We start from the raw sequence: 56461 nt of genomic DNA, 5'->3' as shown, positions 1-56461 counted from the left end.
TTCTCGGAAACGACCGGCAGGTCCTCCACGAGGTGCGACAGCGGCGCGTCGCCCTGGGCCTCGGTGGAGTTCTCGGCGCACTGCTGCTGCTGCTGCTGGGACAGGACCGGGATGTCCTGGACCGTGATCGGGATCAGGCCGACGACGGAGCCGACGTTGAGCTTCTGCAGAACGCCGATGCAGGGCTTGTTGAGGGTGCCCTGGATCAGGTTCGGCTGCGGGCTCATGTCGCCGTGGGTGGCCTGGTCGCCGTAGGCCTGCGACGAACCGTTGCCGTTCTGCGAGGTCCCGGAGCCGTACTCGCCCAGGTCGCTGTCGGCCAGGGCCTGCGGCGCGGAGATGCCGACGATGGCAACACCGACCGCCGCGGCGGCGAGCGCGTTCTTGATCATGTTTCACCCTTCTTGGGAGCGAAGTCCAACGTTCGGAGCGACCTGATCAACTCATGGGTCCGCGTTTAGTTCCGTGGATTCACCCGGACGACGCAAATAATCCGGTCGCGCTGTTCTGCGGGCAGTGTTGCAGCGCCTCTGCCTGCGAATGCGCGGACACACCCGGCGAACACCCGTGCAGTTTCTGCCCGTTGGGCCAAACGAGGTAATGCAGTCGAATACCCGTATCGCTACGGGAGTTCGGCCGTTCACTATGGTGCGGCGTCAAAAGGGGCCGTGAGGAATCCGTCTGGAGGGGTACTCCATGAACGCTGCGAAGAAGGCCGCTCTGGTCGTTGTCTCTGCCGGCCTCGCCGCCGGTGCGGGTGCCGGCGCCGCTGTCGCCGACAGTGGTGCGAGCGGCGGTGCCTCGGGCTCGCCCGGCGCGGTCTCGGGCAACAATCTCCAGGTGCCGATCGACATCCCGGTGAACCTCACCGGTAACTCGGTCAACGTCATCGGCCTGCTGAACCCGACGATGGGGAACACGGCCGTCAGCCAGTGACCCCGCGATGAGACGGGGCGGCCATCGGGCCGCCGTCCGCGAAAGGCCCCGCTCCAGGCGGGGCCTTTTTGCTGTCCGCACGGATGTCCGGGTTCCTGCGGAGTCGGGTAAACAAGGCCCCAAGTATCCGCAGGCACCACAACCGTCCGCCCTCGCCGTTCGTCTGTGCTTCCGACCGAGTTGTACGACCGGGTCGTGCGACTGAGTGACACCGGACGACGGAGCGAACCGAGTGAGACACATAGCAAGAGCGGCCCGCAGAGCCGGCGCCGTGGCCGTCGCGGCGGGCGCGGTACTGGTGGCGGGGCCGTTGGCGGCGCCGGGCCAGGCGTACGCGGCGGCCGGCCCCTCGGGCGTGGCCGCCAAGGGGGCGTTCCTGCTCGACAGCGGGGCCAACAAGACGCTGTGGGGCAAGGCGCCGGACACCCGCCGGCAGATGGCCAGCACCACCAAGGTGATGACCGCGGCGCTGGTGACCAGCCTCAGCGCGAGCGGAGGCAAGAGCCTCGACACCAAGGTCACGGTGAAGAAGTCCTACCGGGACTACGTGACCAAGTGGGGCGCCAGCACCGCGGATCTGCGCACCGGCGACAAGCTGACGGCCCGTCAGCTGCTCTACGCGCTGCTGCTGCCCTCGGGCTGCGACGCGGCGTACGCGCTCGCCGACACGTACGGCAAGGGCGGCACGCAGGCGGCCCGGACCGCCGACTTCATCGCGAAGATGAACAAGAAGGCCGCCCAGCAGGGCATGAAGAACACGAAGTTCGACTCCTTCGACGGCATCTCGAAGACCGGCAGGAACTACTCCACGCCGCGGGACATGGCGAAGCTCGGCCGGTACGCGCTGACGAGCAAGAACATCCGCACCGTGGCGAAGACCACGAAGGGCGTGCAGAAGGCTTCCAACGGCCGCACGTACACCTGGTACAACACCAACAAGCTGCTCGGCTCGTACAAGGGCGTCACCGGCATCAAGACGGGGACGGGCAGCGCGGCCGGGCCGTGCCTGGTGTTCTCCGCGACCCGGAACGGCCGCACCGTCGTCGGCACGATCCTCAACAGCGGCAACCGCTACCCGGACGCGACGAAGATGCTCGACTGGGCCTTCAAGCAGAAGACCCCCACCACCGTGAAGCTCCGCCAACTCCCCCCGGGAGCCCAGCGGGACTGACGAAAAGGGGGCGCGGGGAACTGCGCGAACCCGACCACAGCGGAACCGCGCCCCTCCAACATCCCGCAGGGTCACCCGCGCCGGAATCGCGCGGCTCCCGCGGAGCGGTTCAGCACTCGATGACGTTGACCGCGAGCCCGCCCCGCGCCGTCTCCTTGTACTTGACCTTCATGTCGGCGCCCGTCTCGCGCATCGTCTTGATGACCTTGTCCAGGGAGACCTGGTGCCGGCCGTCGCCGCGCAGTGCCATCTTCGCCGCGGTGACGGCCTTCACCGAGGCCATGCCGTTCCGTTCGATGCACGGGATCTGGACGAGCCCGCCGACCGGGTCGCAGGTGAGGCCGAGGTTGTGCTCCATGCCGATCTCGGCGGCGTTCTCGACCTGTTCGGGGGAGCCGCCGAGGAGCTCGGCGAGTCCGCCGGCCGCCATCGAGCAGGCGGAGCCGACCTCGCCCTGGCAGCCGACCTCGGCGCCGGAGATGGAGGCGTTCTCCTTGAAGAGCATGCCGATGGCGCCGGCCGCGAGCAGGAAGCGCACGATCGCGTCGTCGTCGGTGCCGGGCACGAAGTTCATCGCGTAGTGCAGCACGGCCGGGATGATGCCGGCGGCGCCGTTCGTCGGCGCGGTCACGACGCGGCCGCCCGCCGCGTTCTCCTCGTTGACCGCCATCGCGTAGAGGGTGATCCACTCCATGGCGAGCGCGTCGGCGTTGCCCTCGGCGCGCAGCTGGCGGGCCGAAGTGGCCGCGCGGCGGCGGACCTTGAGGCCGCCGGGGAGGATGCCCTCCTGGCTCATGCCGCGGGCCACGCAGGCCCGCATGGCGGTCCAGATCTCCAGCAGGCCGGCCCGGATCTCGTCCTCGGTGCGCCAGGCCTTCTCGTTCTCCAGCATCAGCGCGGAGACCGACAGGCCCGTCTCGCGGGTCAGCCGCAGCAGTTCGTCGCCGGTGCGGAAGGGGTGTTTGAGCACGGTGTCGTCGAGCACGATGCGGTCCTCGCCGACCGCGTCCTCGTCGACGACGAAGCCGCCGCCGACCGAGTAATAGGTCTTCTCCTGCAGCGGGTTGCCGGACTCGTCGTACGCGAAGAGGGTCATGCCGTTCGCGTGGTACGGCAGCGAGCGGCGGCGGTGCAGGATCAGCTGCTTCGGCTCGTGGAAGTCGATCTCGTGCGCGTCGCCTATCTCCGCGCCGAGCAGCCGCAGCCGGCCGGACTGGCGGATGCGGGCGACACGTTCGTCCGCCGAGTCGACGTCGACGGTGCGCGGCGACTCGCCCTCCAGGCCCAGGAGTACGGCCTTGGGTGTGCCGTGGCCGTGGCCCGTCGCACCGAGGGAGCCGAAGAGTTCGGCGCGTACCGAGGCGGTGTGCGCGAGCACCCCCTCGTTCTTCAGCCGGCGGGCGAACATCAGCGCCGCGCGCATCGGGCCGACGGTGTGCGAGCTGGAGGGCCCGATGCCGATCGAGAAGAGATCGAAGACGGAAATGGCCATGGTGGCGGACTCCTGCGTCCGGAAGGGGTGTTACGGGGACCGAAGGGGTGCCCCGCACGGGCAGGCGGGGCACCCCTTCACGGTCGGTCCCGGCCTACTTCTTGTTCAGCCCGGGGTAGAGCGGATGCTTCTCCGCCAGCGCGGAGACCCGCGCCGACAGCGACTTGGCCTTGGCCTCGTCGAAGGACGGCAGCAGTGCCTCGGCGATGATGTCCGCGACCTCGCGGAAGTCCTCGGCCTTGAAGCCGCGGGTGGCCAGCGCCGGGGTGCCGATGCGCAGACCCGAGGTGACCATCGGCGGGCGCGGGTCGTTCGGGACCGCGTTCCTGTTGACGGTGATGCCGACCTCGTGGAGCCGGTCCTCGGCCTGCTGGCCGTCGAGCTCGCTGTTGCGCAGGTCGACGAGGACCAGGTGGACGTCGGTGCCGCCGGACAGCACGTTGACGCCGGCGCCGACGGTGTCGTCCTGGAGCAGCCGCTCGGCGAGGATGCGCGCGCCGTCCAGCGTGCGCTGCTGGCGGTCCTTGAAGTCGTCGCTCGCCGCGATCTTGAAGGAGACCGCCTTGGCGGCGATCACGTGCTCCAGCGGGCCGCCCTGCTGGCCGGGGAAGACCGCCGAGTTGATCTTCTTGGCGTACTCCTGCTTGGAGAGGATCACACCGCCGCGCGGGCCGCCGAGGGTCTTGTGGGTCGTGGTGGTGACCACGTCCGCGTACGGCACGGGCGAGGGGTGCAGCCCGGCCGCGACGAGACCGGCGAAGTGCGCCATGTCGACCATCAGGTACGCGCCGACCTCGTCCGCGATGCGGCGGAAGGCGGCGAAGTCCAGCTGACGCGGGTACGCGGACCAGCCGGCGATGATCATCTGCGGGCGGTGCTCCTTGGCCAGCCGCTCGACCTCGTCCATGTCGACCTGGCTGGTCTGCTCGTCGACCTTGTAGGCGACGACGTTGTAGAGCTTGCCGGAGAAGTTGATCTTCATGCCGTGGGTGAGGTGGCCACCGTGGGCCAGATCCAGACCCATGATGGTGTCGCCCGGCTTGAGCAGGGCGAACATCGCCGCCGCGTTGGCCTGCGCACCGGAGTGCGGCTGGACGTTCGCGGCCTCGGCGCCGAACAGCGCCTTGATCCGGTCACGGGCGATGTCCTCGACGACGTCGACGTACTCACAGCCGCCGTAGTAGCGGCGGCCGGGGTAGCCCTCGGCGTACTTGTTCGTGAGAACCGAGCCCTGGGCCTCCATGGAGGCGACCGGGGCGAAGTTCTCCGAGGCGATCATCTCGAGGGTGGACTGCTGACGGTGGAGTTCGGAGTCGACGGCGGCGGCGACGTCCGGGTCCACCTCGTGGAGAGAGCTGTTCAGAAGCGACATGGATCCATCCCTGATGGCGCGCGTCACGGCGCGGTAGTGACGGGCAGAGCAGTAGGCGTACAGCCTGGGTTCCCGGCCTCGGGCGGCTCAGGCTCCCTTGGCGAAGGCGGTGTACTCGTCGGCGGACAGCAGGTCGTCCGGCTCGTCGGTGACCTTCACCTTGAACAGCCAACCGCCCTCGAAGGGGGCGGAGTTCACCAGCGCCGGGTCGTCCACCACGTCCTGGTTGGTCTCGGTGACCTCACCGGTGACCGGTGCGTACAGGTCGCTGACCGACTTGGTGGACTCCAGCTCGCCGCAGGGCTCGCCCGCGGTCACCGAGTCGCCTACCTCAGGGAGCTGGACGAAGACCACGTCGCCGAGCGCGTCGGCGGCGTGGGACGTGATGCCGACCGTCGAGACGCCGTCCGCGGCGTCCGACAGCCACTCGTGCTCCTTGCTGTAGCGCAGCTGCTGGGGGTTGCTCATGGTGCGATTCTCCTGGATGAGAGGTGTGCAAAGGAAAACGGTCAGGTCAGGTGGGATGAGACCCACAGTCCGTGGCCGGGAGGTTTAGACGCCGGGTGATGCTCCGCGGGGCTCAGCGCTGCCTCTTGTAGAAGGGGAGGGCCACCACTTCGTACGGCTCGTGGCTGCCCCGGATGTCCACGGCGACGCCCTCCGTCCCGGGCTCCGCACGGGCCGCGTCCACGTATGCGATCGCGATCGGCTTGCCCAGGGTGGGGGACGGGGCACCGGAGGTGACCTCGCCGATGACCGTACCGTCACCGGCCGACACCACCGGGTAACCGGCGCGGGGGACGCGGCGGCCCTCGGCGATCAGGCCGACCAGCTTCCGCGGCGGTGCCTTCTCGGCACGCTCGGCGGCGGCCTCCAGTGGTTCGCGGCCCACGAAACGGCCGCCGTTGGTCTCCTTCTCGAACTTCACCGTCCGGCCGAGCCCCGCGTCGAACGGGGTGGTGGCGGTGGACAGTTCGTGTCCGTACAGCGGCATGCCCGCTTCGAGCCGCAGCGTGTCCCGGCAGCTCAGCCCGCACGGGGTGAGGCCCGCGCCCTCGCCGGCCGCGGTCACCGCCTCCCACACGGCGACGGCGTCGGCGGGGGCGACGAAGAGCTCGAAGCCGTCCTCGCCGGTGTATCCGGTACGGGCGATCAGCGCGTCCTTGCCCGCGACGGTGCCGGGCAGGCCCGCGTAGTACTTCAGGCCCTCCAGGTCCGCGTCGGTCAGCCCCTTCAGGCTGTGCTTGCCTTGAAGGATCCCGGCGGCCTCCGGGCCCTGGACGGCGATCAGCGCGTACGCGTCCCGGTCGTCCCGCACCTCCGCGCCCGCGAAGCCGGCCGAGCGTTCGGTGAGCGCGTCCAGCACCACCTGGGAGTTGGCGGCGTTCGCGACGACCATGAAGGTCTGCTCACCGGTGCGGTAGACGATCAGGTCGTCGAGGATGCCGCCGTTCTCGTCACAGATCATCGTGTAACGGGCGCGGCCCACGGCGAGCTTGGAGAGATTGCCGATGAGCGCGTAGTCGAGCAGCTCGGCGGCCTGCGCGCCCGTGATGGTGATCTCGCCCATGTGGGAGAGGTCGAACAGGCCCGCGCGGCTGCGCACGGCGTTGTGCTCGTCACGCTCGCTGCCGTACCGCAGCGGCATGTCCCAGCCCGCGAAGTCGGTCATCGTCGCGCCGAGCGCGCGATGTGTCGCGTCGAGGGCCGTCCTGCGAGGGGCGGGCGGATTTTCGCTCATGATCAGGCTCCCGGTCATGGGGGACGTGAGTGTCCTCCCCATCTGTCATCGGAACCTGAGAGGTTCGCCCGTGTCCCGTGAGCTTCGGAACGGAGCTTGCACCTTGGGTGGAGCCGGCGCCTCTGCAGCTCGCAGCGGCGGCGGCCCGCTTTTCAGATCTGCCTCACCCTGCGCGGTATCGGGGCCTGAGAGATTCAAGGGAGGAACTTGCTCCTTCGGCGCCCACGTCCTTCTTCTTCAGGACGGGGACTCTCCCGCGCGGGCTCAATCGGCCGGTATGGAGTTGGCGTGCACATCATGGCACGTTCGCGCCGTCTGCGGTCCCCCCGGCCGTACGGCATTCCACAGCACTTCGCGGCAGGTCCGCCCGGAGCGGACGGCCGCATGTCACGGGTGTGTACGGACACATGTCCCGGACCCGCCGCGCCTTGAATCGCATTACCGTTCCTTGACACTCTCGGGGAAAGCCGCGACGAGCGGTCCGAGCCGGGGAGGGCGATCGGGTGGCAAGCCTGCGCAGCGCGTACGTCGCGGTGAGCGCGACGGTGACGGGAAACGGCACGGGCGCCGGAGCGGGCACGGCCGTGCCCGCGCAGCGGTGCGCGCCGGTTCCCGCGCCCGCGCCCGCCGTGGAGGAACGGGACCTGCGCGGCACCGCGCCGGGCGGCACCCTGCGGTTCGCCGCCGGTGACCGGGTCGTGGTCTCCGGACTGCCCGGCAGCGGCAAGTCGACGCTGATGCGGCGCGCGGTAGCGCTCGGCGACACGGTGCGCCGCATCGACTCCCAGGACGTGCGCGAGCGCTGGGACCGCGGAATGCCGCGCTGGATGCCGTACGGGCTGTACCGGCCCTTTGTCAGGATTGCCCATTTCGCCGGTCTCCGGGGCGCGTTGACCTCCGGCGCGAGTGTCGTCGTGCACGACTGCGGTACGCAGAGCTGGGTGCGCAACTGGGTGGCGCGGGACACCCGGCGCCGGGGTGGGGGCCTGCATCTGGTGCTCCTCGACGTGCCGCCCGGCCTCGCCCTGGAGGGGCAGGCGGCGCGGGGGCGCGGGGTGTCCGGCTACGCCTTCGTACGTCACCGGCGCGCCGTCGCCCGCCTGGTGACGGCCGCCGAGGAGGGGACACTGCCGTCGGGCGTCACCTCGGTGACGCTGCTGGACCGGGAGGCCGCGGCCTCGCTGGCGGCCATCACCTTCGAATGAGGGCCGGCGTCTGCGCATGAGGGCCGGCGTCTGCGCATGAGGGCCGGGCGCGGGGCACCCCGCGCCCGGGGCGAGGACCGGCCAACAGGGCCGGAAACGCCTCCGATTAGGGTGGCCGCATGAGCATCCCGCAGGACTTCGGCCCAGGCCACGGCGGAGGCTGGCCCGGCAACGAGCTGGAAGAGGCCCTCGCGGCCTCACTCGCCGTCTCCTCCGCGGGCGGCCGGCTGCTGGAGGTGCTCGGCCGCAGCAGCCTCTGGGTGCCGCTGCCCGAAGGCGGCGGTCCGCAGAGCCCGAATCTGGACCTGCCGACGATCGAACTGGGCGGCGCGGCGTACGTCCCCGTCTTCAGCTCCGAGCAGCAGTTCCTCCAGGTGGTCGGCTCCCACATGGACTTCAGCATCGCGCCCGCGCGGGAGTTCGCGCGCGGTCTGCCCCCGCAGGTCGGGATCGCGGTGAACCCGGAGGGCGCCGTCGGCATCCCGCTGCCGCCCGAGGTGGTGGCGGAGCTGTGCAAGAACACCCCCGACGAGCAGGCCGCGTGGGGCGTGGCCCGCGGTGCGCGGGTGCGGCTCTTCGAACCGGACTGGCAGGAGGAGCCCGGGGAGTTCCTCGCCGCGGTGGCCGGCGAACTCGCCGTGCTGGGTCCCGTACGCACCGCGCGGCGTGCCCTCGCCAGCAGCGAGGGCGATCCCCCTGCGCTGTTCATCGGGGTCGAACTCGACCTCCTCGACCCCGAGGCCCGGCAGGCCGCGCACGACGCGCTGGGGCGGGCGCTGGGCAGGGTGGCCGTCAAGTGGCCCGTCCAGATGGTGCTGTTGGACGCGTCCCGGGATCCGGTGGCGGACTGGATGCGGCACTGCGTACGCCCGTTCTACTCGCGCGAGCACACCTGACGGGCGTACCGGCCGAAACGGAAGCGCCGAGTCGGCGGCGACGTGTCGTACCGGGCTCTTAAGCTGGAGAGATGACGGGGCGCGTCCGTACGCGAGTGCGGGCGCATGGTGAGCGAAGCAGAAGAAGGGCGGCTACGTGAGCGCGGGAGGAAGCGTCGAGCAGCTGCTGCAGCAGGTGTCGCCCGGCCGGTTCGACACCTACGAGGCACTGCTGAACGCGCTCACCGGGGCAGAGGTGTGGATGCTCCTGTGGACCGGCCAGGCCGGCTCGCCCGACGCGCAGTACGGAAACATGGAGGTCGGCGGGTACGGCTACGCGCCCTGTGTCACCTCGGCCCAGGAGCTCGCCGTCTCCGGCTGGAACCGGGCGCACGAGGTCGTCACGGGCCGGGAGATCGCGACGGCTCTCTTCCCCGAGCGCTGGGGCATCTGGCTGAATCCGCACGCTCCCGGCGGCGGCGTCGGCATCCCCTGGCTCGATCTGCGCCGGGTCGCCGGCGGCCTGGACCGGCTGCCCGCCGGACCGCTGCGCATCTCCGAACCGGCCCTGGACGTCCCGCAGTTCTACGCCCAGCTCACGCACTCCGCGCACCGTACGCCCGCCGTCCGTTCGCTGCGCCGCTGCTGGGTGCAGCCGGCGCTGGGCACGGCGTATCTCGCCATCGGCCTCGATCTGTACGACAACGGGCAGCAGGCCGTGGAGTCGGTGCGGGAGATGATGCGCCAGTCGGTCGCCTCGGTGCCCGCCGGGCTGCCCGTCTCCAGCGTCTCCATGGCCGACGACTACGACCCGGTCGCGATGTGGCTGCGGCGCAACTCCCGGCCATTCTTCGACCGTGACGCCCCGGCAGGTGCCGCCGCCCCGCAGGGCACAGGACCCGGCAACGGATACGGCTACCCCCAGGCGTACTGAGCCGCCGCGCGGGCTGCCGCGCGAGGTCGTGCCGGCTGTGCGGCGGGCTCGTGCCGGCGGTGCGGAAGTGCCATTCCAGCCGTACCGAAACGGTGCATAACTCCCCATCGGTGACCGCTGTCCGCCAACTCCCGTCCGTATAACGGAAGCTGGTTCAGCACATCACGGTTGCGCAACCTTTCCCCGCCAGGCCTGGCGGGTGATCCGCGCCACGTTGAAGACTCCCGAGCCATGAGGCCGTCGGCCTTGTGTACGAACTGCTTGCTTGCGCTCTGGCCGCCAACCGGCGGCAGCTGGGGGCCGGTCACCACCGGCCGGGAGGAGTTCTCACTGCGATGACGGCACCACTCCACGAGCCGACTCCGGTATCCGATTCCTCGGGTGCCGAGGCCGCGGCGCTGGCATCGAAGTCCGCGGTGGAGGGCCGCTCACTCGGCCGCATCGCGTGGACCCGGCTGAAGCGCGACAAGCTCGCCCTGGCCGGCGGCGTGGTGGTGGTGCTCCTGGTGCTCGTGGCGGTCTTCGCGCCGGTCATCGTGGGCCTGCTGGGCCACCCGCCGAACGAGTACCACGAGGACAAGATCGACCCGCTGACCAGCACGCCGATCGGCGCCTTCGGCGGCATCAGCTGGGACTTCCTCTTCGGCGTCGAACCGGTCAACGGCCGCGACGTGTTCAGCCGCGTCGTCTACGGAGCCCGCGTCTCGCTGCTGGTGGGCTTCCTCGCCGCGATCGTCGCGGTGGGGCTCGGCACCGTCCTGGGCACCATCGCCGGCTACTTCGGCGGCTGGATCGACGCCCTGATCAGCCGGGTGATGGACATGCTGCTGTCCTTCCCGCAGCTGCTGTTCGCCATCGCGCTGGTCTCCGTGGTCCCCAACGAGCTGTTCGGACTGGGCGGTTCGGGGCTGCGGATCGGGGTGCTGGTCACCGTGATCGGGCTGTTCGGCTGGCCGTACATCGGGCGCATCGTGCGCGGTCTGACGCTGTCGCTGCGCGAGCGGGAGTACGTCGAGGCCGCGCGGAGCCTCGGTGCCGGGCGGACGTACATCCTCTTCAAGGAACTGGTGCCCAACCTGGTCGCACCGATCACCGTCTACATGACGCTGATGATCCCGACCAACATCCTCACCGAGGCCGCGCTCAGCTTCCTCGGTGTCGGCGTCAAGCCTCCGACGGCGTCGTGGGGACAGATGCTGTCCACCGCGATCAAGACGTACGAGGCCGACCCCATGTTCATGATCATCCCGGGTTCGGCGATCTTCGTGACCGTTCTGGCGTTCAACCTCTTCGGCGACGGCGTGCGCGATGCCCTCGATCCGAAGGGCTCCCGCTGATGCGGGATTCCTGCGGCTGTTCCGGCTGTTACGGCTGCCCACGCCGCCGCAGTCCGGCATCTCGAACCCCGGCCCCGCGGCAACCAGCCCGGGCCGTGACCCACACGGAGGATGCGAGATCGTGACAACTCATCGCTCGGCGAAGCGCAAACAGGCCGCCGGCGCGGCCATGGTGGTCGCGGCTCTGCTGTCCACCGCGGCGTGCGGCGGAGGCGGCGGGGACGAGGACGACAAGGCCGGCCCCGGCTACGACAAGGCCAACTCCAAGGTGCTGAACGCCTCTTCGAAGAAGGGCGGGACGCTCAAGTACATCGGCACCCAGGACGCCGACTCCTGGGACCCGCAGCGCGGCTACTACGGCTTCATGTGGGACTACGCGCGTTACTACACACGCACCCTGATCACGTACAAGGCGGCTCCGGGCAAGGAGAGCGAGACGCTCGTCCCGGACCTGGCCACGTCGACCGCGAAGATATCCGCGGACAAGAAGACGTACACGTACAAGCTCAAGGACGGGGTGAAGTGGGAGGACGGCAAGCCGATCACCTCCCAGGACATCAAGTACGGCATCGAGCGGATCTGGGCGCAGGACGTCATCTCCGGCGGCCCGGTCTACCTCAAGGACGTGCTGGACCCGGACGGGAAGTACAAGGGTCCGTACAAGGACAAGTCCAAGGACAAGCTGGGCCTCAAGGCGATCGAGACGCCGGACGAGAAGACCATCGTCTTCAAACTGCCCCAGCCGAACGTGGACTTCGAGCAGATGCTCGCCATGCCGTCCGGCTCGCCGGTCCGTCAGGACAAGGACACCAAGGGCAAGTACGGTCTGAAGCCGTTCTCCACCGGCCCGTACAAGTGGCAGGCGTACACGCCGAACAAGTCGATGACGCTGGTCCGCAACCCGAACTGGGACGCCAAGACCGACAAGGTCCGCAAGGCGCTGCCGGACAAGGTCACGCTGAAGCTGGTGACCAGCGCCGACGAGATGGACAACCGCCTCATCAACGGCGACTACGACGTCCACGTCAACGGCACGGGCCTCAGCCCCGCCGGCCGCGCGAAGGCCATCAAGGAGAACCGCGGCAACCTCGACAACCCGGACACGGGCTACATCCGCTACGCGGTGTTCCCGCAGACGGTGAAGCCGTTCGACAACATCCACTGCCGCAAGGCCGTCATCTACGGCGCGGACAAGAAGTCCCTGCAGACCGCCCGCGGCGGCCCGCTGGCCGGCGGTGACATCGGCACCAACATGCTGCCGAAGATCATCGACGGCAGCGACCCGAAGTACGACCCGTACGGCGCGACGCAGAACAGCGGCAAGCCCAACTCGTCGAAGGCCAAGGCCGAACTGAAGGCCTGCGGCAAGCCGAACGGCTTCAAGACCACCATCGCGGTCCGCAACAACAACCCGCAGGAGATCGCCACCGCGGAGTCCCTGCAGGCGTCGCTGAGCAAGATCGGCGTGAAGACCGAGATCGACCAGTACGACGGTGCCCAGACCACCGGCATCATCGGCAACCCGAAGGTCGTCAAGAAGAAGAACTACGGGATCATCATCATGGGCTGGGGCCCGGACTTCTCGTCCGGTCAGGGCTTCATGATGCCGCTGGTGCACTCCAAGTACATCCTGCCGAACGGCAACAACAACTACAGCGAGCTCAAGGACCCGAAGATCGACAAGATGTTCGCCGACGCCATCGCGGCGGAGACGCCCGAGCAGGCGGCGAAGATCTACGGCCAGATCAACCAGAAGGTCTCCGAGCACGCCGTGTACCTGCCGTTCGTGTTCGAGAAGAACATCAAGTGGCGCAGCTCCCGGCTGACCAACGTCTACACCACCACCAACAACAACGGCTTCTACGACTACGCCTCCATCGGCGTACAGAAGTAACGACGGCCGCAGAGCGCGAAGCGAAGGGCAGGTGAAGGCCGCGGTGCCGCGGTCCGGCCGCCCCCGGAAGGGGGTGCCGGGCCGCGGCACCCGGGCCGAGAGCGGTGCTCGCATATCTCATACGGCGGCTGTTCGCCGTCATCGTGATGCTGCTGATCGTCATCCTGGTGACCTTCGGCATCTTCTTCCTCATCCCGAAGTGGACGGGCGTCGACCCGGCCACGATGTACGTCGGGAAGCAGGCCGACGCCGAGGCCCTGGAGGGCGTACGGGACAAGCTCGGCCTCGCCGACCCGATCCTGGTGCAGCTCTTCGAGTTCGTGAAGGGCCTGCTCGTCGGCCGCGACTACACCGGCGGCGGGGAGACCATCCACTGCGCCGCGCCCTGCTTCGGCTATTCCTTCCGTACCGAACAGGCCGTCTGGCCCACGCTCCAGGACCGCTTCCCGGTCACGCTGGCGCTGGCCGGCGGGGCGGCCGTCATCTGGCTGGTGTTCGGCATCGCCACCGGTGTGCTCTCGGCGCTGCGGCGCGGCAGCCTCTGGGACCGGATCGCGATGACCGTCGCGCTCGCCGGCGTCTCGCTGCCGATCTACTTCACCGGTCTGCTCTCCCTGGCGGTCTTCAGCTACGGACTGGGCTGGATCGAGGGCGAGTTCGTCCCGTTCTCCGAGAGCCCGACGGCCTGGTTCGGGGGGATGCTGCTGCCCTGGATCACGCTGGCCTTCCTCCAGGGGGCGATGTACGCGCGGATGACCCGGGCGACCATGCTGGACGTCATGGGTGAGGACTACATACGCACCGCGCGGGCGAAGGGGCTGAGAGAGCCCCGCGTCATCGGCAAGCACGCGATGCGTTCGACGCTGTCGCCGATCATCACCCTGCTCGGCATCGACCTGGGGGCCCTGATGGGCGGCGCCATCCTCACCGAGACCACCTTCTCCATACCGGGTCTCGGCCAGGCGGTGCTCAAGGCGATCGGCGACAAGGACCTGCCGCTCATCCTCGGCGTGGTGCTGATCACTTCGTCCGCGGTCATCATCGCGAACCTCGTCGTGGACATCCTGTACGCCGTGATCGACCCCCGAGTGAGGCTGGCGTGACCGCTGTGACATCCCGGGGGGCGACCCCCGTACCCCCGGCCACCGCCGCGACCGTCCGAGGAGGCGACCAGGCTGTGACATCCCGGGGGGCGACCCCCGTACCCCCGGCCACCGCCGCGACCGTCCGAGGAGGCGACCAGTGAGCGATCTCAACAAGCCTTCCCGGAGCGGCACTTCCGCGGTGGGGGAGCCCGTGGCCGACCGGAGGCCGCCCGAGTCCTTCCTCGACGTGCGCGATCTGCGCGTGCACTTCCCGACGGAGGACGGCCTCGTGAAGTCCGTCGACGGGCTGTCGTTCCAGCTGGAGAAGGGCAAGACGCTCGGCATCGTCGGCGAGTCCGGCTCCGGCAAGTCCGTCACCTCGCTCGGCATCATGGGCCTGCACACGGTGGGCCAGTACGGCCGGCAGAACGCGGACATCTCCGGGGAGATCTGGCTCAACGGGCAGGAGCTGCTCGGCGCCGACCCCGACGAGGTGCGGAAGCTGCGCGGACGCGAGATGTCCATGATCTTCCAGGACCCGCTGTCGGCGCTGCACCCGTACTACTCCGTCGGCCAGCAGATCGTCGAGGCGTACCGGGTCCACCACGACGTCAGCAAGAAGAAGGCGCGCACCCGCGCGGTCGAACTCCTGGACCGGGTCGGCATTCCGCAGCCCGACCAGCGCGTCGACAGCTATCCGCACGAGTTCTCCGGCGGTATGCGGCAGCGCGTGATGATCGCCATGGCGCTGGTGAACAACCCCGAACTGCTCATCGCCGACGAGCCGACGACCGCGCTGGACGTCACCGTCCAGGCGCAGATCCTCGACCTGATCCGGGACCTGCAGAAGGAGTTCGGCTCCGCGGTCGTCATCATCACCCACGACCTCGGCGTCGTCGCCGAACTCAGCGACGACATCCTCGTGATGTACGGCGGCCGGTGCATCGAGTACGGCACCGCCGAGCAGGTCTTCTACCAGCCCCGGCACCCCTACACCTGGGGGCTGCTCGGCTCCATGCCGCGCGTCGACCGGGAGCAGACCGAGCGGCTCATCCCGGTCAAGGGCTCCCCGCCCAGCCTCATCAACATCCCCGACGGCTGCGCCTTCAACCCGCGCTGCCCGTACGCGGATATACCGGCCGGCGGCGTCACCCGCAGCGAACGGCCCGAGCTGCGCGAGGCGGGCGACGCCGGCAGCGGACACCTCGCGGCGTGCCACATGACGCCCGAGGACCGGCAGCGGATCTGGACCGACGAGATAGCCCCGAAGCTGTGAGCGACAGCCCCCGAGCTGTGCGCGCGGAAGAGCGAGGACCCAAGCGATGACGACTCCTGCGGCCGAGGTGGCCGGTACCTCGCCGGATCCCGAGCCGGGCGAGACCCTGCTCCGGGTGACCGGTCTGAAGAAACACTTCCCGATCACCAAGGGCGTGCTGAAGCGCCAGGTCGGCGCGGTCCGCGCGGTGGACGGCATCGACTTCGACGTACGGTCGGGCGAGACGCTCGGCGTGGTCGGCGAGTCCGGCTGCGGCAAGTCCACGATGGGCCGGCTCATCACCCGGCTGCTCGAACCCACCGCGGGCAGCGTCGAGTTCGAGGGCCGGGACATCACCCACCTCAGCGTCGCCGGTATGCGCCCGATGCGCCGCGACGTACAGATGATCTTCCAGGACCCGTACTCGTCGCTGAACCCGCGGCACACGGTCGGCGCCATCGTCGGCGCCCCCTTCAAGCTCCAGGGCGTGACGCCCGAGGGCGGCGTGAAGGCCGCCGTACAGCGGATGCTGGAGACCGTCGGCCTCAACCCCGAGCACTACAACCGCTATCCGCACGAGTTCTCCGGCGGCCAGCGGCAGCGCATCGGCATCGCCCGCGCGCTCGCGCTGAACCCCAAGCTCGTGGTGGCGGACGAGCCGGTGTCCGCGCTGGACGTCTCCATCCAGGCCCAGGTGGTGAACCTGCTGGACGACCTCCAGGAGGAGTTCGGCCTCACCTACGTGATCATCGCCCACGACCTGTCGGTGATCCGGCACGTCTCGGACCGGATCGCGGTCATGTACCTCGGCAAGATCGTGGAACTGACGGACCGTTCGTCCCTGTACGCCACCCCCATGCACCCGTACACGCGGGCGCTGCTGTCCGCCGTGCCCGTACCCGACCCGCGCCGCAGGCAGGCCGGCGGGCGCGAACGGATCCTGCTCCAGGGCGACGTACCGTCCCCGATCAAGCCGCCGTCCGGCTGCCGCTTCCACACCCGCTGCTGGAAGGCCACGAAGATCTGCGCGGTGCAGGAACCGCCGCTGGCCGCCCTCGCCCCCGGCCACGAAGTCGCCTGCCACCACCCCGAGAACGCCCCGGACCAGCAGCCGCAGGACACGGAGCCGCTCCCGTAGCGGGCCGGATTGCGGGGTTCCGGTAGAAAGGGCGCGTGGACACGTACTTCGATCCGTCGGTACAGCACACCCTCGACCTCGTCGGGATCTTCGTCTTCGGCATCTCCGGCGCGCTGCTCGCCGTACGGAAGAACTTCGACGTGTTCGGCATGGCGACGCTGGCCGCGGCCACCGGGCTGGGCGGCGGCCTGTTCCGCGACATCGTGATCGGCGCCGTGCCCCCGGCCGCCTTCACCGACCTCGGCTACTTCGTCATGCCGATGCTCGCCACCGTCTTCGTGTTCTTCCTGCACCCCGTGGTCGAACGCATCAACTACGCGGTGAACGTCTTCGACGCCGCGGGCCTCGGCCTGTTCTGTGTCACCGGCACCCTCAAGGCGCACGAGTACGGACTCGGGCTGCCCGCCTCCGCCGCGCTCGGCCTGGCCACCGCGGCGGGCGGCGGCATGCTGCGGGACGTGCTCGCCAACGAGGTGCCGTCGGTGCTGCGCTGGGACCGCGACATGTACGCGGTGCCGGCCATCGCGGGCGCGACGGCTGCCGCGCTGCTGATCCGGTTCGAGCTGCTGAGCGCCACGACCATGGGCGCCGCCGCGCTGCTCGGCTTCCTTCTGCGGCTGATGGCGCTGCGCTTCCACTGGCGCGCGCCCCGCGCCTGGAACCGCACCACCGGCCGCGAAGTCCCCGCCGAGGACGCCTCTACCAGCGGGTAACTTTTCGGTGTACGGTGCTCAGCATGCCTGAGCAGTACACCCCCGGGGCCGGCGCGCCGAGCGAGTTCGACCGGGACACCGCGATACGCCCCCGTACCGGCGAACCCGGCGCCTACGACGCCGAACTCTCTCCCGGCTGGGCCATCGGGCACGCGCTCAACGGCGGTTACCTGCTCTCCGTCATCGGCCGCGCCCTCGCGGACGCCCTCCCGCACCCGGACCCGTTCAGCGTCAGCGCCCACTATCTGACCGCGACGACCCCCGGCCCCGCCGTCATCCGTACGGACACCGCCCGCACCGGGCGCACCCTCTCCACGGCCTCGGCCGCCCTCCTGCAGACCGACGACGCCGGCAACGAGGTCGAGCGCTTCCGCGTCCTCGCCACCCACGGCGACCTCTCGGCGCTCCCCGACGACGTCCGCACCAGCGCCAAGCCGCCGTGCATGCCGCCGCCCGAGGAGTGCTTCAGCAGCCGGGACAACCCGCAGGGCGCCGAGGCCGGCCCGGAGATGGGGAAGCGGCTCGACCTGCGTCTCGACCCCGCCACCTGCGGCTGGGCCGTCGGCAGGCCGAGCGGCAACGGCGAGATGCGCGCCTGGTTCGGCCTCGCCGACGGCCGCGCCGCGGACCCGCTGTCGCTGCTGATGACGGTGGACGCGCTGCCGCCCACCGCGTTCGAGATGGGCCTCAGCGGCTGGGTGCCCACCGTCGAACTCACCGTCCACGTACGGGCCAGGCCCGCCGCCGGGCCGCTGCGCGTCGCCATCACCACGCGCAATCTCGCCGGCGGCTTCCTGGAGGAGGACGTCGAGATCTGGGACAGCGCCGACCGACTGGTGTGCCAGTCCCGCCAGTTGGCCCGCGCCCTCCTGACGTAACAGCGGCGCGTCCACGACGAGTTCGTCCTGAACGCCCTAGCGTGTCCCCCATGCAGGACGAGCTCTCGCGTACGGATGACGGCCGCTCCCTTCTCCGGCTGCGCCGCAGGATTCCGCAGCCGGTGGAGCGGGTCTGGGGCGCGCTGACCGCGCCGGAACGGATGTCCGGCTGGTTCCCGAGCGCGGTCGAGGCGGAGGGTGAGCCGCGCCCCGGCGCCCGGCTCACCTTCCGCTTCCCCGGCACGGCCATCGTCATGACGGGCGAGGTGACCGCGCTGGAGGCGCCGCGGGTGTTCGCCTTCACCTGGGGCGAGGAGCTGCTGCACTGGGAGCTCGCCCCGGACGGCGACGCCGACGGCGCCGGTACGGTCCTCACCCTCCGCAACACCTTCGACGACCACTTCGGGGCCGCGAGCTTCGCGGCCGGCTGGAGCACCTGTATCGCCCGGCTCGCCGCGGTGGCCGCGGGGGAGGACCCCGGACCGCCGCCGGGACCGGACGGGATGGCGGCCGTGCACGAGCGCTACGTACGGGACTTCGACCTCACCGAGGGAGTGGCCGGGCCCTGCGGGGACGACGGCTGGGAGGTCCGCTTCGAGCGCCAGCTCGTACGCCCCGCCGAGGCCGTCTGGCCGCTCGTCGAGGCCGCGCCCGACGTGGACGGCGCGCTGTTCCCGCTCGGCGACCGCCTCGCGTACGAGCCGTACACCCTCCTCGAACACCCCTGGCTCGCCGACGGCACCGCGGCCGGCACCGTCCGCTGGGAGCTGCGCACCGGCACCGGGCAGGGCGCACGGCTGGTCCTCACCGTCACCGGCACGCCCGACCACGCGGCACGCCGCCACGACGCCATGGCAGCAGGCCGCACCTGCGTGGAACACCTGGCAGAACACCTCCTGAAGCCCTGAAGCTCTGAAGCCCCGAAAGGGGCGCGGGGAACTGCGCGAACCCAGCCACGCGGAGGACCGCAGCCGCCCGGCAAACAAGGGGCGCGGGGAACGGCGCACACGGCGCCGCCGGCGCCCTCAGTCGCACAGGAACGCAGCGAGCGCAGCGACAAGCTCGGCCGGCGCATCCTCCTGCACCAAGTGCCCCGCCCCCGCGATCAGTTGGACCCGCGCGTCGGGGAACTCCGCCGCCAGCCGCTCCGCCCGCTCCGCCGGGATCCACGTGTCCTCGGCGCCCCAGCACACCAGCACCGGCACGCCGATCTCCCCGAAGCGCCCCGCGATCTCGTCCGTCCACCGCTGGTCGTTCTGCGCGATCTGCCGGTAGAAGGCCGGCTGCCCCGCCGCGCCCAGCCACGGCGCGACGAGCCGGTCCAGCACGTCGTCCCGCAGCCCCCGCGCGCTCGCGGAGGCGACGTACGCGCGCACCATCCCCTCGTGCAGCGCCCCCGGCAGCTGCCCGAACACCTCGGCCTGCGCGCCGAGCAGCCGGTACGCGGCGGAGCCCCACGGGGCCAGCGCCACCGCGTCGGCCAGCGCGAGCCGCTCGTACCGCGCCCCGTGCAGCAGACACGCGCGCAGCGCCACGCAGCCGCCGAAGTCGTGCGCGACGACGGCGGGGCGGTCCAGTTCCCAGTGCCGCAGCAGTTCGGCGAAGACCGCGCCCTGCGCGGCGAGGGACACGTCCTGCCCGTCGTGCCGCGCTGACGCGCCGTAGCCCGGCATGTCCCAGACGAAGACCCGGTGCCGCTGCGCGAGCGCGCGGGCGACGGCACGCCAGACGTACGAGGAGAACGGGGTGCCGTGCAGCAGCACGACGGGCGGGGCTCCGGGCGGGCCGAGCGCGGTCCAGCGGACGGCGCCGGAGGAGCTGTCGAAGGTGCGGTCGAGTGTCCAGTCGTCGTTCACGCGCTCAGCCTGCCGGGATCCGGGGCTCCGGGAAACGGGCGGACGCGACGACCTCCCGAAGATTCGAGCCGCCGTGACCGGGAACCCGCGGCAGGGAGAAAAGGGGTGAAGTGCCCGTTTTCTACACCTACATGTAGGTTGTATGAGGAAAGCGTCGTTCGAGAGAAAGCGATCCAGTCGTGACGTACGCAGTCAAGAGCACACTCCCCGAAGAAGACCTCAAGACCGTGGGTGAGGCGCTGCAGGGCGCGCTCGTGGACCTCGTGGATCTTTCCCTGGTCGCCAAGCAGATCCACTGGAACGTGGTGGGGCCCCGGTTCCGCTCCATCCACCTCCAGCTCGACGAGGTCGTCGACACCGCGCGCAGCTACTCCGACACCGTGGCCGAGCGGGCCTCGGCACTCGGCATCGCCCCCGACGGCCGCGCGGCGACCGTCGCTTCGGGCAGCGCCATCGGCACCGTCAAGGACGGCTGGCAGCAGGACACCGACGCCGTACAGGCCATGGTCGACGCGCTGGCCGCCGTCGTGGCCACGTCCCGTGAGCGGATGAAGGCCGTGGGCGAACCCGACCCGGTCACCGAGGACATCTTCATCTCGCTGGTAGGCGACCTGGAGAAGCATCACTGGATGTTCCAGGCCGAACACCGCAGCTGACGCGTCGCCCTCGGTCGTCAGCGCCGCGTCAGTTGCTCCGGACCCCGGTCCCCGTCACGTACGGGGCCGGGGTTCCTCGTGTCCGGACGCGCGCTCCGGCTCCCCGGAGGCGTCAGCCGGTACGGGATTCGGCCGCGCCGGCCTCGCCGCCGCAGCCGAGGCCGGGGCCTGTCCGGCCCTCCCCCTGGCCCGGCGCGAGGCACAGATTGTTCATCCGCTCCTTCACCAGGGGCTCGTCGTCGGCGAGGGCCGCCGTGGCGGGTCCGGCGAGGACGGAGAGGGCCGCGGAGGCCCCGAGCAGCGATGCCGCGAGACGGCGCATGGTGAACCCCTTTCGGTGCGGGGTCACAGGTCTAGCAGCAGCGGACTGCCGTGCCGGCCCGAACTGCCCCTCGGGACCGGGTTCTTCACTCGTACGGTGACGCACCGCGGCCCCCGTGCGGTGACGGGGGCCGCGGAAGGTGTCACTGCTCGGCGCAGGTGTTGCCGGAGGTGGGGTTGAGCAGGCCGATCAGGTCGATGGAGTTCCCGCAGAGGTTGACCGGGATGTCGACCGGGATCTGGACGTTGTTGCCCGACAGCAGGCCCGGCGAGTTGGCCGTGCCGCCCGAGGCGCCGGAGTCGGCGAGGGCGGTTCCCGCGCCCCCGAGGACGGTGGCGGCGGCGAAGACGCCGGCGGCAACAGCGGTACGTACGCGCATAATCGCTCCCAAAGGTGGGGTATGTCCCAATTGTTGTACCGGATGGCGCGCGCCGTTCCCGGTATTCGGCCGCGCGTTGCCGCGTGCGTCTGCCGCCCTCCCGGCCCGCTCCTCGCCCGGCCGGGTGGTCCGCGGCGCCGCCCGGCGTGCCGCCCGGACCGCCGCTCCCGCCGCGTGTGACCGTGCGCCCGTGATGACCTCCATGACACACCGCATGCACCGCACCGGCCGCGCACTGCTCGCCGTCGCCGCCGCCGCGCTCCTCGTCGCCTCGGCGGGGCCCGCCTACGCCTGCCCCGGCCCGCACGCCAAGGACCAGCACGCCGGACAGCCCGCCGCCGACCAGCCCGCGAACGGTCAGCCCGCCGCCGAGCAGCCCGCGAACGACCAGCAGGAGGCGGGGCAGCAGGCCGGACAGCAGGCCCCGATCGGCTCGCCGTTCGGCTCCGCCCCGGCCCAGGGTTCACAGGCCACCGGGCCCCAGAGCCTCGGCCTGCCCCAGAGCACGCTCCCCGCCGGCTGAGAACGGCACAGCCCACCTCTTCCGCACACCTGTGCAGGGCTGCCCCCCTGTGCTCCAATCAAGGCACCTACGGCGGTACTTGGAGCACACCCATACAGGGGGCAGCCATGCCGATGCTCGTGATCAAGGGCTCGTACCGGATACGCGGAGCCAGCCCCGACGGGGACTCCATACGCTTCTACCCGGACAACCCGCAGCAGTGGACCAAAGTCCCCGGCCGTGTCCGCCGCAACCGCGCCGGCGGGGCGCAGCTGCGGCTCGACGGCATCGACGCGCTCGAGACGCACTACCGGCCGCAGCACGGACGGGAGTTGCACCAGCCCCGCGAGTACGCCGACAAGGCGGCCGGTGAACTCCTGTCCTGGTTCGGCTTCGAGGGCGTGGAGCGGGACGAGAAGGGCATCGTCACCCAGGCCGAACCGGAGCGCCGGCCCGGCTGGATACTGACCCGCGGCTCCGACATGTACGGCCGGTGCGTGGCGCTCGCCGGGCGGGGGGACGCGCCGGGGCAGAGCGGCGCGGACGTGAACGTCGGCATCGACCTGCTGCGCCGCACCGTCAACTACCACCAGCTCGCCGAGGGCCTGGCCTATCCCACGTACTACCGCAAGCTCTATGTGGACCTGCGGGAGGCGATGACCGACGCCGTGCAGCAGGCGCAGGAGGCCGGCAAGGGACTGTGGCCGCACGACGACACCGAACGCGGCGCGAAGGTCCAGGGCATCGACTCGCTGACGGACGAGGCGGTGATCCTGCCGAAGCTCTTCCGCCGGCTCGCCGACTATCTCGCGCTGAACGACGGCGACGCGTCGCTCGACGGCTTCAAGGACTACCTGGAGGAGCGCAGCGACCGGCTGTTCATCATCTCCAACGGCCAGTCCACAGGCTTCGGAACGGTCGTCGACGTCACCGACAGCACCGTACGCATGAACCGGCCCGCAACGGACCTGGTGTTCGAGGAGAAGTGAGGGCGGGCGGCCGTCAGGCGGTGGGCTCCGCGGGGCCCACCGGCTTGGCCTTCGCGGCCGCCGCCGCGGCCACCGCGTCCGGGTGCTCCGTGAGGCCGGGCCCCGCGCCGCCGACGCCGGACGCGGCCACCGCGGTGAGCAGCGCCGCCACCGCCGCGCCGGCGGCGAGCGACAGCCCGTCACCCCAGTTGGCGCTGATGACGCCCACGGACTCCAGGCCGAGGGTGGCGACGAGGACTTGGGCGAACGTACGGATCATCCGTTCCAGGGTCGCGATCCAGAACGCACGGCTCGTCAGCTGGGACATCGGATTCGACAGCGACTGGGACATCGGTGGCCACCCTTCGCACGGGAACGGAGACCACCAGGGTGCTCCGGCCGGGGCGGGCCGGACTGCGGTGCGGCGGGCGTAACTTCGGGTACGTCCGCCGCAGGGAGGCCGCTACCGCGAGCTGCACCGCCGCGCGTCAGGCACCCGGCGGCGGACCGAACCCGCCGGCCGGCGGCTGCGGGGGAGCGGACGGATAGCCGTACCCCGGAGCGGAGCCGGGCGGCGGACCCATCGGGGGCTGCACCGGCGGGCCCTGGGGCTGCCCCATCGGCGGGCCCATCGGGGGCTGCTGGAAAGGCTGTTGGGGCACGTACGCACCGGCCGGCTGCTGCCCGAACAGCACCGGGCCGGCGGGCGCGGCGCCCGGCTGCACCGGCACGCCCGGCCGGAGCGCGAGGACGGCCGCCACGATCCCGCCGGCCAGTGTCAGGAACAGCTGGAGGTGCAGCAGCACCGAGTAACCCGGCATGTCGCCCGCGAAGTTGAAGAACATGTTGCCGCTGATCTGCCCCGCGAGGCCGGTGACGGCGACCGGCAGCACGCTGAGCGCGACGGCGAGCGCGTAGCCGCGGGCCGCGATCCGGCGGGTGAGGACCACCAGGGCGCCCACCACGCACACCACGATCTCCAGCAGCCACGCCCAGTACGAGGGCACCGCCAGCACGGACGCCAGCCGGCCCTCGCCGGAGTCGAAGAGGAAACCGGCGCCGCCCTGCACCGAGAGATACACGATCCAGGAGAGGTCGAGGACGGCGAGCACCGCGAGGAAGAGCCCTGCCCCCACGGCCGCGCCGGGCGCGGGTCGCTGCGGCGGGTCGTCACCGGCGGGCGGCTGCGGCTGCTGCGCCTGCTGCGGTACGGGCTGCGCGCCGGGCATCCCGGGCTGCATGCCCGGCCTCTGCATGCCCGGCCCCTGCATGCCCTGGTTCTGCATGCCGTGGTTCTGGAAGGACTGGTTCTGGAGGGGCGGCCAGGTCCGCTGCCCGGCGAGCTGCACGACCGCGAGCAGCAGGCAGAGCAGGATCGCCACGACGCAGGTGCCCCAGCCGAGGCCCAGCACCGTGTCGTCGCCCTTGAAGCCGGGGCCGGCGTAGAACGGCGTGGTCGGATTCCCGATGACCGCCTGCCACAGCACCGGAATCCGGTAGCCGAGGGTGAGGACGGCCGTGACGGTCAGCATCCCGCCGGCCATCCGCGAGCGGGACAACGCGGCGCAGGCGGCGGCGATTTGAAGCAGGCCCAGACCCAGGTCGGTGGCCGTGGTCACCGGGATGGTCTGCGGCAGCGAGCCCTGGCCCAGCGTGCCGGTCCACAGATCCCAGATGCCGGGGAAACCCTGCTCGGCGATGTCGTACGCCACCCACGACCAGGTCTGGAGGGCCAGCAGCAGAGCGACGATGCCCCCTGTGACCTGTGCTCCTCTGCCCAGCACCCGTACCTGTGGCATCTCGCCCCTCCCCGTGTCCCCGTGACCCCTCGCGACCGCTCCACGCGGCCGCGCAGACATTAGCAGGACCCGCACACCGTCCCCGTGTGGACGGCGACGCCCTGCTCGTAGAATCGACGGCATCATGGCCCACTCTGCCTACCTCGATCACGCCGCGACGACTCCGATGTTCCCGGAGGCGGTCCGGACGATGACCGAACAGCTCACCGTCACCGGCAACGCCTCCTCCCTGCACGGCTCCGGGCGGCGGGCGCGCCGTACCGTCGAGGAGGCGAGAGAGACGCTCGGAGCGGCGCTGGGGGCGCGGCCCAGCGAGGTGGTCCTCACCTCCGGCGGCACCGAGGCCGACAACCTCGCCGTCAAGGGCCTCTTCTGGGCACGCCGCGCCGCCGACCCGCGCCGCACCCGCGTGCTCGCCAGCCCCGTCGAACACCACGCCGTCCTGGACACGGTGCACTGGCTCGGCGACCACGAGGGCGCGACCGTCGAATGGCTGCCGGTCGACGCGTACGGGCGGGTGCACGCCTCCGCGCTGCGCGAGGCCATCGAACGGAACCCTGACGACGTCGCGCTGGCCACCGTGATGTGGGCGAACAACGAGATCGGCACGCTCATGCCGGTACGCGAACTGGCCGCTGCCGCCGCGGAGTTCGGCGTGCCGCTGCACGCCGACGCGGTACAGGCCGTCGGCCAGACCGAGGTCGACTTCTCCGCGTCCGGGCTCGCCGCGATGACCGTCTCGGGTCACAAGACCGGCGGCCCGTACGGGGTGGGCGCGCTGCTGCTGGGCCGCGAGTACACGCCGGTGCCGCTGCTGCACGGCGGCGGTCAGGAGCGCGACGTGCGCTCCGGCACGCTGGACGTACCGGCCGTCGCCGCCTTCGCGACCGCGGCCCGGCTGGCGGCCGAACAGCGTGAGGAGTTCGCCCGGGAGGCCGGAGCGCTGCGGGACACGCTCGTCGACGCGGTGCGCGAGGCGGTGCCGGACGCCGTACTGAACGGCGACCCCGACCCCGCCGGACGGCTGCCCGCGAACGCGCACTTCTCCTTCCCCGGCTGCGAGGGCGACTCGCTGCTGCTGCTCCTCGACGCGCAGGGCATCGAGTGCTCCACCGGCTCCGCCTGCACGGCGGGCGTGGCCCAGCCCAGCCACGTCCTGCTCGCCACCGGGGTGGACGCCGAGGCGGCACGCGGAACGCTGCGCTTCTCGCTCGGCCACACCTCGTCCAAGTCCGACATCACCGCCGTCGCCGAAGCGATCGGCCCCGCGGTCGCACGCGCCCGCTCCGCGGGCATGACCTGAGCCGCGGGCATGACCTGAGGGGCGCACCCCTGGCGGGAGCGCCCCTCAGGCCGGCGGTCCGTGGCTACGCCGGGAGCTTGAACTCCTCGGCGAGGTCGGCGAAGAGGTCCGTGTTGAGGGAGAACGCGGTGCGGCATTCGCCCACGATCCGCTGCCGCTCCAGATCGTCCGCGTCCAGCGCGTCCAGCGTCGCGCGGTAGTCCCGCTTGAACGCCGCCGGGTTCGCGATGTCCTCGAAGACGTAGAAGCGCACGCCGTCGCCCTTGCGCGCGAAGCCCCACGTCTTCTCGGCCGTACCGCGGATGATCTGGCCGCCGGAGAGATCGCCGAGGTAGCGCGTGTAGTGGTGCGCCACGTACCCGCCGGGCCAGTCGCGGGCCACTTCCCGTACGCGCCGTGCGTACCGCGCCGTCGCGGGGAGCGGCGTCAGGCCCTCCCGCCAGTCGTCGCGGCCGCCGTGCAGATGCGTCAAGTCCCGCTCCAGGGACGGCAGCCGGAACAGGTCGGAGCGGATGAACGGGCCCGCCACCGGGTCGAGGGCGAGGGTCGGGGCCGTCTCCTCCAGCGCCCGGTACACGAACCAGAGCTGCTCCGTGTAGCGCGTGTACGCCCGCACGCCGAGCCGGCCGCCGAGCATGTCGCCCATGAAGGAGGAGTTCTCCGCCTCCGTGTGCTGCGCCTGCGACGCCTCACGGATGAGGGTCGAGAACGGAGTCGTCACCAAGGCTTCCTCCCGGCACGGATCAGCAACGTCCCCCGCACTCTCCTGTGCGGGAGGCTCCCACGTCAACAGCTTACCGACAGGCTGTCGGGAAAACCACGTACTCCGGGCCGCCCGCCTGCCGTCCGCTGACTTTCCTCCGCCGCCCGTCAGAGCATTGCCCGCTGCTGCCGGACCAACCGCATGTAGCGGTCCCAGTCCCAGTGCGGGCCGGGGTCGGTGTGGTCGGCGCCCGGCACCTCGTTGTGCCCGATGATGTGCTGCCGGTCGGCGGGGATGCCGTACCGCTTGCAGATGTCCGCGGCCAGCCCGGCCGACGAGTAGTACATGGACGCCGTGAAGTCCTGCGGCCGGTCCACGAATCCCTCGTGCTCGATGCCGATGCTGCGCTCGTTGTACTCCACGTTTCCCGCGTGGTACGCCACGTCCAGCTCGCGGGCCATCTGCACGATCCGCCCGTCGCGGGCCCGCACCACGTAGTGCGACGCCGCCTCGTGCAGCGGATCCCTGAACACCTTGAGCGCCGTCTCGAAGTCGCTCTGGGTCACGTGCAGCACGATCCGGTCGATGGTGAAGTCGGCAGGCCGGTCCGCCGTCCGCAGATTTCCGGCGGACGCGGCCACCCAGCGTGCACCCCGGTGATCGACCTCACCTTCGGTGCGCTGCTTGTCGACGCCGGGCACCTGCCACCACAACTGAGAGCTCTTGTCCCAGGTCAGGGCCGTCGCCGTGGCGAAGACCAGGGCGCTGCCGCCACCGAGGAGGAGGGCACGCCGGGAGATCGGTTCCATGCACCCGATAACGCCCGTGGGTACGCGGCCGGTTCCGACTACCCTGGGGGACGTTATGACTGACGCCCCCAGCAGCTCGCCCGCGCCCAGCCGCCCCCTCCGTGTCCTCGCCGCCATGTCCGGCGGCGTCGACTCCGCCGTCGCCGCCGCCCGCGCCGCCGAGGCGGGGCACGACGTGACCGGAGTCCACCTGGCGCTGTCGGCGAACCCGAAATCGTTCCGTACGGGTGCGCGCGGCTGCTGCACCGTCGAGGACTCGCGCGACGCGCGCCGCGCCGCCGACGTCATCGGCATCCCCTTCTACGTCTGGGACCTCGCCGAACGGTTCCGCGAGGACGTGGTCGAGGACTTCGTCGCGGAGTACGAGGCGGGCCGTACGCCCAACCCGTGCCTCCGCTGCAACGAGAAGATCAAGTTCGCGGCGCTGCTGGACAAGGCGCTCGCGCTCGGCTTCGACGCGGTCTGCACCGGGCACTACGCCACCGTCGTCGAACGCGACGGCGTCCGCGAGCTGCACCGCGCGAGCGACGTGGCCAAGGACCAGTCGTACGTACTGGGCGTGCTCGACGAACGGCAGCTGGCGCACGCCCTGTTCCCGCTCGGCGACACCCTCACGACGAAGGACGAGATCCGCGCGGAGGCCGAGCGGCGGGGGCTCGCCGTCGCCAAGAAGCCCGACAGCCACGACATCTGCTTCATCGCCGACGGCGACACCCAGGGCTTCCTCGCGGACCGGCTCGGCACGTCGGAGGGCGACATCGTCGACGAGGCCGGCGAGAAGCTGGGCACGCACGAGGGCGCGTACGGCTTCACCATCGGGCAGCGCAAGGGCCTGCGGCTCGGCCACCCCGCCGCGGACGGCAAGCCCCGCTACGTACTGGACATCTCGCCGGTCGACAACACCGTGACGGTCGGCCCCGCGGCCTCCCTCGACGTGATCGCGTTGACGGCCCTCAAGCCGCGCTGGTGCGGTGCGCCGCCGTCGGGGGAGGGCCGCTACACGGCCCAACTCCGCGCCCACGGCGCGGAGACCGGGGTCACCGCGGAACTCCTGGACGACGGCGAACTGCGCGTACGCTTCGACACCCCGGAACGCGGCGTGGCCCCCGGCCAGGCCATCGTCCTCTACGACGGCCCCCGAGTAGTCGGCAGCGCCACCATCGCGACGACGGAACGCGCGGGCCAGCCGGCCTGACGGGACGACAGTGGGACTGTCGGTATACGTCGAAAACCAACTCCACGAGCGCACGTATTCAGGCGATGAGCCCGGGCGCCGGCTGGAAAGACTTCTGCCGATGGCGCCTCCGGGCGGGCACCTGGAATTGGTGTCGCTTTACGGGGACACCATGCTCAACAACGGCCAGATGCTCCGTATCCGGAATGAGCTGGAAAAGGTCGCCCAGGAGCACCCCGAATTCTCTGACGAGGCCTCACAATTCGGCGGCCTGCTGGAAAGTGTCATGCGCAGACGGGGCTACCTCTGGATCGCGGGAGACTGACGCAGCGGAGGGTCAGGGGGCAGGCCTGCATAGGTATGGGCCCGTCATGCGTCGGGCCCGGTCGGAGCGGGCTCGGGGCGTAAACGGAACGGGCCCCCGTGCCGGCGGGGCCGGACGGGGGCCGAGGGGTTCAGGGGTCGGGGCGGCCAGGTGTCGAGGGGGCCGGGGCCCGGGCGGTTCAGGTCTCAGGGGCGGGACAACTGCCCTACGCGGCGGGGCTGCTGAAGGCTGTTTCCAGCTTGTCGTACTCCTCCAGGCAGCGGCCCGTGCCGAGCGCGACGCAGCCCAGCGGGTCCTCCGCCACGACGACCGGCATGCCCGTCTCCTCCGCGAGGCGGCGGTCCAGGCCGTGCAGGAGCGCGCCGCCGCCGGTGAGGACGATGCCGCGTTCCATGATGTCGCCGTACAGCTCGGGCGGGCAGCCGTCGAACGCCGCGCGGACCGCGTCGACGATCGCGCGGACGGGCTTCTCGACGGCCTCCAGGACCGCCTCCGGGCCCAGCTCGACCGTCTTCGGCATCCCTGACTGCTTGTCACGTCCCCGCACCTGCACGGGGTTTCCCTCGCCGATCGAGAGCTTGATGTCCTCCGCGGTGCGTTCACCGACCGCCATCGCGTAGTTCTCGTCGATGTACGCGGCGATCGCCGCGTCCAGCGCGTCGCCCGCGATCCGCGCCGAGTGGGAGGCGACGATGCCGCCCAGCGACAGGATCGCGATCTCCGTGCTGCCGCCGCCGATGTCGACGACCATCGAGCCGCGCGCCTCGTGCACGGGCAGGCCCGCGCCGATCGCCGCGGCCATCGGCTCCTCGATGAGGTGCACGGAGCGCGCGCCGGCGCGCGTGGCGGTCTGCAGTACAGCCCGCCGCTCAACTCCCGTGACGCCGCTGGGCACACACACCACGACCCGGGGCGATCGCTTGGCGCGGCCGCCCCGTGCGGCGCGGATGAAGTGCCGCAGCATCTGTTCGGTGGCCTCGAAGTCGGTGACGACGCCGCCCTTCAGCGGCCGGGTCGCGGTGATCGTGCCGGGGGTCCGGCCCACCGCGGCCTTCGCGTCGGCTCCGACGGCGAGGACCTTGCCGCTGGTGGAGTCGACGGCCACCACCGAGGGTTCATTGAGGATGACGCCGCGTCCGCGGGCGTACACCAGGGTGTTGGCCGTGCCGAGGTCTATACCGATGTCGCCGGTGCTGAACGAGTTGCTCTTTGCCATGTGGACTCGCCGTAGTTCGGTGCGTGGTGTCACGATTTGTCGTGCTGACAGCGCAGCATACCCAACTGTCCGGTATGGGTATGCGGCGGGTCTGAGGAATCTCGGGGAGAGAAAATGCTGGTCGGAGGCGCTTTTAACGTCAATGTTACGGCTGACCTGGGGAGTTGGTGGCATAGATCCCGCCCCTCTGGATAGCTATGCGCTGGAGTCCGTGCGCGGTCCCTGAGCAGCTGACGAGGCGTCCTGGGTGGCCGCGCCGTAGGCCACCGTCTCAGTAACTGGAGGTTTCGTCATTACCGCGCGACCGGCACAGGAGTTTGGAGACAACCCCGTTGAGGTCCGGGAGACCGGGCACTACACCGAGGAGTACGTCCCCACGTTCGTCGAGAAGTGGGACGCACTCATAGATTGGGAAGGGCGCGCCAAGAGCGAAGGCAACTTCTTCATCGACCTGCTGCGCAAGCGAGGGGTGAAGAGCGTCCTCGACGTCGCGACGGGGACCGGGTTCCACTCGGTGCGACTGCTTGAGGCCGGATTCGAGACCGTAAGTGCGGACGGCAGTGCAGAGATGCTGTCCCAGGCTTTCGAGAACGGCAGTAAGCACGGCGGTCACATTCTGCGGGTCGTCCAGGCCGACTGGCGCTGGCTCAACCGTGACGTCCACGGTGAGTACGACGCCATCGTCTGCCTCGGCAACTCCTTTACGCACCTGTTCTCCGAGCGCGACCGGCGCAAGGCGCTGGCCGAGTTCTACGCGATGCTGAAGCACGACGGCATCCTCATCCTCGATCAGCGGAATTACGACACGATGCTGGACGAGGGGTACAAGAGCAAGCACAACGTGTATGCCGGCCAGGATGTGGAGGTCGCGCCGGCGCACGTGGACGAGGGGCTGTGCCGCATGCGGTACCGCTTCGCGGACAACCAGGAGTACTTCCTCAACATGTTCCCGTTGAGGAAGGACTACACGCGGAAGCTCATGACCGACGTGGGCTTCCAGCACATCGACACGTACGGGGACTTCGAGTACAGCGAGGGCGCCGAGGAGCCCGACTTCTTCATCCACGTCGCGGAGAAGGAATACCGCGCGGATGAGGACGAGACCGGCTACTCCTCGGCCGTGAGCACCGCTCGCAGCTACTACAACTCGCACGACGCGGACACCTTCTACCACTCCGTGTGGGGTGGCGAGGACATCCACGTCGGGCTCTACAAGGGCGACCGTGAGCCCATCGCCGACGCCAGCCGCAGGACGGTGGAGCGGATGGCCGGCAAGCTCGGCCTCGGCAAGAACTCGGTGGTCCTCGACCTGGGCGCCGGGTACGGCGGTTCGGCCCGCTACCTCGCCGAGACCCACGGCTGCACCGTTCGCGCGCTCAACCTCAGCGAGGTCGAGAACCAGCGCAACCGCGAGATGAACTCCATCCGCGGACTGACCGACAAGATCGAGGTCGTGGACGGCTCGTTCGAGGCCATCCCGTACGAGGACAACAGCGTCGACGTCGTCTGGTCGCAGGACGCGTTCCTGCACAGCGGCAACCGGACGAAGGTCCTGGAGGAGATCGCCCGCGTGCTGAAGCCGGGCGGCCAGCTGGTCTTCACCGACCCGATGGCGGCGGACGGCACGCCCGTCTCCAAGCTCCAGCCCATCCTCAACCGCATCCACCTGGACGACATGGGCTCGCCCGGCTTCTACCGGAAGGAGCTGAAGAAGCTGGGCTTCAAGCCCGTCGACGGTGACGGAGTCGAGGACGGCTTCGAGGACCACCAGCAGCAGCTGGTGAACCACTACGGCCGGGTCCTGGAGGAGACCGAGCGGGAGGAAGCCAACGGGCTCGACCGCAAGGTCAGCCAGGAGTACCTCACCCAGATGAAGAAGGGTCTGGGCCACTGGGTCGCCGGCGGCCGCGCCGACCAACTCACGTGGGGCATCTTCCACTTCAAGCTCTGACGCGCGACGCGCCGAAGCGCTGAAGTGAGCCGTTGAGGAGGGGGCACCGTCGAGCGTGACGGTGCCCCCTCGCGGCGTCCCGGCACGCCCCGCATAGAGTTCCGGGCATGGCCGACATCTGCGTTTTCTGTTCCGCCGCCGAGCTCAGTGACACCTATACGGAACCCGCCAGGGAGTTCGCCGAGCTGCTCGGCAAGCGGGGGCACACGCTCGTGTGGGGCGGCTCCGACACGGGGCTGATGAAGGTCCTCGCGGACGGCGTGCAGAGCGGCGGGGGCCGGCTCGTCGGCATCTCGGTGGAGTTCCTCGCGGCCAAGGCGCGCGAGAACGCGGACGAGATGACGGTGGCCGCGGATCTCGCCGAGCGGAAGGCGATGATGCTGCAGCGGGCCGACGCGATCGTCGTGATGGTCGGCGGTACGGGCACGCTCGACGAGGCCACGGAGATCCTGGAGCTGAAGAAGCACGGCATGCACTCCAAGCCGGTCGTGCTCCTCAACACGGCCGGCTTCTACGACGGCCTCAAGTGGCAGCTGGCCCGCATGGAAGAGGACGGCTTCCTGCCGATCCCGTTGAGCGACCTTGTCGCCTTCGCCGACGACGGCCGCGAAGCGGTGGAGCTCCTTACGGAGGACTAGCCCCGGTGTGGGCAGTCGTCCCGCAGGGGCGGAGGGGGCACCTCCCAGCGGTAGCTGGGGGAGGGTGGGCACACCGGGACCGCACCCGCGAGGGCTCCGCACCCCGCCCCCCACGCAGGCGCGGGCCGTACAGCGGGCGTGCCCCGTACACGCGGCGCGTACGTCGTGTGCGTGGGGGACAGACCTGGCGGGTGCCGGTCCGCTGTGCCCACCCGTTCCGCCCCCAGGGCGGACCAGCTGCCCACAGCGGGTGTGCGAGAACATGGGGGGATGGCTACACATCTGATCACCGGTGCCGGATCCGGCATCGGCGCCGTTCTCGCGGAACGGCTCCTGAAGCGCGGCGACGACCTCTGGCTGCTGGCCCGGAACGCGGGCCGCGCCAAGGAGCTGGCCGAACGGTTCGAGGGCGCCCGTACGCTCGTCGGCGACCTCGGCGAACCCGAGCGGCTGTCCTGGGCGCTCAGCCACCAGGACCTCCCCGGGCAGCTGGACTCCCTGCACCACGTCGCGGGCGTCGTCGAGCTCGGCAGCGTCGAGGAGACCAGCGCCAAGGTCTGGCAGTCCACCCTCGCAGCGAACCTCGTCGCCCCCGCCGAGCTCACCCGGCTGCTGCTGCCCCAACTCCGGCTCGCCCACGGCCACGTGCTCTTCGTCAACTCCGGCGCCGGGCTGCGCGCCAACCCCGAGTGGGGCGCGTACGCCGCGAGCAAGCACGGGCTGAAGGCGCTCGCCGACTCGCTGCGCGCCGAGGAGGGCGGCAACGGGATCCGCGTCACCTCCGTCTACCCGGGCCGCACCGCCACCCCGATGCAGGAGAAGGTGCACCGGCAGGAGGGCAAGGAGTACGACGCGGCGAAGTTCATCTCGCCGGACGCCGTGGCCACCACGGTGCTGACCGCGCTGGACCTGCCGCGGGGCTCCGAAGTGACCGACCTGTCCGTACGGCCGGGCGGCTGACGGCGTGGCGGCACGGGAGTTCCCCTGGCCGTCCGCCGCGGCGACCGGTATCGGTTCGATGCCCGGCGAGGACGTCAGGGAGACGGCGAAGACCGTCACGGGAGCCCTGGAGTCGTTCCCGTACCTGCCGGAGCTGCCGGCCCGCGGGCCGGGCTCCGACATGGCGGGGCGGACCATCGGCATGCTCAGCGAGCTGTACGCGCACGTCGAGCCGAGCGGCTGGCGGATCAGCGACCGGCCGGGCCGGGACACCCGGCGGGCGCGTGCCTGGCTGGGTGAAGACCTGGACGCGCTGGAGGAGTTCACCCAGGGGTACGAGGGCGCGCTGAAGGTGTCGGCCGTCGGCCCGTGGACGCTGGCCACGCTGCTGGAGCGGCGGAACGGCGAGGCGATGCTCGGCGATCCGGGCGCGTGCCGGGACCTCGCCGGCTCGCTCGCCGAGGGGCTCGCCGCGCACCTCGCCGACGTACGCCGCCGCGTGCCGGGCGCCGACGTCGTACTGCAGCTGGACGAGCCGTCGTTGACGGACGTGCTGCGCGGCAGCGTGCGGACCGCCAGCGGCTACCGCACCCACCGCTCGGTGGACCGTGCCGTCGTCGAGGGCACGCTGCGGGACCTGCTGGCGGTGCACGACGGGCGCACAGTCGTGCACTCGTGCGCGGCCGAGGTGCCGTTCGGGCTGCTGCGGCGCGCCGGGGCGGACGGCATCTCGGTGGACGCCTCGATCCTCACGGAGCGCGAAGTCCCCGAGCTGTACGAGGAGATCGGCGAGGCCGTGGAGGGCGGAACCGCGCTGTTCGCGGGTGTCGTACCCGGCGACGGCGACAACACGGAGGCATTGTCGGACCCTGCCGGTAGCGTCAGTGGTGTCAGGTCGCTGTGGCGCAGGCTGGGGCTGTCACCGGCGCTCCTCGCGGAGTCCGTCGTGGTCACCCCGTCGTGCGGGCTGGCGGGCGCCTCGCCCGCGTATGCCCGCGCGGTGCTGGCGCACTGCGTCCGGGCCGCGAGATCACTCGCTGACAACCCTGAGTAGCGGCCCTGAAACGGCCTGAGGAGCGGGAGGACAAGAGACGGTGGCTGGTCAGCAGCAGGGGGAGCAGCCGGCGGTGCCGGCGGAGGCACGGGAGCGTCACGCGCGACTGGCGGAGCAGATCGAGGAGCACCGCTTCCGGTACTACGTCAAGGACGCCCCCGTCGTCAGCGACGCCGAGTTCGACCGGCTGCTGCGGGATCTGGAGGCCGTCGAGGCCGAGCACCCGGAGCTGGTCACGCCGGACTCGCCCACCCAGAAGGTCGCCGGGCAGTACGAGACGGAGTTCACCGAGGTCGAGCACCGCGAGCGGATGCTCTCCCTGGACAACGCCTTCGACGACGAGGAGCTGGGGGAGTGGGCCGACCGGATCGCGCGCGAACTGGACGGCGTGCCCTACCACTTCCTGTGCGAGCTCAAGGTGGACGGCCTCGCCGTGAACCTCACGTACGAGCACGGCAGGCTCACCCGCGCGGCGACCCGCGGTGACGGACGGACGGGCGAGGACATCACGCCCAACGTGCGCACCATCGCGGACATCCCCGAGCGGCTCACCGGCGACCGGGTGCCGGAGCTGGTCGAGGTGCGCGGGGAGGTCTTCTTCCCGATGGAGCGCTTCGAGGAGCTGAACAAGCGCCTCGTGGAGGCGGGCGACAAGCCCTTCGCCAACCCGCGCAACGCCGCTGCCGGTTCGCTCCGCCAGAAGGACCCCAAGGTGACGGCGACGCGGCCGCTGCACATGGTGGTGCACGGCATCGGCGCCCGTTCCGGGTTCGACATCGGTCGGCTCTCGGAGGCGTACGACCTGCTCAGCGGGTGGGGGCTGCCGACCACTCCGCACGCCCGGGTCGTCGAAGGCGTCCAGGGCGTGCGGGACTTCATCGCGTACTACGGCGAGCACCGGCACTCCGTGGAGCACGAGATCGACGGCGTGGTGGTGAAGGTCGACGAGATCCGGCTGCAGGGCCGGCTCGGCTCCACGTCGCGCGCCCCGCGCTGGGCCATCGCCTGGAAGTACGCGCCGGAGGAGGTCAACACCAAGCTGGTCGACATCCGCGTCGGCGTCGGCCGCACCGGCCGGGTCACTCCGTACGCGGTGGTCGAGCCGGTCACCGTCGCCGGGTCGGAGGTCGAGTTCGCCACCCTGCACAACCAGGAAGTGGTGAAGTCCAAGGGCGTGTTCATCGGCGACACCGTCGTGCTCCGGAAGGCCGGCGACGTCATCCCGGAGATCCTGGGGCCCGTCGCGGATCTGCGGGACGGCAGCGAGCGGGAGTTCGTGATGCCCGCCGTGTGCCCGGACTGCGGGACCGAGCTGCGCCCGATGAAGGAGGGCGACATCGACCTCCGGTGCCCCAACGCCCGGTCCTGCCCGGCGCAGTTGCGGGAGCGGCTGTTCTATCTGGCGGGGCGGAAGTGCCTGGACATCGAGCACTTCGGATATGTCGCCGCCTCCGCGCTCACCCAGCCGCTGGAGCCGTCCGAGCCGCCGCTGCGGGACGAGGGCGGCCTGTTCGACCTCACCGTCGAGGACCTGCTGCCCATCAAGGCGTACGTGATGGACCAGGACAGCGGACTGCCGAAGCGGGATCCGGAGACAGGCGAGGAGAAGGTCGCCACGCCCTTCACCAACCAGCAGGGCGAGGCCCGGAAGAACGCCACGGCCATGCTGGAGAACATCGCCGCTGCCAAGGAGCGGCCGCTCGCGCGCATCATCACCGGGCTGTCGATCCGTCATGTCGGCCCCGTGGCCGCCGAGGCGCTGGCCCGCGGGTTCCGCTCGCTGGACCGGATCGCCGAGGCCGACGAGGAGACCCTGGCCGCCACCGAGGGCGTCGGTCCGACCATCGCGGCGTCCCTGAAGGCGTGGTTCGCGGAGGACTGGCACCGCGACATCGTCGAGCGGTGGCGGGCCGCCGGGGTGCGGATGGAGGAAGAGGCCGGGGAGGACGAGGGGCCGCGGCCGCTGGAGGGTGTGACCGTCGTGGTCACCGGGACGCTGGAGACCTACACCCGGGACGCCGCGAAGGAGGCGCTCCAGCAGCGCGGCGCGAAGGTCACCGGGTCTGTTTCGAAGAAGACCGGTTTTGTGGTTGTCGGTGACAACCCCGGATCGAAATATGACAAGGCGGTTCAGGCGAAGGTGCCGATTCTGGACGATGCCGGATTCGCCGTCCTGCTCGACCGGGGACCGGACGCGGCGAGGGAGGCCGCGGTCAATCCCCAGGAGGAGCAGGGGGAGTAGCCGGGGGCGACGGCACGGCCGTGTGAGGGCGTGCACCAACTGTCCACACCGGCACCGCTGTTCGTACAGGGCTTCGTCACCGGCTTCTCACATCCACCCGACGGTGTAAGCCAGTTGACGCAGATCGGCCGGATCGCATCGGTGCGACCACTGCCGATCGCTGCCCCTGGCAGCCGTCTGCGGCCTACTGTTGAAGACGGAGCCTGTCGTGGCGAGGACGGGCACACCTGAACGGCAGCGAGAGGGACGGGCATGCAGGAAACCCCCGGGGGCCGGCGCCCCCCGTACTCCCGCCTGCCCTCCCCGGCGGCGGTCGGGAGGACGGGTTCCAAGGGTTCCACGCGTGTGGGGACGTACACGTCCACTGCCACGGGCACATATCAAGGGATGGGTACCAGCACCAGCACGGCAGCGGCCCCCGCCGGCACAGAGGACATGTCCTGGCTGCAGCGGGCCGCGGCGCTCCGGATACCGGGACTCCCCATGATCGTCGTCGTGGTGGCGGGCCTCGCGCTCGCCGCCGGCGTCTTCCGGGTCCTGCAGCAGAGTCACGCCCTCTTCCCCGACGACGGCGTCGGCTGGTCCTTCGCGGTCCTGACCGGCATCATCGTCGGCCATCTCGTCGCCCTCGGCAGAGACCGGTGGTGGGGCGGCACCGGTTCGGGCGCCGCCCTCACACTCGCCATCCTGCTGCTGTTCGGCTGGATCCCCGCCGTACTGGTCAGCCTCGCGGTGGTGCTCCTCGTGGGCGCCGCGCGACGCCACCACTGGCGGCAGGCCGTGGTGCACGGATCGGTCGACATCCTCGGCACCGGCGCGGCGGCCCTCGTGCTCGCCGTGTTCGGCAACAGGCCCTCCGTGGAGGAGCCCTGGGTGCCCGACGGCTGGACGCCCATGGCGGTGCCCGCGATAGTCCTCGCCGCCGGGGCCTATCTGCTGACGACCCGTACGCTGCAGTGGTTCTCCTTCCACCCGCACGCGTCCGGGCTGCCCACGGCGTTCCGTACGGCGCTGCTGCGGCACGGCATGGTCGGCGTCGCACTGCTGGGCATATCACCGCTCATCGCCGTCGTCGCCGTCCACCAGCCGCTGCTGCTCCCGCTGTTCGCGGTGCCGCTCATCGCGCTGGACTCCACGCTGTGGATCGCCCGCATCCGCGCGGAGGAACAGCTGCGCGACCCGCTGACCGGGCTGCCCAACCGCCAGTGGCTGCTGGAGCGCACCTGGTCCGCGCTGGACGAGGCGGACCGTACGGGTGCGCGCGCTGCCCTGGTGCTGATCGACCTCGACCGTTTCCGCGCGGTCAACGACACGCTGGGCCATCTCGCCGGTGACCGGCTGCTGTTGCAGATCGCCGAACGGCTGCGGACGGCGCTGCCACGCGGTGCCGAGGCGGCACGGCTGGGCGGCGACGAGTTCGCGGTGCTGCTGCCCGTGGCCGACTCCACGACGAGCGCGCAGCGCGTCGCCCGCTCCCTGGTGGCCGCGCTCGGCTCCCCCCTCGACCTGGACGGGCTCACCCTCGTCCTGGAGGCCAGCGCGGGCGTCGCCGTCTTCCCCGACCACGCGCGGGAGGCGGAGGGGCTGCTGCGGCGCGCGGACGTCGCCATGTACGAGGCGAAGCGCGAACGCTCCGGCGTCGAGGTGTACGAGGCGACCCGGGACGGCAACACCCCCGACCGGCTGGGCCTGTTGGCCGACCTGCGGCGCGCGCTGGACGCGGGCGAGGTCGAGCTGCACTACCAGCCGAAGGTCCGCTTCGACGGCGCGGTCGCCGGTCTCGAAGCGCTCGTGCGGTGGGTGCATCCCGAGCGCGGGCGGGTCCCGCCGGACGAGTTCATCGCCCTCGCGGAAACGTCCGGTCTCATGCCGAGGCTGACGGAGTACGTACTGGAGACGGCCCTCGCGCAGATCGCCCGCTGGCGGGCCGCGGGGCTCACCGTGCCCGTCGCCGTCAACGTCTCGCCCCGCGACGTGTATTCGCCCGGCTTCGCCGGCGCGATAGCGGCCCGGCTCGCCCGGCACGGCGTTCCCGCGGGGGCGCTCCAGCTGGAGATCACCGAGCATGTGCTGCTGGAGGACCCGCAGCAGGCGGCCGACACGCTGGCCGGGCTGACCGGGCACGGCGTGAAGATGTCGCTGGATGACTTCGGTACGGGCTACTCGTCGCTGGTGCATCTGCGGCGGCTCCCGGTGAGCGAGCTGAAGATCGACCGCTCGTTCGTGGCGCGGCTCGCGGTGGACAACGAGGACGCGGAGATCGTGCGCTGCACGGTCGATCTGGCGCACTCCCTGGGCCTGTTGGTCGTCGCCGAGGGCGTCGAGGACGACGAGACGTGGGAGCGGCTGCGGGATCTGCGGTGCGACGCGGTGCAGGGGTGGCTGGTCGCCGCGGCGATGCCGCCCGGGGAGACCACGGCGTGGCTCCGCGCGCGGGGCGTCGCGCCGGCGCAGCTCCCCGAGGGAACCGGCACCCCCTCCCACGACCCCGAGCCCGACACCTCGGTCTCGGCCTCAGCGGACTGACACCGGGCGGGGCCCGCGATGTGGCCCGGCCTCTGGCTTTCCCCGCGCGGCGGGCGTGAGGGGGCACCCCCCCGCCTGTTCCGCGCCCCGCCCGGCGGGGCGGAGCCCCAATTGCGCGCGCAGCGCGTGGGTCCGGGGCGGCAGCCCCGGAAGAAACGGGTAGGGGCGGGTCCGGGGCCAAGCCCTCACCGTGGCGCGGACGTTGCGTGCGTGGGGACAGACCTCGCGGCTGGCGGTCCGGTGTGCCCACCCGTTCCGCCCCTCGGGCGGACCAGCTGCCCACACCTCGGCGGGCCGCGCTCAGCCGAGGAGCGCCGGCTTTTTGTGGGTCCAGCCGCCGCAGGTTGTGTCGTAGGACGCGGCCAGGCGGAGCAAGGACGCGTCCGCTCCGTGGCGGCCGATGAGCTGGACGCCCATGGGGAGGCCGCGGCCGTCGAAGCCGGCCGGCATGCCGATCGCGGGGAGCCCCGTCAGGGACCACGGCGCGACCGTCTCCATCCACCGGTGGTACGTGTCCATCCGGCGGCCGTCGATCTCCTTCGACCAGTGCACGGTCTTGTCGAAGGGGAACACCTGCGCCGAGGGCGCCAGCACGTAGTCGTACGTGTCGAAGAGCCGCAGCACGGCCTCGTAGTAGCGGTTCCGCGCGTCCACGGCGCGCTGTACGTCGAGCGCGCTCATCTTCCGCCCGTGCTCGACCTCCCACACCGCCTCGGGCTTCAACTGCTTCCGCCTGTCGGGGTCCTCGTACAGTTCGTTCAGCGAGAGGTTGTCCCACCAGCGCCAGCTCAGGAACGTCTGCCAGATCTCCTCGGCGGGGAAGTCCGGCAGCGCCTCCGTCACCTCGCAGCCCAGTTCCCGCAGCGGCCCGAAGGCCTCGCGGCACACGTCGAGGACGCCCGGTTCGGTGGCCAGCCGGCCCTTCCAGTCGCCGACCCACGCGATCTTCGTACCCTTGAAGTGGCCGCGGCCGGGCGGGCGGCTGAAGTCGGCGCCGTCGTCGATGCTCAGCGGGGCGCTGTCGTCCGGGCCCGCCATCACGCCGAGCAGCGCGGCGAGTTCGGGCACCGTACGGGCCATCGGGCCGAGCACCGCCAGCTGTGCGACGAAGCCGGGCGCCGGTACGCGGCCCCAGGTGGGGCGCATGCCGAAGACGTTGTTGAAGGCGGCGGGGTTGCGCAGGGAGCCCATGTAGTCGCTGCCGTCGGCCACCGGCACCATCCGCGTCGCCAGCGCGCTGGCCGCGCCGCCGCTGCTGCCGCCCGCGGTGCGGTCCGGGTCGTACGCGCCGCCGGTGGTGCCCCACACCTTGTTGTACGTCTGCGAACCGAGGCCCCACTCGGGTGCGTTGGTCTTGCCGATGACGATCGCCCCGGCCGCCTTGATACGCCGTACGTGGAGGTCGTCGTGGTCCGCGACGCGGTCGGCGTAGAGCGGTGAACCCTCCGTCCACGGAAGGCCCTTGGCCGCGGCGAGGTCCTTCACGGCGTGCGGGAGGCCGTGCATCCAGCCGAGCGAGGTGCCGCGGGCCAGCTGCCGGTCGCGTTCCCGCGCCTCCTCCATCGAGGCGTCCCGGTCCCGCATCCCGACGAGCGCGTTGACGTGCGGATTGACGCGGTCGATGTGGTCCAGGTACGCCGTCATCACCTCGGCGCAGGTCACCTCCCGGCGCTGGATGGCGCGGGAGAGGGCGAGGGCGTCGAGGGACACGATGTCGGAGGTGTCCTGGCCGGTCGGCATGGGGTTCTCCTCGGGATGCTCGGTGGTCGCGGCGGCGGCCGGGGTCGTACGGGTGGTGCCGAGCGCCAGCCCGGCGCCGAGTGCGCCCGCGGCACCCAGGAACCTTCTGCGCGCGACTCCGTCGTCGCCGGCCGGGCGCGGTGCGGGGTGACCAGGGTGCGGCATGGCGGGGCTCCTTTGCGTCAGTGGTGGCGGGGCGGCAGCCCCCTTCTTTTCCCGCCCGTAGGGCGGGTACGGGGCGGAGCCCCGCCGGGGTCCGGGGCGGAGCCCCGTTCTTTCCGGGCCTCCGCGCCGGCGGGCCGGGGCCCTGGGCGGCATCCCGGTACTCCTTTTCCTGCCCGCAGGGCAGGGCTGGGGGCAGGGGCGGAGCCCTGGAAGAAGCGGGTAGGGGCGGGTCTGGGGCCAACCCCTCGTGGGGGCGCGTGCGTTGGGTGCGGGGTGCGGAACCCTGCGCGGGTGCGGTCCGGTGTGCCCACCCGTTCCGCCCCTTGGCGGACCGCGTGCCCACACCGGGGCGGGGCGCGGGCCCACATCTCGGCGGAGGTCAGACCGTGTCGGGGAGGACGAAGGCGAGCCAGGTGAGGAAGGGGACGACGGCGCAGATGACGCCGCCGTAGATCAGCAACTGGCGGTAGACGGCGTCCCGTTCCTCGCTCCGGGTGTTCGCGAGGACGATCGCGCCGTTGGTGGAGAACGGGCTGACGTCGACGACGGTGGCGGCGACGGCGAGCGCGGTGACCATGCCGACGGCGCCGACGCTGCCGTCCTGCAGGAAGGGGACGGCGAGCGGGATGAGGGCGCCCATGAGGGCCGTGGAGGAGGCGAAGGCGGAGACGATCGCGCCGATGTAGCAGAGCAGCAGCGCGGCCAGGAGGGGGATGCCGATGCCGGCGACGGCGTGCCCGGCGTAGTCGATGGTGCCCATCGACTCCAGCACGGCCACGTACGTGAGGACGCCGCACACCAGGAGCACGGTGGGCCAGGCCACTTCGGAGGGGGCCTTGCGGCACGTCGCGGGCGACACGAAGCTCAGCAGCACGGCGATGGTGAGCGACATGAGGCCCACGTCGAGGTCGAACGCGAGCGCCCCGACGACGAGGGCCACCAGCCCCGCCAGCGTCAACGACCGGTCCCGGTCCAGCCGCATGGCGCCTTCGGTGCCCGGGGCGCCGCTGTCAACGGCGGCCCCGCCGACGGTTGCTGATGTGCCGTCACTGCCGGCCGGCCCGGATTCTCCGTCGGCCCCGGTGTCCGCGTCGCCTGAGGCTCCGCCGCGTGCGGCGTCCGTGGGCCGCACCGTCGTCGCGGCTCCGGCTCCGGCTCCGGCTCCGGCTCCGGCTTCGCCCGCCGCGCCGCCGGCGGACCGCGCCGTCGGTACGGCAGCCGACGCGGCCGCCCCCGTCCGCACGCCGCCCGCCGCGGCGGCCCTCGCCGCCCGTTCCTCGCGGAGCAGTTTGAGGCCGCCGAAGAGGACGTAGACGACCGCGGCGATCAGGAAGTTGACCACCAGGGAGCCGAGGAAGAGGGTCAGCGGGCCGCCGGGGAGGTCGTTCTTGTCGACGACGCCGTTGACGATCGTGCCGTACACGCTGATCGGCGAGAACGCTCCGGCCTGCGTGCCGTGGACGACCATCGCGCCCATGAGCAGCGGCCGGATCCGGTAGCGGTGCGCGAGGTTCAGGGCGATGGGCGCGACGATCGCGCACGCCGCGGGGCTCACCGCGCCGATGGCGGTCAGCAGCGCGCCGATCGCGAACATCACCCAGGGGATGACCGCGACGCGGCCGCCGACGAGCCGTACGGACCGGTCGACGAGCCAGTCCGTCGTGCCGTTCGCGCGGGCGATGGCGAACAGATAGGTGACGCCGACCAGGACGACGAACAGGTCGCCGGGGAAGCCCGCGAAGATGTCGTCGTCCGACATCCCTCCCGCGAGGCGCCCGACGAGGAACGCCGCGGCGAAGGCGAGCACTCCCATGTTCACGGAGAGCACGGTGGCGAGGGCGAAGGCGACGACCAGCGCCGCGATGGATATCAGCTCGGGTGACACGCTGCCCTGTCCTCCTTGAACTCCACCGCCGAGGACGCGACTCCGGTGTCGCGCGGCAGACGTGGGTGGCTCACTGGCTAGCCCACTTTGAGCTCGGCGCACCGTGGTGTCAACGGTGCGGACAGCACCCTTTGTTGCGCCCGTGAGCGCGGGGGAACGGCGGTGAACGCCGGTGAGCAGCGGTGATTGGCCGGGCCGCGGCCGAAGAGACCTACTCCGGCTGCCAGTTCAGCAGCCGTACGTGCCGGACCGTCGCGAGGTGCTCGCGCATCGCGGCGACCGCCGCATCGGGGTCGCCGGCCCGTACGGCGTCGGCGATCCGGGTGTGCTGGGCCAGGGACGTGGCGGGCCGGCCGGGTTCGCGCAGCGACTCGTGGCGGCTCTCCGCGATCCGGTCCGCTATCTCCCGCATGAATTCCGCGAGGAGTTCGCTGTGCGCGGCGGCGGTGATCGAGGCGTGGAAGAGCCGGTCGCCCTCCTCGCCGGGACTGCCGGGACTGTCGGCGGTGCCTGCGCCGTCGGAGCCGGAGCGGCCGTCCGGGCCGGAGCCGGCGGCGGCCTCCACCTCGGCCCGCATGGTCTCCAGCGCCTCGTCGATGCGGCGCAGATCCTCGTCCGTGCGCCGTACGGCGGCCAGTTCGGCGGTTTTCGCCTCCAGCGCCTCGCGCGCGTCCAGTACCTCGGGCAGCCGGCGCCGCCGGTCCACCAGCGTCGCGACGGGCTCCGCGGCGAGACTGTCCTTCAGCAGATAGGTGCCGCCGCCGTGCCGGATCTCCACGAGGTCCTGGACCTCCAGCACCACGATGGCCTGCTTGACCGACGCGCGGCTGATGCCGAGCCGTTCGGCCAGTTCCCGCTCCGAAGGGAGCCGGTCGCCGCGGCGCAGCCCCGCCGCCTCCGCGTGCTCCCTCAGCTGCGCGATCACCTGCTCGTACAGCCGGGAGCGGGTCACCGGGCGCAGCGGCCCGGACTCTTCTGCCGGTCTCACCGGAAACCCCCCTGACAGTCGGACGTCAACATAACAGCCTCCCCCGCACCGTCCCCGCGGCCCGTACGGTCACGCGGGTTTGCGCCCTCGCGTGCGACGTCACCCGGCGGGGGCGCCGTGCAGAGGGGACGTCCCGGGCGCTGCCCCGTCCCTCATAGGCTCGGAGTCCCCGTAGGGTTGGAGCCCCCATAGGATTGGGGCGGAAAAGCCAACACTCACCCCAGAGGATCGCTGCATGCCTGGCATCTCGCGCGAGGAGGTCGCCCACCTCGCCCGGCTGGCGCGTCTGGAGCTGAAGGACGAAGAGCTCGATCACTTCGCCGGACAGCTCGACGACATCATCGGAGCGGTCGCCACCGTCTCCGATGTCGCCGACGAGGACGTACCGCCGACGTCCCACCCGCTGCCGCTCACCAACGTCATGCGTCCGGACCAGGTGCGTCCGGGTCTGACGCCCGAGCAGGCGCTCTCCGGGGCGCCCGCCCAGGAGCAGCAGCGTTTCAAGGTGCCGCAGATCCTGGGGGAGGAGTGACCGCCATGACCGACTCGACCGAGAGCATCATCAAGCTCACCGCCGCCGGGATCGCGGAGAAGATCGCGTCCGGTGAGGTGTCCGCCGTGGAGGTCACGGCAGCGCACCTGGACCGGATCGCCGCAGTCGACGAGAAGGTCAACGCCTTCCTGCACGTCGACCGCGAGGGCGCGCTCGCCCAGGCCCGCGAGGTCGACGAGAAGCGCGCCCGCGGCGAGAAGCTCGGCCCGCTGGCCGGCGTCCCGCTCGCGCTGAAGGACATCTTCACCACCGAGGGCGTGCCGACCACGGTCGGTTCGAAGATCCTCGAGGGCTGGATCCCGCCGTACGACGCGACGGTGACGCAGAAGCTGAAGGACGCCGACGTCGTCATCCTCGGCAAGACCAACATGGACGAGTTCGCCATGGGGTCGTCGACGGAGAACAGCGCGTACGGGCCGACGGGCAACCCGTGGGACCTGACCCGCATTCCGGGCGGCAGCGGCGGCGGCTCGTCCGCGGCCCTCGCCTCGTACGAGGCGCCGCTCGCCATCGGCACCGACACCGGCGGCTCCATCCGGCAGCCCGCCTCCGTCACCGGCACCGTCGGCGTGAAGCCCACGTACGGTGGGGTGTCCCGGTACGGGATGGTCGCCTTCTCCTCCTCCCTGGACCAGGGCGGGCCGTGCGCCCGTACGGTGCTGGACGCGGCGCTGCTGCACTCCGTCATCGCCGGGCACGACGAGAAGGACTCCACGTCCATCGACCAGGCCGTCCCGGACGTCGTCGAGGCGGCGCGGAACGGCAGCGTCGAGGGCCTGCGGGTCGGTGTCGTGCAGGAGTTCAGCGGTGAGGGGTACCAGGCGGGCGTGATGGCCCGCTTCAACGACTCCGTCGAGCTGCTGCGCGAGCTGGGCGCCGAGATCGTCGAGCTGTCCTGCCCGTCGTTCACCAAGGCGATGGCCGCGTACTACCTGATCGCGCCCTCGGAGTGCTCGTCCAACCTGGCCCGCTTCGACGCGATGCGGTACGGGCTGCGCGTCGGCGACGACGGCTCGCACTCCGCCGAGGAGGTCACCGCGCTGACCCGCGAGGCCGGCTTCGGCGACGAGGTGAAGCGCCGCGTCATGCTCGGCACGTACGCGCTCAGCTCCGGCTACTACGACGCGTACTACGGCAGCGCGCAGAAGGTCCGCACGCTCATCACGCGGGACTTCGAGAAGGCCTTCGACCAGGTCGACGTGATCGTCTCGCCGACGACGCCGACCACGGCGTTCCCGATCGGGGAGCGCGTCGACGACCCGATGGCGATGTATCTCGCCGATGTGTGCACCATCCCGTCCAACCTGGCGGGCAACTCCGCCATGTCGCTGCCCTGCGGGCTTGCCGACGAGGACGGGCTTCCGGTGGGGCTGCAGATCATCGCCCCCGCCATGGCAGATGACCGTCTCTACCGTGTCGGTGCGGCGGTCGAGACCGCCTACCAGGCACGTTGGGGACACCCGTTGCTCGAGGAGGCACCGTCGCTGTGAGTGGAAAGCTGAACAAGGCCAAGGACTTCAAGAAGTCGAAGCCCGGCACGTACCTGTCCATCGGCACCTCGCTGTTCAGCGCGGTCAGCGTCGCCAAGCAGGTCAAGAAGGCCCGCGGCGAGGGTGACAAGCTGCAGCTGCTCGACGCGGCCGTCTCGGCCGCCGCCATCGCCACCGGCGTCGCGCTCCTCGTGCGCGAGCTGCGGCGGATGGGCGACGACGACGTTCTCGCGGACTGACGACGGTTACCGACGTCGTGGTCGCACGCGGAAGAGAAAGGCTTACGTTTCCGTGACCGTCACTGAACTGGTGTCGTACGAGGACGCGCTGCAGTCCTACGACCCCGTCATGGGCCTGGAGGTCCATGTCGAGCTCGGCACCAAGACGAAGATGTTCTGCGGCTGTGCGACGGTGCTCGGCGCCGGCGCCAACAGCCAGGTCTGCCCCGTCTGTCTCGGCCTGCCCGGCGCGCTGCCGGTGGTCAACGAGACCGGCGTGGAGTCCGCGGTCCGCATCGGCCTCGCGCTGAACTGCGAGATCGCCGAATGGTGCCGCTTCGCCCGGAAGAACTACTTCTATCCGGACATGCCGAAGAACTTCCAGACCTCGCAGTACGACGAGCCCATCGCCTTCGACGGGTATCTCGACGTCCAGCTCGAGGACGGGGAGATCTTCCGGGTCCAGATCGAGCGCGCGCACATGGAGGAGGACACCGGCAAGTCGACCCACATCGGCGGTGCGACCGGCCGTATCCAGGGCGCCTCGCACTCGCTGCTGGACTACAACCGCGCGGGCATCCCGCTGATCGAGATCGTCACCAAGCCGATCGAGGGCGCGGGCGACCGGGCCCCGGAGGTGGCGAAGGCGTACGTCGCCGAGCTGCGCGAGCTCATCAAGGCCCTCGGTGTCTCCGAAGCGCGTATGGAGATGGGCCAGATGCGGTGCGACGTGAACCTGTCGCTGCGCCCGCAGGGCACGGCGGAGTTCGGCACCCGCAGCGAGACGAAGAACGTCAACTCGCTGCGCAGCGTGGAGCGTGCGGCCCGTTTCGAGATCCAGCGGCACGCCGCGGTGCTCGACGCGGGCGACAAGATCGTCCAGGAGACGCGGCACTTCCACGAGGAGGACGGCTCGACGACGTCCGGCCGTATCAAGGACAACGCCGAGGACTACCGCTACTTCCCCGAGCCGGACCTGGTGCCGGTGGCGCCGCCGCGCGAGTGGGTGGAGGAGCTGCGTGCCGGGCTGCCGGAGCTGCCGCGCGTGCGCCGTAACCGGCTGCGTGAGGAGTGGGGCATCTCGCAGCACGAGATGCAGTCCGCGCTGAACGCCGGCGCGGTCGGTCTCATCGTCGCCACCATCGACGCGGGCGCGGACTCCGCCTCGGCCCGCAAGTGGTGGATGGGCGAGCTGGCCCGCCGTGCCAACGAGGACGGCGTGGAGCTCGCCGACCTCACGATCACGCCCGAACACGTCGCCCGCCTCTGCGCGTTGGTCGCCGACGGGTCGCTGAACGACAAGCTGGCCCGGCAGACCATCGAGGGTGTGCTGGCCGGCGAGGGCACGCCGGACGAGGTCGTCGAGAAGCGCGGCCTCAAGGTCGTCTCCGACGAGGGCGCGCTCGGCACGGCGGTGGACGAGGCCCTCGCGGGCAACCCGGACATCGCCGAGAAGATCAAGGGCGGCAAGGTCCAGGCGGCCGGCGCGCTGGTCGGCGCGGTCATGAAGGCCACCCGCGGCCAGGCGGACGCGGCCCGCGTCCGCGAACTCATCCTGGAAAAGCTCGGCGTCGAAGGCTGACACCCGAGTTCCACAGCAAGAGGGGCGGCCCCGTCGTGATGACGGGGCCGCCCCTCTTCGCATGCGCGCGGCCGTCACCCCGGGGGCCGGCCTGTGCCGTCCATGGTCAGGGCGACCTTGCCGCCTGTTGCCGTGTCGGCTGCTTCGTAGGCCGCGGCTGCTTCTGTGAGGGGGTAGCGGTGGGTGACGATGTGGTCCGGGTGGAGGTTCCAGCGGACGAGGTTGTCGAGGAGTTCCGCCATCCGCTGCGTGCTGCACACCCAGGAGCCGATGAGGGTGATCTGGCGGTGGATCAGGTCCTGGCTGACGTCCGTGGTGAGGGTGCCGCCCTCGCCGACCATGACGGTGCGGCCCCAACGCCGGGTGTGGCGCAGCGCGGTGAGCTGCCCCGCACCGCTGCCGGAGCAGTCGACGGCGACGTGCGCGCCGTCGCCGAGCAGCGCGGGCAGGTCCGTACCGGGGACGGCGTGCTGCACCGCGCCCATGGCGAGGGCCTGTTCGCGGCGCTCCGGTGAGATGTCCGTGCCAACGACGAGGGGCGCGCCGAGGGCGCGGGCCAGCAGCCCCGCGGCGAGCCCGACCGGGCCCAGCCCGGTGATCAGCACGGTGTCCGCGCCGCCGGTGTCCGCACGCCGCAGCGCCTCGTACGCCGTGCCGAAACCGCAGGCCACGCACGCCCCGTCGAGGAAGCTGAGCGCGTCGGGGAGCGGGATCAGGTCGTCCTCCTCGGCGAGCAGGAAGTCGGCGTGGCCGCCGTCGCGTTGCCAGCCGTACGCCTGCCGGGAGGGCGAGACGCAGCCGATGCGGTAGCCGCGGCGGCACTCGTCGCACAGGCCGCAGCCGCTGATGTGGTAGACGACGCGCCGGTCCCCGGGCCGGGTGCCGCGGCAGCCGGGGCCGACGGCGACGACCTCGCCGCAGGGCTCGTGCCCGCCGACGACGCCCTGGTACGCCTCGGGCCCGGTGCCCAGGTGCTCGCGGTAGATGGCGCGCAGGTCGCTGCCGCAGATGGTGGACGCGCGGACGCGCAGCAGGACTTGACGGTGGCCCGGTACGGGAACGGGCACTTCACGGGTCTCCGTAGTGCTGTCGCCGGGCAGGAAGACACCGCGCATCGTGGCGGCCGGCGGGGCGTCGGTGGCGGGGGTGGTGGACGGCACTGTGCTTCACCTCTGGGTCGAGCGGCGGTGCGCCGGGGTTCCGTGGCTCCCGGGGCGCGTCGGCCTGCACAGATTTCGCGCTGCGAAGGCGGCCGGTCAAGACACGCGGGCAATCCGGTCAAGACACGCGGGCAATACTGTGCGGGTGGTATTCAAGTGCGCACGGGGGAGGGGGACTTCAGCATGACGGGCCGAGGCCCGGCGCCGCCCGGCCCCGGCTTCACCGCTCGCGCTGAGCGCCGGGCGGAGGCGCGGGGCCGGCGGAACCGGGCGATCCGGCCGGCGGGACCGCTGGGGCCGGCGAGGACGGGGGCGTCGGCGCGGAGTCTTCCGGCGAGGCCGGAGGCGTCGGCTCGGGGTCTGCCGGCGAGGCCGGGGGCGGCGGCGAAGCGCTGGAGTCGGGCTTCCACAGCGGGTGTTCCCGCTCCGCCCAGTCGGCGCGTACCGACCCGGTCCGCATGCCGCGGCGCGCCTCCGGGTCGCCGTACGCCATCCCCACATGCCCCGCGACGACGATCACGATCGCGAGCGCCAGCCAGTCGTGCACGAAGGAAGCCCCCGTACGCCAGACCAGCGGCGCGAGATGCGTGAACCACATCAGCAGCCCCGTACCGGCCATCACCAGCACGGCCCCCGCGATCCACGCCGCGTACACCTTCTGTCCGGCGTTGAACTTCCCGGCGGGGCGGGCCTCTTGGTACCGCTCGCGGCGCACGGCGGCACGCAGCCAGCGGCGGTCGTGCGGCCCGTACCGGTTGAGGCGGGTGAGGTCCGCGCGCAGCGCGCGGGAGGCGAGGCCGAGCAGCAGCGGTGCGGGCAGCAGGATGCCGGACCACTCGTGCACGGTGACCATCAGCGCGCGCCGGCCGACGAGTTCGGCGAGGAACGGCAGGTAGAGGCAGCCCGCCGTGAGCACGCAGACGGCCATGAGGGTGGCCGTGGCCCGGTGCACCCAGCGCTGCGCGGGCGTGAACCGCCGTACGCGGACCGGGGCCGCGGGGTCAGACTTCCGTCGGCGCATCGTCGCGTCCGTTCGAGCGGCCGACCCAGGCGTCGACGTCGTATCCGCGCATCTCCCAGTAGCCCGCACGCGCCCGCCGGGTGACGGTGATGCCGGACAGCCATTTCGCGGACTTGTAGAAGTACATCGGCGCCACGTAGAGCCGTGCCGGGCCGCCGTGCGAGTGTCCCAGCGGCTTGTCCTGCATGCGCAGGGCCACCAACACGTCGTCTCTGCGGGCCTGTTCGAGCGTGAGGCTCTCGCTGTACGTGCCGTCGAAGCAGGTGAAACGGACCGCCCCGGCTCCGGGCCGCACCCCCGCGGCGTCCAGCAGCCGGGACAGCCGTACGCCCTCGAACGGCGTCTCCGGCACCCGCCACCCCGTCACGCACTGCACATCCCGTACGAGCCGGGTCTGCGGCATCGCGCGCAGCTCGGCGAGCCGGTAGCGGGCGGGACGCTCCACCAGGCCGTCCACGGTGAGCCGGTAGCCGGCCGCGCTCTTGCGTTCCACGGAGGCGGCGACGGAGTAGTACCGGAAGCCGCCGCCCGCCGGCACGAGACCGGTCAGCCCCGTGGGGTCCTTCTGCGCCAGCGCGCCCACGGTGCTGTCGTACGCGCGTTGCAGCGCGGGCGCCGCGGCGACTCCCGCAACCCCCGCGACAGCCATCCCGAGCACCACCCGCCGCCCCACGGGCGCGCCCCGGCCCTCCGCACCCGCCGCGTCATGTCCCTTGTCCACACTGTGAGTCGAGCACGGGCTCCTGCGGAGGGCCAGGCTTCGGGAGGTTCCGTCAGCGTTTCGTCACCTGTCGTGGGGTCGTGCGTCGTAACGTTCGTTGAACGACCATTACGACGCACCACCCCTTCACGACCCGCGCGGACCGGCCACCGAATCGCGCTCGACGAACGTCGTGTCCAGGACCGTGTGTTGAGGCGCGGCCTCGGCGTCGTCCTCCACGCGGGCGATGAGCGCCCGTACCGCGTGCGCGCCGAGGTCCTGGACCGGCTGGGCCACGACCGAGAGCCGGGGGCGGATGATCCGGGTCCAGTCCGCGTCGTCGAAGGTGACGAGCGAGAGGTCGTCGGGGACGGCGAGCCCCGCGTCCTGGAGGGCGGTCAGCGCGCCCAGGGCGATCATGCTGTCCGTGGTGAACAGGGCCGTCGGCCGGTCCGGCAGCCGCAGCAGTTCGGCCGCGAGCAACGCCGGGTCCTGGCCGTGCGTGCCCACCCGTACGTACCGGTCGGGGTCGTCAACTCCCGCCGTACGCAGCGCACTCCGGAAGCCCTCCACGCGGTCGACGCCCGTGGAGATCTGCGACGGGGGCCCCTCGGCGGGGGCGTCCTCGCCGCCGCCGCCGAGCGTCACCATGCCGATCCGGCGGTGCCCCGCGTCGAGCAGGCGCCGTACGGCGTCCTCCGCCGCGCCGCGGTTGTCGACCGTCACGGTGTCCGCCTCCAGGGAGGGGACGTCGCGGTCGAGCAGGACGACGGGGCAGCGGCTCTCGCGCAGCGCGGACAGATGGGCCGTCTCGGAGGGGGAGGCGGGGGCGATCACGATGCCGTCGACGTGCTTTTCGCGGAGCATCTTCACCGCCGAGCGCTCCGCCTCCAGGTCCTCGTCCGTGTTGGCCAGCAGCACCTGATAGCCCGCGGCCCGCGCGGTGTCGGTGATGCCGCGGGTGACGCCGGCGAAGAACGGGTTCTGGATGTCGGCGACGACGACGCCGAGCGTGTGCGTACGCCCCGTGATCATGCTGCGGGCCAGCTGGTTGGCCTCGTAGCCGAGCTTTTCCGCCGCGGCGCGCACGCGTTCGCGTGCGGCGGGGCTGACGGAGCCGTAGTCGGCGAGCGCGCGGGAGGCGGTCGAGCGGGAGACGCCCGCCTCGCGCGCGACGTCGGGAATGGTCGCGGGGCGTCGGCTGCGGTGAGTGGTCATGGCGCTCACAGGCTATCGGGAGTGACGGCCGACAGGGCGCGGGTGCACGGGTATTGACGCCCTGACGACAGCGGTGGGAAGGTTCCCAGCATCGCCGAGTGGGAACGTTCCCAAGCGTCAACTCGGCCTGTTTGTGGGAACGTTCCCGCCGTCTGCGGGAATCCCCGGCCGCCGGGCCGGGGCCGTCGTCAGCCTTGGAGAGAGGAACCGCGTGACCACCGCAACGCTGCCGCTCAAGCCCATCAATCCGGACTTCCGCGAGACCGTCGCCTTCGCGCTCGGACAGCGGGAGGCGGCCCGTACGTTCGCCGACGAAGTCGTCTCCTCGCCGACCGGGCTGCGCAATGTGTTCCTGGTCGGCTGCGGCGGCTCGCTGGTCGCCTCGTACGCCGTGCACCACATGCTGGAGACGCAGGCGCAGTTCCCCGTCTTCCACATGAACAGCGCCGAGTTCCAGCTGCGCAACCCGGCGCTGCTCGGCGAGGGTTCGCTGGTTGTGGTCGCCTCGCACACCGGGTCCACCAAGGAGACCGTGGCGGCCGCCGAGTTCGCCAGGGAGGCCGGCGCCACGGTCGCCGCCGTCACCCGCAGCCCCGACAGTGCGCTCGCCAAGGCCGCGCACACCGCCTTCACGTACGGCAGCGAGGACACCGTGTCCGCGCCCAAGCACGTCCTGTTCGGGCAGCTCGGCCACGCCCTGCTGGAGAAGACCGGCGTCGAACGGGACTACGCCGAACTGGCCGCCGCCTACGACGCGTTGCCCGAGGCGCTGTACGCGGCGCAGCAGGAGACCGACGACCTGTGCCACTCGATCGCCGCCGCGCTGGCCGACGAGGACGTCACGTACGTACTGTCCGGCGGCCCCAACTACGGGGCCGGGTACGGCTTCACGATGTGCTACCTGATGGAGATGCAGTGGAAGCACGGCGGCAGCTACCACTCCGGTGAGTTCTTCCACGGCGCCTTCGAGGTCGTCACCGAGGACCAGCCCGTGATCCTCATGCTCGGCGAGGACGGCACCCGGCCGATGGCGGAGCGGGCGAAGACCTTCCTGGACAAGTACACCAAGAAGGCGCACTACATCGACACGAAGTCGCTGGCGCTGGGCGGGGTTCCGGACGCGGTACGGGGGGAGGTCAGTGCGATCGCGTTGAACACGCTTGCTGCGCGGCTGGCGCATCACTATGAGGCGGTGCGGGGTCATGACCTTGACCAGCGCCGCTACATGTTCCAGGTCGACTACTGAGGCCCTGGCGGGCGCGTAACGCCCCTGCGGGGCGGGGCCTTTGCGGGGCGGCTCCTGTCCGGGCAGCCCCTCATCGGGGCGCGGGTGCGCGTGGGCTGGGTGCGGGGGTGCGTTCCCTGCGCGGGTGCGGTCCGGTGTGCCCGCCCGTCCCGCCCTCTGGGCGGACCGCCGCCCACACCTGGGTGGGGCGCTGGCCCCACAGTGCGAAGCGGGCCCCACCCCTTTCCCACCTCAGCTGATTGCGTGTCCGGCGGGTGGGGTTGGGGGCGCAGGGGGCGCCCCGGGGCACTGAAGCGTGATTTTCGGGCCGTGCACAGCCAATGACCGCCCAGCCCGGACATGACGGGTGGCGCGGCCCGTAAATCATGCCGCCCCGGGGTCCCCCGGAGCCACCAGCCCCACCCCCCGCACAACCAACCAGCGCCCCCTCACGCCCCACCCCACCCACGCCCAACCCCACCCCCCCCCAAAGATCGGAGAGCACCACGATGCGCATCTGCGGAGTCGGCGACAACGTCGTCGACCGCTACCCGCAGCGCGGCCTGATGTACCCCGGCGGCAACGCCCTCAACGTCGCCGTGCACGCCGCCCGTTCAGGCGCCGAAGCCGCCTATCTCGGGGTCACGGGCGACGACGCCGCCGGCCGGCACATCCGTGCCGCGCTCGCCGAGGAGGGCGTCTCCACCGAGCGGGCCCGCACCGCGCCGGGCCCCACCGCGTACGCCACCGTCCATCTCGACGCGGGCGGCAACCGGCACTTCACCGGCTCCGACGAGGGCGTCTCCCGGTTCGTGCCGGACGCCGCCGACCTCGACTGGCTGGCCGGTTTCGACCTGCTGCACACCGGCGACTGCAGCCGCCTGGAGGAGCAGCTGCCGCGGCTCGCGGACGTCTGCCCAGTCAGCTACGACTTCTCCGACCAGCCCTGGGAGTACGTGGAGCCGCTGCTGCCGCACGTGCGGTACGCCGTGCTGTCCCGTCCCGGCGCCGACGACGAGGCGGCCGCCGCGCTGATCGAGGCCGCACACCGGGCGGGCCCGGAAACCGTGACCGTGACCCGCGGCGAGCGCGGCGCAGTCGTCTCCCGCGAAGGGAACGGCACCCCGCACCTCCAGCCGGTCACGCCCGTCGAGGCCGTGGACACGCTGGGCGCCGGCGACTCCTTCGTCGCCCGGCTGCTCGTCGCCCTGCACTCCGGCGCCGCCGTGCCGGACGCCGCGGCGCAGGCCGCCGCGTACGCCGCCGAAGTCTGTACCCGGGAGGGCGCGTTCGGGCGTCCCCTGGCCTTCCCCGACCGGACCGCCGCCCCCGCGAGGTGACTCCTGATGCGCTCCGCCCGAACGTCCCCTCTGCTCGCGCTCCTCCTCGTCCTCACCCTGGGCGCCGTGAGCGGCTGCGGGCAGGCCCCCGTCCGCACGACGGCCAACGACCTGACGCTGCAGGGCCGTCCGCACGGTCACCTCACCGTTCTGGAGAAGTGGGCCGACCCGCAGTACGCGCCGTACTTCAAGAAGATGGCGCGCGAGTACGAGAAGCGGAATCCCGGCGTCAGCATCGATCTGCAGGCTGTCGGCGACCAGCCGTACAAGGACCGGATCGCCGCGCTCGCCGCGTCCCGCGACCTGCCCGACATCTATTTCGCCTGGCCCGGCCAGTACGCGGGCAAGTTCGCCGACGGGAAGCTCGCCGCCGATCTCACGAAGCAGCTGAAAGGCACCGCGTGGGGGCGCTCCTTCAGTCCGGACGCCCTGCACGCCTACCGCTACGGCGGACGGAACTACGGCGTGCCGGTGACCCTCGACGGGAAGGTCTTCGCGTACAGCAAGCGGATCTTCCGCAAGGCCGGGGTGCACGGAAAGCCGCGCACCTTCCCGCAGTTGCTGGACGCCTGTGACCGCATCAAGGACGCGGGCTACGTACCGATCACCTTCGGCAACCAGTTCGGCTGGCCCGTCGGCCACATGCTCACCCAGCTGAACGCCACGGAAGTGCCGGCCGCCACCCTGAAGCGGGACTATGCGACGCGGCACAGCGGTACGTTCCGGCACCCCGGCTACCGGCGCGCCTTCGAGAAGCTGCGGCAGCTGAAGCAGCGCTGCTTCGCGCCCGGCGGCGCCAGCCAGAGCCACGAGAACGCGCAGGCCCGGCTGGTCTACGGCAAGGCCGCCATGCAGTATCTGGAGACCATCGAGTTCCCCTTCCTCACCGAACAGGGCGGCGCGCCCGCCTCGTTCGCGCACGACTGGGACTTCTTCCCCATGCCGTCGGGAGCCGGCAGCGGGGGAGACCCGCGGGCCGTGGCCGGCGGCACCGACGGGCTGATGGTCTCCAACGCCTCGCCGCACAAGGCGCTCGCCGTGGACTTCCTGAAGTTCCTCACCGCCCGCCCGCAGGCCCGCCGGATGGTGAAGGAACTCGGCTGGCTCAGCGCGGTGAAGGACACCTCGGACGCCGGCACGGTCCGCGGCCTCGGCGCCGCGCAGCGGATGCTCGACCGGCGCCGGATGTCGGTGTGGCTCGACACCCGTACGGACAACAAGGTCGTCAACCCCTATCTGGCCGCGGCCGATTCGGTGCTGGCAGGCAGTACCACCCCGGACGGCGCCATGCGGCAGGTACGGGACGGAGCCGAGAAGGCGTACCGCTTCTCCGCGCAGAACCGAGGAGGCGCACGATGACGGCACTGCCCGCACCGCGGACCGCGGAACGCCGTACGGCCGGCGGGGCCGGCGCGGCCCGTACGGTCCGCCGGATCCGGCACGCGCTCTGGGCGGCACCGGCCCTCGCGCTGATCGCGGTCTTCGTCTACTACCCGATCGTCGAGAACCTCCGGCTCAGCCTGCTGAAGTTCAGCGTCTTCCAGCCGGGCACCCGGTTCGTCGGCCTGGACAACTACGTGCAGGCCTTCGAGGACCCGGTGTTCTGGAAGGCGCTGGTCAACAACCTCTTCTTCGCGGCCACTTCGGTCACCTTCCAGGTCGGCGCGGCCCTGGTGCTCGCCGCGGTCCTGGAGGAACTGGTCGGCCGCCGGCTGGGCGGACTGCTGCGCACCCTGTACGTCGTCCCCGCCGCCGTCTCCATGACGGTTGCGGGGCTGCTCTTCCAGT

The 56461-nt window shown here is 71.3% G+C and carries 51 protein-coding genes, 2 pseudogenes and 1 riboswitch (2 of these 54 cut by a window edge); of the genes and pseudogenes, 33 read left to right on the top strand and 20 right to left on the bottom strand.

All coding sequences use genetic code 11. The features are described from left to right. A protein-coding gene (locus tag AC3AGO_RS12095) for a rodlin (RefSeq protein WP_487820170.1) crosses the window boundary here: on the bottom strand, positions 1–392 show its 5' portion. The gene continues 19 nt to the left of window position 1, outside the view; 392 of the gene's 411 nt are visible here — the first part of the coding sequence; the start codon lies at positions 390–392; its stop codon lies off the left edge, out of view. A 304-nt stretch (positions 393–696) separates the two neighbouring features. On the opposite strand from AC3AGO_RS12095, the gene AC3AGO_RS12090 reads away from it, so the two are divergent. Both AC3AGO_RS12090 and AC3AGO_RS12085 read left to right on the top strand, forming a co-directional pair. Beyond that, positions 697–936 carry a chaplin gene (locus tag AC3AGO_RS12090; protein ID WP_487820169.1) on the top strand — a complete coding sequence of 80 codons (240 nt, stop codon included), beginning with the start codon at positions 697–699 and terminating at the stop codon, positions 934–936. A 232-nt stretch (positions 937–1168) separates the two neighbouring features. Continuing rightward, complete coding sequence (locus AC3AGO_RS12085; RefSeq protein WP_487820168.1) at positions 1169–2107, top strand: D-alanyl-D-alanine carboxypeptidase family protein; 939 nt, start codon at positions 1169–1171, stop codon at positions 2105–2107. Positions 2108–2216: 109 nt separating this feature from the next. Here the strand turns inward: AC3AGO_RS12085 and AC3AGO_RS12080 are convergent, their stop codons facing one another. The 4 genes from AC3AGO_RS12080 to gcvT form a co-directional block, all read right to left on the bottom strand. Then, positions 2217–3599, bottom strand: coding sequence for an L-serine ammonia-lyase (locus AC3AGO_RS12080; RefSeq protein WP_487820167.1), 1383 nt, complete (start codon positions 3597–3599; stop codon positions 2217–2219). A 94-nt stretch (positions 3600–3693) separates the two neighbouring features. Next, a complete protein-coding gene (gene glyA / locus AC3AGO_RS12075; RefSeq protein ID WP_487820166.1) occupies positions 3694–4971 on the bottom strand; it encodes a serine hydroxymethyltransferase in 1278 nt (425 codons plus the stop codon). 87 nt (positions 4972–5058) lie between these two features. Further along, positions 5059–5439 (bottom strand): glycine cleavage system protein GcvH, encoded by a 381-nt coding sequence (gcvH, locus tag AC3AGO_RS12070; RefSeq protein ID WP_487820165.1) that lies wholly within the window; start codon positions 5437–5439, stop codon positions 5059–5061. A gap of 112 nt (positions 5440–5551) precedes the next feature. Further along, entirely contained in the window at positions 5552–6712 is a 1161-nt protein-coding gene (gcvT, locus tag AC3AGO_RS12065) for a glycine cleavage system aminomethyltransferase GcvT (RefSeq protein WP_487820164.1), read from the bottom strand. Between the two features lie 163 nt (positions 6713–6875). Then, positions 6876–6979: riboswitch (glycine riboswitch) on the bottom strand. 236 nt (positions 6980–7215) lie between these two features. Here gcvT and AC3AGO_RS12060 point away from each other — a divergent pair. The 11 genes from AC3AGO_RS12060 (at position 7216) to AC3AGO_RS12010 (ending at position 18934) form a co-directional block, all read left to right on the top strand. Next, positions 7216–7917, top strand: a complete 702-nt coding sequence (locus tag AC3AGO_RS12060) for an AAA family ATPase (protein ID WP_487820163.1) — start codon at positions 7216–7218, stop codon at positions 7915–7917. Between the two features lie 119 nt (positions 7918–8036). Then, a complete protein-coding gene (locus AC3AGO_RS12055; protein WP_487820162.1) occupies positions 8037–8813 on the top strand; it encodes an enhanced serine sensitivity protein SseB in 777 nt (258 codons plus the stop codon). A 136-nt stretch (positions 8814–8949) separates the two neighbouring features. Beyond that, complete coding sequence (locus tag AC3AGO_RS12050; RefSeq protein ID WP_487820161.1) at positions 8950–9726, top strand: enhanced serine sensitivity protein SseB C-terminal domain-containing protein; 777 nt, start codon at positions 8950–8952, stop codon at positions 9724–9726. 335 nt (positions 9727–10061) lie between these two features. Continuing rightward, positions 10062–11063, top strand: coding sequence for an ABC transporter permease (locus tag AC3AGO_RS12045; RefSeq protein WP_487820160.1), 1002 nt, complete (start codon positions 10062–10064; stop codon positions 11061–11063). A 121-nt stretch (positions 11064–11184) separates the two neighbouring features. Then, positions 11185–12957, top strand: a complete 1773-nt coding sequence (locus AC3AGO_RS12040; RefSeq protein ID WP_487820159.1) for an ABC transporter substrate-binding protein — start codon at positions 11185–11187, stop codon at positions 12955–12957. 104 nt (positions 12958–13061) lie between these two features. Next, positions 13062–14060, top strand: coding sequence for an ABC transporter permease (locus tag AC3AGO_RS12035; protein WP_487820158.1), 999 nt, complete (start codon positions 13062–13064; stop codon positions 14058–14060). A 139-nt stretch (positions 14061–14199) separates the two neighbouring features. Continuing rightward, positions 14200–15318 carry an ABC transporter ATP-binding protein gene (locus AC3AGO_RS12030; RefSeq protein ID WP_487820157.1) on the top strand — a complete coding sequence of 373 codons (1119 nt, stop codon included), beginning with the start codon at positions 14200–14202 and terminating at the stop codon, positions 15316–15318. A 46-nt stretch (positions 15319–15364) separates the two neighbouring features. Beyond that, complete coding sequence (locus tag AC3AGO_RS12025) at positions 15365–16435, top strand: ABC transporter ATP-binding protein (RefSeq protein ID WP_487820156.1); 1071 nt, start codon at positions 15365–15367, stop codon at positions 16433–16435. Between the two features lie 35 nt (positions 16436–16470). Beyond that, on the top strand, positions 16471–17148 hold the full coding sequence (locus AC3AGO_RS12020; protein ID WP_487820155.1) for a trimeric intracellular cation channel family protein: 678 nt from the start codon (positions 16471–16473) through the stop codon (positions 17146–17148). Positions 17149–17171: 23 nt separating this feature from the next. Beyond that, positions 17172–18026 (top strand): thioesterase family protein, encoded by an 855-nt coding sequence (locus tag AC3AGO_RS12015; protein WP_487820154.1) that lies wholly within the window; start codon positions 17172–17174, stop codon positions 18024–18026. Between the two features lie 50 nt (positions 18027–18076). Further along, entirely contained in the window at positions 18077–18934 is an 858-nt protein-coding gene (locus tag AC3AGO_RS12010) for an SRPBCC domain-containing protein (protein WP_487820153.1), read from the top strand. Between the two features lie 117 nt (positions 18935–19051). On the opposite strand, the gene AC3AGO_RS12005 is transcribed toward AC3AGO_RS12010, so the two are convergent. Further along, complete coding sequence (locus AC3AGO_RS12005) at positions 19052–19882, bottom strand: alpha/beta fold hydrolase (RefSeq protein WP_487820152.1); 831 nt, start codon at positions 19880–19882, stop codon at positions 19052–19054. A gap of 179 nt (positions 19883–20061) precedes the next feature. Between AC3AGO_RS12005 and AC3AGO_RS12000 the strand changes: the two genes are divergently transcribed. Further along, positions 20062–20538, top strand: a complete 477-nt coding sequence (locus AC3AGO_RS12000; RefSeq protein ID WP_487820151.1) for a Dps family protein — start codon at positions 20062–20064, stop codon at positions 20536–20538. 112 nt (positions 20539–20650) lie between these two features. Here the strand turns inward: AC3AGO_RS12000 and AC3AGO_RS11995 are convergent, their stop codons facing one another. Both AC3AGO_RS11995 and AC3AGO_RS11990 read right to left on the bottom strand, forming a co-directional pair. After that, on the bottom strand, positions 20651–20860 hold the full coding sequence (locus AC3AGO_RS11995) for a hypothetical protein (protein WP_487820150.1): 210 nt from the start codon (positions 20858–20860) through the stop codon (positions 20651–20653). Positions 20861–21002: 142 nt separating this feature from the next. Then, positions 21003–21239, bottom strand: a complete 237-nt coding sequence (locus AC3AGO_RS11990; RefSeq protein WP_487820149.1) for a chaplin — start codon at positions 21237–21239, stop codon at positions 21003–21005. A gap of 193 nt (positions 21240–21432) precedes the next feature. Here AC3AGO_RS11990 and AC3AGO_RS11985 point away from each other — a divergent pair, with 193 nt between their 5' ends. Continuing rightward, positions 21433–21762, top strand: coding sequence for a hypothetical protein (locus AC3AGO_RS11985; RefSeq protein ID WP_487820148.1), 330 nt, complete (start codon positions 21433–21435; stop codon positions 21760–21762). 107 nt (positions 21763–21869) lie between these two features. Then, positions 21870–22730, top strand: a complete 861-nt coding sequence (locus tag AC3AGO_RS11980; protein ID WP_487820147.1) for a nuclease — start codon at positions 21870–21872, stop codon at positions 22728–22730. Positions 22731–22743: 13 nt separating this feature from the next. Here AC3AGO_RS11980 and AC3AGO_RS11975 read toward each other — a convergent pair whose 3' ends face one another. Then, positions 22744–23061 carry a holin gene (locus tag AC3AGO_RS11975; RefSeq protein WP_487820146.1) on the bottom strand — a complete coding sequence of 106 codons (318 nt, stop codon included), beginning with the start codon at positions 23059–23061 and terminating at the stop codon, positions 22744–22746. 136 nt (positions 23062–23197) lie between these two features. After that, on the bottom strand, positions 23198–24508 hold the full coding sequence (locus tag AC3AGO_RS11970) for a hypothetical protein (protein WP_487820145.1): 1311 nt from the start codon (positions 24506–24508) through the stop codon (positions 23198–23200). A 124-nt stretch (positions 24509–24632) separates the two neighbouring features. On the opposite strand from AC3AGO_RS11970, the gene AC3AGO_RS11965 reads away from it, so the two are divergent. After that, on the top strand, positions 24633–25811 hold the full coding sequence (locus AC3AGO_RS11965; protein WP_487820144.1) for a cysteine desulfurase family protein: 1179 nt from the start codon (positions 24633–24635) through the stop codon (positions 25809–25811). A gap of 64 nt (positions 25812–25875) precedes the next feature. Here AC3AGO_RS11965 and AC3AGO_RS11960 read toward each other — a convergent pair whose 3' ends face one another. Together AC3AGO_RS11960 and AC3AGO_RS11955 are read right to left on the bottom strand one after the other, a co-directional pair. After that, positions 25876–26535, bottom strand: coding sequence for a biliverdin-producing heme oxygenase (locus AC3AGO_RS11960; protein WP_487820143.1), 660 nt, complete (start codon positions 26533–26535; stop codon positions 25876–25878). 146 nt (positions 26536–26681) lie between these two features. Beyond that, on the bottom strand, positions 26682–27323 hold the full coding sequence (locus tag AC3AGO_RS11955) for an N-acetylmuramoyl-L-alanine amidase (protein WP_487820142.1): 642 nt from the start codon (positions 27321–27323) through the stop codon (positions 26682–26684). Positions 27324–27378: 55 nt separating this feature from the next. Here AC3AGO_RS11955 and mnmA point away from each other — a divergent pair, with 55 nt between their 5' ends. Beyond that, positions 27379–28518: a tRNA 2-thiouridine(34) synthase MnmA gene (gene mnmA / locus AC3AGO_RS11950; RefSeq protein WP_487820141.1), complete on the top strand. Its 1140-nt coding sequence runs from the start codon at positions 27379–27381 to the stop codon at positions 28516–28518. A 10-nt stretch (positions 28519–28528) separates the two neighbouring features. Then, positions 28529–28822, top strand: a complete 294-nt coding sequence (locus AC3AGO_RS11945; RefSeq protein ID WP_487820140.1) for a hypothetical protein — start codon at positions 28529–28531, stop codon at positions 28820–28822. Positions 28823–29026: 204 nt separating this feature from the next. Here the strand turns inward: AC3AGO_RS11945 and mreB are convergent. After that, positions 29027–30038: pseudogene (gene mreB / locus AC3AGO_RS11940) on the bottom strand (rod shape-determining protein MreB); the annotation flags it as partial. Between the two features lie 292 nt (positions 30039–30330). Between mreB and AC3AGO_RS11935 the strand changes: the two are divergent. From AC3AGO_RS11935 to AC3AGO_RS11910, 6 genes are all read left to right on the top strand, one after another. Then, positions 30331–31989 carry a glycine/sarcosine N-methyltransferase gene (locus tag AC3AGO_RS11935; RefSeq protein WP_487824626.1) on the top strand — a complete coding sequence of 553 codons (1659 nt, stop codon included), beginning with the start codon at positions 30331–30333 and terminating at the stop codon, positions 31987–31989. Between the two features lie 107 nt (positions 31990–32096). Next, positions 32097–32627 (top strand): LOG family protein, encoded by a 531-nt coding sequence (locus AC3AGO_RS11930; RefSeq protein ID WP_487820139.1) that lies wholly within the window; start codon positions 32097–32099, stop codon positions 32625–32627. 270 nt (positions 32628–32897) lie between these two features. Then, positions 32898–33587, top strand: coding sequence for an SDR family oxidoreductase (locus AC3AGO_RS11925; protein ID WP_487820138.1), 690 nt, complete (start codon positions 32898–32900; stop codon positions 33585–33587). Between the two features lie 4 nt (positions 33588–33591). Next, positions 33592–34620 carry a methionine synthase gene (locus AC3AGO_RS11920; RefSeq protein WP_487820137.1) on the top strand — a complete coding sequence of 343 codons (1029 nt, stop codon included), beginning with the start codon at positions 33592–33594 and terminating at the stop codon, positions 34618–34620. Between the two features lie 40 nt (positions 34621–34660). Beyond that, positions 34661–36862, top strand: a complete 2202-nt coding sequence (ligA, locus tag AC3AGO_RS11915) for an NAD-dependent DNA ligase LigA (RefSeq protein WP_487820136.1) — start codon at positions 34661–34663, stop codon at positions 36860–36862. Between the two features lie 435 nt (positions 36863–37297). Next, positions 37298–39388, top strand: a complete 2091-nt coding sequence (locus AC3AGO_RS11910) for a putative bifunctional diguanylate cyclase/phosphodiesterase (RefSeq protein ID WP_487824625.1) — start codon at positions 37298–37300, stop codon at positions 39386–39388. A gap of 300 nt (positions 39389–39688) precedes the next feature. Here AC3AGO_RS11910 and AC3AGO_RS11905 read toward each other — a convergent pair whose 3' ends face one another. The 3 genes from AC3AGO_RS11905 to AC3AGO_RS11895 all read right to left on the bottom strand — a co-directional run bounded on the left by AC3AGO_RS11905 (position 39689) and on the right by AC3AGO_RS11895 (position 44166). Further along, positions 39689–41293, bottom strand: coding sequence for an amidase (locus AC3AGO_RS11905; protein ID WP_487820135.1), 1605 nt, complete (start codon positions 41291–41293; stop codon positions 39689–39691). A 379-nt stretch (positions 41294–41672) separates the two neighbouring features. Further along, positions 41673–43178: an SLC13 family permease gene (locus AC3AGO_RS11900; RefSeq protein ID WP_487820134.1), complete on the bottom strand. Its 1506-nt coding sequence runs from the start codon at positions 43176–43178 to the stop codon at positions 41673–41675. Positions 43179–43389: 211 nt separating this feature from the next. Continuing rightward, positions 43390–44166 carry a FadR/GntR family transcriptional regulator gene (locus tag AC3AGO_RS11895; protein ID WP_487820133.1) on the bottom strand — a complete coding sequence of 259 codons (777 nt, stop codon included), beginning with the start codon at positions 44164–44166 and terminating at the stop codon, positions 43390–43392. 235 nt (positions 44167–44401) lie between these two features. On the opposite strand from AC3AGO_RS11895, the gene gatC reads away from it, so the two are divergent. The 4 genes from gatC to gatB are packed head-to-tail and all read left to right on the top strand — an operon-like array spanning position 44402 to position 48009. After that, on the top strand, positions 44402–44698 hold the full coding sequence (gene gatC, locus AC3AGO_RS11890) for an Asp-tRNA(Asn)/Glu-tRNA(Gln) amidotransferase subunit GatC (RefSeq protein WP_487820132.1): 297 nt from the start codon (positions 44402–44404) through the stop codon (positions 44696–44698). 5 nt (positions 44699–44703) lie between these two features. Beyond that, complete coding sequence (gene gatA / locus AC3AGO_RS11885) at positions 44704–46209, top strand: Asp-tRNA(Asn)/Glu-tRNA(Gln) amidotransferase subunit GatA (protein WP_487820131.1); 1506 nt, start codon at positions 44704–44706, stop codon at positions 46207–46209. After that, positions 46206–46448, top strand: a complete 243-nt coding sequence (locus tag AC3AGO_RS11880) for a hypothetical protein (protein WP_487820130.1) — start codon at positions 46206–46208, stop codon at positions 46446–46448. The genes gatA and AC3AGO_RS11880 overlap by 4 nt, the downstream gene beginning before the upstream one ends. Positions 46449–46500: 52 nt before the next feature. Continuing rightward, positions 46501–48009: an Asp-tRNA(Asn)/Glu-tRNA(Gln) amidotransferase subunit GatB gene (gene gatB / locus AC3AGO_RS11875; RefSeq protein ID WP_487820129.1), complete on the top strand. Its 1509-nt coding sequence runs from the start codon at positions 46501–46503 to the stop codon at positions 48007–48009. Between the two features lie 74 nt (positions 48010–48083). Here gatB and AC3AGO_RS11870 read toward each other — a convergent pair whose 3' ends face one another. The 4 genes and pseudogenes from AC3AGO_RS11870 to AC3AGO_RS11855 form a co-directional block, all read right to left on the bottom strand. Beyond that, a complete protein-coding gene (locus AC3AGO_RS11870; protein WP_487820128.1) occupies positions 48084–49169 on the bottom strand; it encodes a zinc-dependent alcohol dehydrogenase family protein in 1086 nt (361 codons plus the stop codon). A 400-nt stretch (positions 49170–49569) separates the two neighbouring features. Beyond that, positions 49570–50190, bottom strand: a pseudogene (locus tag AC3AGO_RS11865) (cytochrome b/b6 domain-containing protein); the annotation flags it as partial. Beyond that, on the bottom strand, positions 50171–50839 hold the full coding sequence (locus AC3AGO_RS11860) for a molybdopterin-dependent oxidoreductase (protein WP_487824624.1): 669 nt from the start codon (positions 50837–50839) through the stop codon (positions 50171–50173). The pseudogene AC3AGO_RS11865 and the gene AC3AGO_RS11860, both read right to left, overlap by 20 nt. 198 nt (positions 50840–51037) lie before the next feature. Beyond that, positions 51038–52108, bottom strand: coding sequence for a LacI family DNA-binding transcriptional regulator (locus AC3AGO_RS11855; protein ID WP_487820127.1), 1071 nt, complete (start codon positions 52106–52108; stop codon positions 51038–51040). Between the two features lie 211 nt (positions 52109–52319). On the opposite strand from AC3AGO_RS11855, the gene AC3AGO_RS11850 reads away from it, so the two are divergent. The 4 genes from AC3AGO_RS11850 to AC3AGO_RS11835 all read left to right on the top strand — a co-directional run. Continuing rightward, positions 52320–53354: an SIS domain-containing protein gene (locus tag AC3AGO_RS11850; protein ID WP_487820126.1), complete on the top strand. Its 1035-nt coding sequence runs from the start codon at positions 52320–52322 to the stop codon at positions 53352–53354. A gap of 488 nt (positions 53355–53842) precedes the next feature. Next, positions 53843–54673, top strand: coding sequence for a PfkB family carbohydrate kinase (locus tag AC3AGO_RS11845; RefSeq protein ID WP_487820125.1), 831 nt, complete (start codon positions 53843–53845; stop codon positions 54671–54673). Positions 54674–54679: 6 nt separating this feature from the next. After that, complete coding sequence (locus tag AC3AGO_RS11840; protein WP_487820124.1) at positions 54680–56032, top strand: ABC transporter substrate-binding protein; 1353 nt, start codon at positions 54680–54682, stop codon at positions 56030–56032. Further along, positions 56029–56461, top strand: the beginning of a protein-coding gene (locus tag AC3AGO_RS11835) for a carbohydrate ABC transporter permease (protein ID WP_487820123.1). Its footprint extends 512 nt past the window's final position; 433 of the gene's 945 nt are visible here — the first part of the coding sequence; it begins with the start codon at positions 56029–56031; its stop codon lies beyond the right edge, outside the window. Before AC3AGO_RS11840 ends, AC3AGO_RS11835 begins: the two co-directional genes overlap by 4 nt.

The sequence above is a fragment of the Streptomyces sp. BL1 genome, assembly GCF_057628045.1.
This window is presented reverse-complemented; position numbering and strand designations above follow the sequence as displayed.

Bases quoted from the DNA above. Each gene is read 5' to 3' on its own strand.
- AC3AGO_RS11985 (WP_487820148.1), top strand. From the start codon at position 21,433: ATGACCTCCATGACACACCGCATGCACCGCACCGGCCGCGCACTGCTC.
- gcvH (WP_487820165.1), bottom strand. From the start codon at position 5,439: ATGAGCAACCCCCAGCAGCTGCGCTACAGCAAGGAGCACGAGTGGCTG.
- AC3AGO_RS11860 (WP_487824624.1), bottom strand. From the start codon at position 50,839: ATGGCTGTCGCGGGGGTTGCGGGAGTCGCCGCGGCGCCCGCGCTGCAA.
- gatA (WP_487820131.1), top strand. From the start codon at position 44,704: ATGACCGACTCGACCGAGAGCATCATCAAGCTCACCGCCGCCGGGATC.
- AC3AGO_RS12015 (WP_487820154.1), top strand. From the start codon at position 17,172: ATGCCTGAGCAGTACACCCCCGGGGCCGGCGCGCCGAGCGAGTTCGAC.
- AC3AGO_RS11925 (WP_487820138.1), top strand. From the start codon at position 32,898: ATGGCTACACATCTGATCACCGGTGCCGGATCCGGCATCGGCGCCGTT.
- AC3AGO_RS11955 (WP_487820142.1), bottom strand. From the start codon at position 27,323: ATGGAACCGATCTCCCGGCGTGCCCTCCTCCTCGGTGGCGGCAGCGCC.
- AC3AGO_RS12055 (WP_487820162.1), top strand. From the start codon at position 8,037: ATGAGCATCCCGCAGGACTTCGGCCCAGGCCACGGCGGAGGCTGGCCC.
- AC3AGO_RS11990 (WP_487820149.1), bottom strand. From the start codon at position 21,239: ATGCGCGTACGTACCGCTGTTGCCGCCGGCGTCTTCGCCGCCGCCACC.
- AC3AGO_RS11855 (WP_487820127.1), bottom strand. From the start codon at position 52,108: ATGACCACTCACCGCAGCCGACGCCCCGCGACCATTCCCGACGTCGCG.
- AC3AGO_RS11965 (WP_487820144.1), top strand. From the start codon at position 24,633: ATGGCCCACTCTGCCTACCTCGATCACGCCGCGACGACTCCGATGTTC.
- AC3AGO_RS11910 (WP_487824625.1), top strand. From the start codon at position 37,298: ATGTCCTGGCTGCAGCGGGCCGCGGCGCTCCGGATACCGGGACTCCCC.
- AC3AGO_RS11905 (WP_487820135.1), bottom strand. From the start codon at position 41,293: ATGCCGCACCCTGGTCACCCCGCACCGCGCCCGGCCGGCGACGACGGA.
- AC3AGO_RS11845 (WP_487820125.1), top strand. From the start codon at position 53,843: ATGCGCATCTGCGGAGTCGGCGACAACGTCGTCGACCGCTACCCGCAG.
- gcvT (WP_487820164.1), bottom strand. From the start codon at position 6,712: ATGAGCGAAAATCCGCCCGCCCCTCGCAGGACGGCCCTCGACGCGACA.
- glyA (WP_487820166.1), bottom strand. From the start codon at position 4,971: ATGTCGCTTCTGAACAGCTCTCTCCACGAGGTGGACCCGGACGTCGCC.
- AC3AGO_RS12010 (WP_487820153.1), top strand. From the start codon at position 18,077: ATGCAGGACGAGCTCTCGCGTACGGATGACGGCCGCTCCCTTCTCCGG.
- gatC (WP_487820132.1), top strand. From the start codon at position 44,402: ATGCCTGGCATCTCGCGCGAGGAGGTCGCCCACCTCGCCCGGCTGGCG.
- AC3AGO_RS11840 (WP_487820124.1), top strand. From the start codon at position 54,680: ATGCGCTCCGCCCGAACGTCCCCTCTGCTCGCGCTCCTCCTCGTCCTC.
- AC3AGO_RS11930 (WP_487820139.1), top strand. From the start codon at position 32,097: ATGGCCGACATCTGCGTTTTCTGTTCCGCCGCCGAGCTCAGTGACACC.
- AC3AGO_RS11995 (WP_487820150.1), bottom strand. From the start codon at position 20,860: ATGCGCCGTCTCGCGGCATCGCTGCTCGGGGCCTCCGCGGCCCTCTCC.
- mnmA (WP_487820141.1), top strand. From the start codon at position 27,379: ATGACTGACGCCCCCAGCAGCTCGCCCGCGCCCAGCCGCCCCCTCCGT.
- AC3AGO_RS12045 (WP_487820160.1), top strand. From the start codon at position 10,062: ATGACGGCACCACTCCACGAGCCGACTCCGGTATCCGATTCCTCGGGT.
- AC3AGO_RS12025 (WP_487820156.1), top strand. From the start codon at position 15,365: ATGACGACTCCTGCGGCCGAGGTGGCCGGTACCTCGCCGGATCCCGAG.
- AC3AGO_RS11975 (WP_487820146.1), bottom strand. From the start codon at position 23,061: ATGTCCCAGTCGCTGTCGAATCCGATGTCCCAGCTGACGAGCCGTGCG.
- AC3AGO_RS12090 (WP_487820169.1), top strand. From the start codon at position 697: ATGAACGCTGCGAAGAAGGCCGCTCTGGTCGTTGTCTCTGCCGGCCTC.
- AC3AGO_RS11970 (WP_487820145.1), bottom strand. From the start codon at position 24,508: ATGCCACAGGTACGGGTGCTGGGCAGAGGAGCACAGGTCACAGGGGGC.
- AC3AGO_RS11980 (WP_487820147.1), top strand. From the start codon at position 21,870: ATGCCGATGCTCGTGATCAAGGGCTCGTACCGGATACGCGGAGCCAGC.
- AC3AGO_RS12080 (WP_487820167.1), bottom strand. From the start codon at position 3,599: ATGGCCATTTCCGTCTTCGATCTCTTCTCGATCGGCATCGGGCCCTCC.